Here is a 42,331-nt window from a genome sequence, read left to right on the forward strand (position 1 = left end):
GCAAAGGATGGCTTGGCGGTAGGAACCTATACAGCAACGGTAACGGTAAGCGCGACAAACCTAACACCAGTGACGTTTACAGTTACGCAAGAAGTCCAAGCAAATTCAGTAACAGCTCCAGATGTGCCAACGAATGTATTGGCAACGCCAGGTGATAGTTATGTAAGGGTAAGCTTTGATGTCCCGACCAATAATGGAGGTAGTACGATTACTGGATATACAGTTAAAGTGTATGTAGGCGGAGTGGAGCAGCCGATGTTAGCGAAAATAGGGACGTTAAGTCCAATCATAGTAACGGGATTAACCAACGGGACAGCCTATACATTTAAAGTGTTAGCAACTAACATTGCTGGAAATAGTGGAGAATCTATGGCATCAAATGTGGTGACACCAGTAGCTCCTACTGCCCCAGGTCAGCCAACCATACCGGTGCCAACACCAAGCTCACCAAGCTCACCAACAACATCAACGAAAATTCAAGTTGGTCTAGAAATAGATGGTGATAACCCACTGGAAAAAACTACGATTGAGATTGAACGCACAAAACATGCCAATGGTGAAATTACAGATTTCGTAGCTTTAACTGAATCGAGTGCCAAGGCAGCCATTGAAAAAGCGAAGCAAATTGACAATAACATTGTTCGTATTGTTCTCCCTGATGTTAATGATGAAATAGATAAAGTAACAGTAGAAGTTCCAAAGCAATCTCTACAATTACTACGTGAAAACGGATTATCGTTGGAAATTGCTACAGAGAATGGACTTGTTACAATTCCACATAGCTCAATGAAGGGGATAGAAGATAATTTCTATTTCCGCTTAGTACCAGTTAAAAAGAATAGTGAGCGTCAAGCCATTGAAGAACGTGCCCGTGTAGAGCGCGTAGTACATGAAGCTCTTGAAAGCAATAATGTGCATGTAGTGGCGCGTCCAATGACCATTGAGACTAATATGCCAAATCGTCCTGTGCACGTAACTTTGCCATTAAAAGACGTGAAAATCCCAGTAAATATAGTAGAGCGTAAGGCGTTTCTTAAGCAATTAGCTATGTTTATTGAACACTCTGATGGAGAGAAAAAAGTGGTTCTTCCTGAAGTTGTAACAATGGTGAAGGGGGAGCTAGGTCTTCGTTTTACCGTTGAGAAGTTCAGTACGTTTACCATCATTCAGGTGAATAGGACAAAACCACCTTTAGAAGTAAATAAACATGAAGCCTATATTAATGGATTCCTTGATGGTACATTTGGTCCTGAAAAAAATGTAACGCGGGGGCAAGTGGCAACGATGATTGCCCGTATACTAGGCTATACAGATGGTACAGTGGACACAACACCATTATTCCGGGATATTCCAAGTGATTATTATGCAGCGGGTCCCATTGCCTTTATCAAAGAGCGGGGCATTATGAATGGGGATATCTATGGTAATTTCCGTGCAAGTGATAACATTACACGTGCGGAAATGGCAACTGTAGTGGCAAACTTTAAGCAACTTCACATTGAAGAGAATCAAAATATTACATTCAAGGATACAAAAGGTCATTGGGCACAGTGGATTATAGAGGCGATACGTGCAGCAGGTATCATCAATGGTCAATCAGACGGTAGTTTTGCGCCAAACGAACCTGTAACCCGTGCTCAAGCAATAGTGATGATGAATCGCATGTTAGAGCGTGGTCCACTACAAGGTGTAACATCACCAAGTTTCCAGGATGTTAAAGAAACACACTGGGCGTTTGAAGAAATTGAAGAAGCGGCCAAAACTCATACGTATGTTATCGATCAAGATGGTAATGAAAAACTTTCAAAATAACAAATAGCAAAAGCAGACTAGGGAGAGAGAGCCTTGGTCTGTTTTTTTGTATATGAAAAATTGCACGGACAAACTGGAACTTGTCATCACCCTTAATTTCAGATAGAAGAGAGAAACTATTGGTAAGACATTATAATAATTACTGCACAGCGTATTGAATTTGTTCAGATGCCATTAAAGAAATATTAAGTAAGAATTTCCTGTGAAGAAAATTTTGAATGAGTCAAGCAATCGTGGTAATCTTGCAAGAGAGTCTTATATTATAAGCAGAAAATGAGTGAACTACATGTCTTACGAGAATAAAATACTACAAATGAAAAAAATGCTTAGTAAAAAACCAGCGGTAGCTCAACAAAAGGTAGAGGAACCAGCTTTTCAGAAACCAGTCAAACCAAGCTATACCAAGCGGTGGGAAGAGGCTGGGCTTAAGGTTGTGGAAAATGACTTTGGTATTGTATTTAAGCGCCATGTACAGTATCCATTTTCTTTTCAGCATGGTCATTATCGGCTACAGTCATTTTTTGATGCTTTGAAAAAATGGCAGGATGCTTCATTTGATCATCCATATGCACTGGACTTACATGAGCCTGTATTATTTTTTGATACGGAAACGACAGGCTTAAAAGGTGTGGGCACACATATTTTTTTACTTGGCTTTTTAGAGGTAGACGAAGAATGTTTTAGTTTGACACAATATATTCTAGCAGACCCTGCACATGAGGCGGCATTTTTGTTTGAATCGAAACTGTGGCAAAAATCTGCAACAGTCATCACATATAATGGTAAAAGTTTTGATTGGCCGCAGCTTGAAACTCGCTGGACACTGCATCAAAAAACATTACCAAAATTACGATCACAACGACAAATTGATTTATTGCATAGTTCGAAGCGTTTATGGAAAAATGATATGGAGCGCTTAAAATTAAAATCTGTGGAGGAAGAGAAGCTTGGTTTCTCTCGGAAGGGAGATATTCCTGGTCATCTTGCGCCAATTATTTATTTAGATGCTGTGAAAAGTGGCGGACCAGATGCTCTTATGAAGGTTTTGCTTCACAATGAGTGGGATTTACTGTCGCTTATCACGCTTTATAGTCACTCCACTCAGCTCTTGTTTGAAGAGGGGCATGAAGAATCTGCAAAAACCTTTACCAACATTGGGAAATGGTATGGTGATTTAAAAGAAAGCACACAAAGTGTTAAGGTGTTAGAAAGGGTGACTACGCAATTTGATGCGCTGGAAGCGGGTAATGCGCACTATTATTTAGCACTACAGCACAAAAAGAGTAAACGCTACAGTGAAGCTATAGATGCGTTTGTAGCCTCTCTCCATTTTGTTGAAGCAAGAACAAAGTTGCATGTCCTTGAGCAGCTAGCCATACTTTATGAGCACCAAATGAAAGATTATAAGCAGGCCCTTTATTATACGCAACAAGGCATACATCTCATTCAAAGGAATGAGCAATGGAGAGCAGAACAAAAACAAAAATGGGTAATTTCTTGGGAAAAGAGGTTGCTCAGATTAGGAAATAAGAAATAATTTCCCAGGTAATCGCATAAAACGACAAGTTTAGCTTACAATTGGAGTTTTCAGACGATATAATGTGATGAAGTATGCTATAATGTATTCGTGTATGTAGTGTGAGGAAGGGCGATGTGAATGGACATTAAATTAACGTCAAAAATGATCCTTGAAAAGGAATTTAAAAAGAACTTTAAAGGCTATAATGTGGAAGAAGTAGATTCATTCCTTGATGAAATAATTCAAGACTATGAAACGTTTGAAAAAGTGATGGCCCAACTACGTGAAGAAAATAGACAGTTAAAAGAAGAAATTGATAGTACACCAAAGAGACAACCGGTTGCTTCTGCAGCAGCTGGTACAACAAATTTTGATATTTTAAAACGTCTTTCAAATTTAGAAAAACATGTATTTGGTAGCAAGCTATACGAATAATTTTAGTCAATTATATTGTATTTAACATAAAACTCTAGTATAATCTTTCGTATCATCATGAAATTCTGGTAATCGCTGCGGCGCTAGACGTCGTAGAGGAAAGTCCATGCTCACACGGTACTGAGATGTCCGTAGTGTTCGTGCTTACTGAAAAAATAAGGTAAGGCAGCTGTTAAAGCTGACGGCGGAAGGAAAACCTAAGTTCTTGGATATGGTTGACACTTCCTGAAAGTGCCACAGTGACGAAGCTTGCTTGGAAACTTGCAAGGTGGAACGAGGTAAACCCCACGAGTGAGAAACCCAAATTATGGTAGGGGCACTCTCTAGAAGGAATTGAACGGATAGAGGGACAGAGCTAGCTCTGTAGATAGATGATTACTACCTGGTTGTACGAGGCGCAAGCTGTTTGAGTACTCAGGAACAAAACATGGCTTATGGAATTTTTTTGATGCTTATTTATGAAATAACAAGCGCTCTCCAACTCGGTGGAGAGCTTTTCTTTTGAGTTTATGAGGAAAAAGTAACCTAGTTAATCAAGTCTTGGTATGCGCGATACGTTTGAGAATGGCTACTTGCTAGCCTAGCCTCTATCGCTACCGCTTCTAAGTCACAATATCTGAAAACGGTGATTGCATCAATGTGTATTTATCTTGATTCAGCAAAAGTTTTGGTACCTAGCAAAATGTTAGATACACTTGACTCTACTCTATAGTAGCGAGAGTTTGCACATTTTCTTTTCCATTCAGGTGGTGATAGGACGACTGCTGAATCAAGTTCAAACCTCTAAGGATGTCACAGGTTTTTAAGACGAGTTTACGAGTTACTCGAAAAACTGTACACCATCTTTTTGAGGTGTCATTGATTTACATACGAGTTGGCCTGGCGTAAGTGCCCTTTAAAGGGGAGTATAGAGAGATAGGATGGGGCGGAACATGAACGGAGTAAATAATTGGGAAGGTATGGATAAATTGAAGTTGATTTCTCAATATCCTATTGCCTTAATACTTAAAATCTTCGAAAATGTATCTGAAGGTATCATGATTACTGATGAATACAAAAAAATAGTGATGGTTAATCCTGCCTTTGAATTTGTCACGGGTTATAAACGTGATGATGTGGTTGGAAAAACACCTGCCGTTTTACAATCAGGTGTACATGAATTACCGTTCTATTTAGAAATGTGGGAACAGATACGACAAGAAGGAATTTGGCAAGGAGAAATATGGAATCGTCGTAAAACTGGAGACGTATATCCTGAATGGTTAACAATTGTTTGTGTAACCAACGATGAGGGGAAGGTTACAAATTATTGTGGTATTTTCACAGATTTGTCTGAAAGAAAAATAGTAGAAAACGAATTAGAAAAACGTTTACTGACTGATTCCTTAACAGAAGTATCTAATCGTTTTGCTTATATCGAGAGAATGGATAATCTTTTAGAATCAACTTCTGCTATTTCTCATTCAGTACAGCATGCGGTCTATTTTTTAGATTTGGATAGATTTAAGCAAATTAATGATACATTGGGTCATGCTGTTGGAGATTCAATTTTAATAGAAGTTGCCAAACGACTAAAACAGTTACTGAAAAACAAAGATATTATTGCAAGATATGGCGGAGATGAATTCGTCATTACATTAACGAATGTAAAAAATGTAAAAGAAGCTGCAAAATTTGCTGAACAAATAATAAGTAATATAGAAAAGCCAATGATGATAAACGGTCAGGAAGTTTTTATTTCTACAAGTATTGGCGTTAGTGTCTATCCAGTAGATGGAAGAAATACAGAAGAACTGATTAATTGTGCTGATAGAGCCATGACTTACTCTAAGAAGAATGGATTGAACGGCTATTCTTTTTATTTTGATGAGCTGCAAACAGATGCACAGCGTGTCTTATTGCTAGATTCAGAGTTAAGAAGAGCCATTGATAATCGTGAGTTTGAACTGCATTTCCAACCGAAAATTTGTATGAACAATGAACAAATTCAGGGGTTAGAGGCATTGGTCCGCTGGAATAATGAAAGACTTGGCTTTGTCTCACCTGGAGAGTTTATTCCTTATGCAGAGGAAACAGGGTTAATAATACCTTTAAGTGAAGTCATTCTGGAAAAGGCGTGCGAGGCAGTTATTCAAATGCAAAAATATGGGTGGAAAATACCAGTGGCCATTAACATATCAAGCATTCACTTTAAACAGCATAATTTTTTAGATTCGATACAAACAATATTAGAACGCTATAATATGCCAGCAAACAATTTTGAAATAGAAGTGACGGAACGAACAGTGATGAATAGTGCTAACGAAACTGTTAGTAAGTTAGTTCGTTTGAAACAATTAGGCTTTAAAATCTCCATAGATGATTTTGGGACAGGTTATTCGTCCTTGAGCTATTTAGTGCGCTTTCCACTCGATTGTTTAAAAATTGATCGAAGCTTTATTCAACATATTGGCTCGCTCGATGAAAAACAGGCAGTTGTAGATGCTATTATTCAAATGTCCCATCGCCTAAAAATGAAAGTTGTGGCAGAAGGTGTAGAACAGGCACAACAAGTGGATATACTACGTAAAATGAACTGTGATATTATTCAGGGCTATTATTACAGCAAACCATTACCATTAAACGACCTCATGGAGTTTATGGAATATTGGGAAATTGAGCATCAAGGAAGGAAATAATCTATGGCAAATTATCAATTAGTAGCAACTTCAGCAATGGGTTTAGAGGCAATTGTAGCCCAAGAAGTAAAAGCACTTGGTTATGAAACAACAGTTGACAATGGTAAAGTATATTTTCAGGGTGATGAAACAGCGATTGCGCGTGCTAATCTGTGGCTACGAGTAGCCGATCGTGTCAAAATTGTCGTTGGACAATTCCCTGCAAAATCATTTGAACAATTATTTGAAAGTGTAAAAGCTTTACCTTGGGAAAAATATTTACCTGTGGATGCTGCCTTTCCTGTTTCAGGGAAATCGGTTAAATCGAAATTATTTAGTGTGCCGGATTGCCAAGCTATTACTAAAAAAGCGATTGTTGAACGAATGAAGCAGCATTATAAGCGACTTGGCTTTTTAGATGAATCAGGTGCCACTTACAAAATTGAGGTTTCGATTTTAAAAGATGTGGCGACACTAACGATTGATACATCAGGCGCTGGTCTTCATAAACGTGGCTATCGTCAAGCACAAGGGGAGGCGCCGTTAAAAGAAACATTAGCGGCTGCACTTATACAAATTTCAAAGTGGAATCCAAATCGTCCGTTTGTTGATCCATTCTGTGGTTCGGGGACAATTGCTTTAGAGGCAGCCATGTTTGGACAAAATATAGCACCAGGCTATAATCGTGAGTTTATTTCTGAAGACTGGCCATGGATGAAAGCGCAAATCTGGGATGCAGTCCGAGATGAGGCAGAAAGTTTGGCCAATTATGACCAACCGTTAGAAATAGTAGGTTCTGATATTGACCATCGCATGGTAAGCATTGCACAAGAAAATGCTACAGAAGCAGGATTTGGAGAGCTGATTACATTTAAGCAAATGCAAGCACGTGATTTCACGACTCAGTTAACAGATGGTGTCATGATCGGTAACCCACCATACGGAGAACGTATTGGTGATGTGGACGTTGTAGAACAGGTTATCCGTGATTTAGGAAAAGTTATGAAAAACTATCCAACCTGGTCTGTATATATGCTATCCTCCATGAAAAATTTTGAAGAATTATATGGACGCCAAGCGACGAAAAAACGGAAATTATTTAATGGGTTTATCGAAACAAATTATTATCAGTTCTGGGGACAAAAGTCTAAAAGAGATTAACGAATAGTAACGGAAGATAAGATTTTTTCTTATCTTCCGTTTCGTCGCGTATAATAGCACCAGATAGTAAGAGGGGGAACATCAATTGCGTAAATCTTTACCATTTGCATTATCAAAGGACCGATCATTTTTCGATTCACTAGGTGACTGGATGGGTGACGTCCTTTATGATGAATTGCCTGAAAAAGGCTTTGAATGTCGTGATGAGCAAATCTTTATGGCTTATCAAATAGAACAGGCGCTAAAAGAAAAAAACGTACTCTTTGCAGAAGCGGGTGTTGGAACTGGGAAAACAATAGCCTATTTACTTCCGGCTATTTCTTATGCACGCTATACAGGGAAACCGGCACTTATTGCATGTGCTGATGAAACATTAATCGATCAGCTCGTTAAAGAGGGCGGAGACATCTATAAGCTACAAAAAACGCTTGGTCTTGAAATTGATGTTCGCTTAGCCAAATCACGTGACCAATATTTATGCTTAAAACGCTTTGAGGAAGCTGAAAAAGTTGAATCAGATGAATGGATCGATGATATTTCGTTCTCCATTCCGGATGGTGTGTATGCCCAAGGTTCCATGATTGCTATTCATCCATATGGAGAACGTAGTAATTATCCAACTGTCAGTGATGAGGATTGGCAAAAAGTTAATTACAACTCGATTATGCAATGTTCTGTTTGTGATCTCCGTAATCGTTGTGGGCAAACTTTGCATCGTTCCCATTACCGCAAATCAACGGATCTAGTTATTTGTTCCCAAGACTTTTTAATGGAACATTTAGCTACCAAGGAATCTCGTGAGCGTGAAGGACAGCTTGCCTTACTGCCAGAAGTATCTATGATGGTTTTAGATGAAGGACATCTGTTAGAATACGCTGCGCAAAAGGCTATGACTTATAAAGTACAGGCAACAACAATTGTCCAACTTTTAGAGCGATTAATGGTGGATGGTGTACGAGAACGGACATTGTATGCCATGGAAAAATTACAAGATGATCACGAGCTATTTTTTGATCAACTTCGTGATGATATCGTTGCTTCTGATGAGGATCGTAAACGTATCAATAAATCCAAAACATTGCTTGCTTATGGCAAACAATTAATAAATGATGTGGAAGTATTGATGGAGGAATTTGTTTTTGAATCTGAAATGTATATGATTCCTGAATATGAGTTAAATATGGCAGAAGAATATTTAGAACAATATGAGGCTTCTTTACGTATTTTCATAGCACAAGGAGATGCAGTGGATTGGCTTGAGGAAACAGACGGTGAGGAAACGTTGGTGATAATGCCTCGATTGATAACAGAAGTTTTAGCAGAAAAACTATTCTCTAAAAAGCTTCCAATCGTTTTTTCGTCTGCCACTTTATCCGTCAATAAAGACTTTTCTTATATCGCGTATAGTTTAGGTATTCGAGAGTCCCAATCATTTTCAGTCCCTTCGCCATTTGATTATGAGGAAGTAATGAAAATCTATTTACATGAGCTTCATCAACACGATAAAACCGCACGTGTACAGCAATTACTGCGAGATGGTGAGCAAACATTAATTCTATTTAAATCCAAGCAAGCCATGTTAAAATTTAAAGCAGAATTGCCATTAATGGAGCGTATGCATGTCGCATTCGAAGGTGATCGAGAGCTATCAGCCATTGTTCGAGATTTCCAGCAGGGAACCGTTAAAACATTATGCTCATATCATTTATGGGAAGGCTTAGATTTACCTGAAGAAGCATTAACACGTGTTATTATTTATGATTTACCGTTTCCTCCAAAGGATCCGTTATTTGATGCGAAGCGTACGTTTGCTGAAAATCCATTTGAAGAAGTGGAGTTACCGTTTATGCAATTACGCTTGCAGCAAGGAATGGGTCGTTTAATTAGGACGTCAAACGATCATGGTGATATTCATATTTTGTTGAATGAGGAAGAACAAAAACAACGCGCAGCCTTTGAAAATATATTAGCTGTTGCACCTGAAATAAAGTAGAAAAAAGAGAGTTTGCTGAATCAGCAAGCTCTCTTTTTTGATATATTAAAATAATTATTTTTCTGTTGCTGTATAATGTAATAATAAAAAACTGTTGAATATTTCTCTTTTAAGCTATATAGTTCTTTGTAATGCAACGAATTTTGACGAAAGAAAATATTTTTTGTATTGAAAATAATTTCACAAAAGGTTTATAATAATGACAAGAATTTTTAAGAATAGTCAAACTGATTGTTGATTATTCAGTGATAGGGGGCTTTAACCTGTCGAACATTCAATCATTGTGTAGAAACTATACCAATCTATCGGCAACGGATATTGACAAGTTAATAGAAATAGAAGCGACGCTAAAGTATTATGCAGAGCTTACTGATTGTTATATGTTCATAGATTGTATGATGGATAATTTATCACATGTAATTGTCGTGGCAGAAGCGTTCCCTAAAAAGGAAAAAGGTTTATATGAAAAATCAGTAATTGGAAAATTTGTTTTTGAAAGTTTTGAACCAGCTGTATTCACTGCGTTTAAGCAAAAAGAAAAATCATCGATTTCCAGAGCCGTTACACAAGAAGGCATTACAGTCGAACAAAATGTGATTCCGATCTTCAATGAACAACAGCGAGTAATTGCTGTATTGATTCAGGAAAAGATGGTGAAGATGCAAACGACACCAAAAGATGACTTTCAAAATATGCCTTTTGCATTAATTGAACATATTGTAGAACCTAATTCTCAACCGATACCAGTTGTTTCTGATTTACTTGTAGAGTCAATTATTCTTACCAATCACGAGAACAAAGTAATCTACAGTAATCCCGCTGGCTATCATTTTATTTCGGAACTTTCGGGATTAGAAAACTTTGACAATGTTGCATTGGATAAAATCTTACCGTTTTTACAGGAGGTCTATGATAAAGGCGATGATGTCTTTTTCCTAGAAATTACAATTGAACGTAAATCCTTTATCGTGAAGAAAATTCCAATTCGCAGTCATAGTGACAAGGTCACACTTCTCATTATTCATGATCTAACAGAGTTAAAGCTGAAAGAAAATGAACTTATGATGAAAACATTTGCGATACGAGAAATTCACCACCGTGTGAAAAATAATCTTCAAACAGTGACAAGTCTGTTGCGTTTGCAAATGCGCAATGAATTGTCTGCTGTCAATGCAAGTGCTTTTCAAGAGGCGTTAAATCGAATATATAGCATTTCATCTGTATATGAGCTTATTTTAGAAAATGAGGATAACGCTGAAGAAAAAGTAGACGTTATTGCATTGGCTAAAAAAATTGGACATAAAATGATTGGCACGTCCAATACAGCAACTATTCAACTAGCATTTCATCACGATCATTTGCAATTATTTTGCCATTCGAAAAAGGCAGTATCCCTTGCACTCATTATTTGTGAGCTACTACAAAATGCATTAAAGTATGCTTTTGTTGGTCGCGATGAAGGAGCCATTGATATTCATTTCATGCAGGAGGCTTCAAGTATTTCACTTCATATTTCTGACAACGGCGTTGGAATGCAAGAGGTGAAGGCATCATTTGGCATGGAAATTATCACAAGGCTTGTGGAATATGATTTAGCTGGCTCATTTTCAATTATCCCTAGTGAAGAAGGTACACATACTCAAATTCAGTTTCCTGTAAGTGAGGAGGTATTTATCGTAAATGACTAGGAAAGTTATGATTGTCGAAGATGAATCATTGATTGCGATTGATTTGAAGTTTATGCTAGAGGATAATGGTTACGAAGTCGTAGCTCAAGCTAATAATGGAGAAACCGCCATTGAGCTAGCCTTTTTGCATAAACCACAATTAATTTTAATGGATATTAAAATGCCTAAACTAGATGGTTTAAAGGCAAGTAAGATTATTGAACAACAGCTTGGCATACCTGTTCTCTTCATCTCGGCATATAGTGAAAAAGAATTATTACTATACATGAAGCAGGATAATATATTAGGATATGTTATGAAACCGTTTTCCGAAAAGAATGTGTTGCCTGTGTTAGAGGTTGCTTTTCATCAAATTGATAAGTTCAATCGTCTCAATGGGGAGATTTTACATAAGCAAACACAATTGGATAAGCGAAAAATCATTGAACGAGCTAAAGGATTGCTGATGCAGGCTGAAAATATAAGCGAGGACGAGGCTTATCGCAAAATTCGCAATGAAAGCATGCAAACACAACAAGAAATGGTGCATATTGCGGAGCAAATTATTATAAACTTACAAGTCAATAGTTGAAGCAAAGGCGCTTTAAAGAGATTTCTTCTTTAAAGTGCCTTTTTTTATATAAAAATTTATTAATCATAAAGGGGTGATGAGTAAGATGGCAATGATAGGAACGATTATCGTTTATATTATTATGATTTGTGCTGTTTTAGGGGCAATCGGAGCAATTCGAGATGCTGAGTATGGAATTGGTAAAGAATTTATGAATGGTATCCATACAGTTGGTCATATTTTCGTCCCAGCAGCAGGGATCATGGCAGCTATACCTTACTTAACATGGTTTATTAGTCATTTTATTAGTCCGATTTTTGAGTTAATTGGTGCAGATCCTGCGATTGCAGCGACCACTATTTTAGCTTCGGACATGGGTGGCTACCAATTAGCCAATGCGTTAAAAGAGTCTTATGAGGGATGGGTAATGGCTCTAGTCGTTGGATTTATGTCAGGTGCTACTATTGTATTCTCGATTCCAATGGGTCTTGCGATGTTAGATAAACGTGACCATAAATATATGGCGCTTGGTATTATGGCTGGCGTATTAACAATTCCGATTGGTGCATTTATTTCATCGATTATGATTGTACTATTTAACACAGAAGTGCGTGAAGTGATTAGTACAACAGAGGCGCCTACATATGTATTTGCCATTTCTGTTTTACAAATTTTAATCAATTTACTGCCTTTGTTCATCTTTGTTGTGTTAATTGCGTTAGGCTTAAAGCTTATTCCAAACGGCATGATTGCAGGCTTCATGCTATTCGGCCGTGTGATGGATGCAGGAATCAAATTGGTATTGGTGTTCTCGATTGTTGAAATTTTTACAGGTATTTTTACAAAAATATTTGGTGCATGGGGCTTCGATCCGATTATGGCTGATGAGATCGATCAATTCCGAGCATTAGAAACGGCTGGTTATATAGGTATTATGCTAGCTGGTGCATTCCCAATGGTTTATTTAATTCGAAAATATGCTTCGAAACCACTTGAAGCGGCTGGTAAAAAATTAGGACTATCATCTGTTGGTAGTGCGGGAATTTTAGCAACAATTGCTAATATCTTGGCGATGTTCACGCTTGTTCGTCATATGCCACCAAAAGATAAAGTGATTAATATTGCATTTGGTGTTTGTTCAGCATTTTTATTAGGCGATCACTTATCATTCACAGCTAATTTCCAGCCAACTATTATTTTACCTGTTATTGCTGGTAAGTTTTTAGCGGGTGTGATTGCGATTATTTTAGCGTATAAGCTTTCTGTACCGACGGCATTAAGGCTAGAAATAGAAGATCGCAAGGCTGGCATTATAAAAGAAGGCGAATATTTAGATCAAAAATCTTAATGGATTAAAAAGTGAGGTGATGATGTGTGAGTGAAGAAAAGAAACGATTTATTCAGGAGTTTGTGCCGGGTAAACAGCTAACATTGAGTCACCTTATTGCGAACCCTGACCCAGAGATGTTTCAAAAGCTGGGTATTCAAGAATCGGGTGCGCTAGGTATTATGACGTGTACTCCAAGTGAAACGGTCATCATCGCAGGGGATTTAGCGACCAAGGCTGCGAATGTAAAATTAGGATTTTTAGACCGTTTTACAGGCAGTCTTGTTATTGTCGGTAGTGTATCAGAGGTGGAAATGGCGATGTTAGAAATTAATCGTTTTTTATCCGAAGTATTAGGCTATACACCATCAAGAATAACAAAATCATAGGATGTGTCGTATGAAAAATCGAGTAATGATAATAGGCGGTGTGCAAGCAGGAAAGTCAACATTGATGAATACTTTGTTGGGCAGAGAAAGCAGTGCTAATAAAACACAAGCACTCGTTTATGAAGACTGGATTGTCGATACACCTGGTGAATATATTGAAAATCCCATGTATTACAGAAACATTATGGCCACTTCGTTGGAAGTAACACATGTCATTTATTTGCAGGATGCCACATCTTCAAGAAGTGTGTTTCCTCCGCAATTTAGTCTAGGGATTCCGAAAATACAAATCGGTGTCATTACAAAAATTGATGCACCTGATGCAGATGTTGAAAGAGCTACAGGTTTATTAAAAAATGTGATGACACAGGGCCCTATCGTGAAAACTTCTTCGTGGAAAAAGCTTGGCGTTGAATGGATTGCTCCACTTATTCAGCTTCATACAAACGAAGAAATTCAACAATTCGTGAAGGATTGCGATAGTCCATATCTCATGTATTGCTCACAGTAGCGAGAGGGTGGTGTAGGGTGAAGACTGAAAAAATTTATAGTGCTGGTATTGATATTGGGACAAGCACGACAAAAATGGTAGTTAGTAGCTTTTTGTTAAAGAATGTGGCTGGCGTAACCCACGTGCCAAGGATTGAAATTATTGAGAAGACGGTGTTACATCAAAGTCCCATCATCAAGACACCTTTTATCAATAAAGACATCATCGATATGAAAAAAATTGAAGAATTCATTTTTCAGCAGTATCAATTGGCTCAAATCGCACCAACTGATATTTCAACAGGCGCCATTATTATTACTGGTGAATCTGCCACGAAGGAAAATGCAAGAGAGGTTGTCCATACCATTGCAGACGGCGCTGGTCATTTTTTAGTTGCTACTGCGGGTCCTGATTTAGAGGGCATTATTGCGGCTAAAGGGTCAGGTACATTACAGCAATCTAAAAATTCTTCTAAAGTGATCGCCAATATTGATATTGGTGGAGGAACTGCCAATATTGCTGTTATGCAATTTGGAGAGGTCATTGGTACATGTACCTTACATGTTGGTGGTAGATTGATTGAATTTAACAATGGGAGGATTCAATCAATTTCTCCGCCACTCATGGAACTAATGAAAAAATGGACTAATCCATTATCCGTAGGTGATGCGGCAGAAGATCCTCGAGTAACGCTATGTATAGAAGAAATGGTCGCCACACTTGCTTTAATCTTGCAGGGGCAATTTACGGATGACAGGCATCCATTATTACTTGGGCACTTGCCAAACTGGCATAAACCAGTAGATGCCATCGTCTTTTCTGGAGGGGTAGCCTCCTGTATTTATGAAAATGAATGTACACTTCGTCAATATGATGATATTGGTGAGCGATTAGCGAAAATGCTAGTACAGCACGAGCAACTGCAATCATTTTTATGGCTACAACCTAAAGAAACTGCTCGTGCGACAGTCACTGGGGCAGGGACACAAACTACTGAAATTAGTGGGGCAACCATCCAGGTGGATGCCGAGGTGTTACCGCTTAAAAATGTTCCTGTTTTTAACTGCCATATGGATGCAACAGCAATCGACTTTAATAGTACGGTGAAAACAGCGGTGCAGCGAGCAGATGATTTATTTGCGATACAGGAAAATCGTGCACCATTTGCACTCTATTTTAGTGAATTGCCGTATTTAAGCTTTCAGGATGTACATGCATTGTGTGAGGCTGTATTGCGACACTTGGCAACTAGATGCTCCAAGGACATACCAATTATCATAGTCATTCAATCAGATTATGCAAAGATTATTGGACAAACCATACAAGCAATCAATCCGGCAGTCCCAATTATTTGCATCGATCAAATTAAAGTGGAGACGGGGGATTACATCGACATTGGAGAGGTTCTGCCATCAGGCGTTGTTCCAGTTGTTGTGAAAACTCTTGCCTTCCACTCAAAGTAAGGAGGATGAATGTGAATTTATCGGTGATATTTGGTGGAGAGAAATATAACTTTAAATCATTAAAAGATGTCATGGCTAAGGCCAATGAAGAAAAATCAGGTGATCAGCTAGCGGGAATTGCAGCTGAAACCGTTCAACAGCGTATAGCAGCAAAGGCTGTACTAAGTGAGCTTCTAGTCAAAGATATTCGAGAAAATCCATTAGTGCCGCAAGAAAATGATGAGGTTTCACGCATTATTGAGGGCGACATTAATGAGCAAATATATGGAGAAATCAAAAACTGGAGCATTGAGCAGCTACGCGAGTACATTTTGTCGAATGATACTGGTGATCGCGAGCTAAAGCGTTTAAGCAAAGGGATGAATTCTGAAGTGATTGCGGCAGTCACGAAGCTAATGTCAAATCTAGATTTGGTTCATGCAGCCAATAAAGTAGAGATTTTATCCACATGTAATATTACTATCGGTCAAAAAGGTACGCTGTCTTCACGACTACAGCCAAATCATCCCACAGACAATATAGACGGTATTATTGCTTCCCTAAAGGAAGGTTTGTCCTATGGTATTGGTGATGCTGTCATTGGCATTAATCCTGTGGATGATTCAGTTGAAAGTGTCAAAAAGGTATTAACTGCCACAAAAGAATTTATTAATGATTGGTCAATTCCTACGCAGAATTGTGTATTAGCCCATATTACGACACAGATGAAGGCCATTAAACAGGGCGCACCCGCTGATATGATTTTCCAAAGTATTGCTGGCACTGAAATTGCCAACCGTTCATTTGGGATTTCAGCAGATTTAATACGAGAAGCAGAAGAGCTCATTAAAAAGCAGGGGACGGGTACGGGTCCGAACCTATTCTACTTTGAAACAGGGCAAGGCTCGGAACTATCAGCAGAAGCTCATATGGGCATCGACCAAGTAACACTTGAATCTCGCAATTATGGATTTGCTAGACATTTCAATCCTTATATCGTGAACACGGTAGTTGGTTTTATCGGCCCTGAGTATTTATATAACAATAAACAAGTAATACGTGCAGGTCTTGAGGATCACTTCATGGGCAAAATGCATGGTATCCCTATGGGGGTAGATATTTGTTATACCAACCATATTAAGGCAGATCAAAATGATGTGGAAGATTTAAGTGTGTTACTGACAGCGGCTGGCGTTAATTTTATTATTGCGGCGCCAATGGGTGATGATGTCATGCTCAATTATCAATCAATGAGCTTCCATGATGTAGCTACATTACTACAAACATTTGGAAAAAAACCAGCACCAGAATATTTAGCGTGGCTTGAGAAAATGGGCATTTATGAAAATGGTCGACTTTCAGCTAGGGCTGGCGATTTATCCATTTTTGAAAGGTAGGTGAGTCGAGTGAATGATCAATTAGTCTCTATGATTACACAACTTGTCATGGAAAAGATGGAGAAAACTACGGAGGGGCAAGCTTCTGAGGTAACCACAACACCAACAGAGCCGCTTATTAAGTTCTATGATACAACAGCTACTAGTGGAGCTACAGAAATAGCAGAACCTATGTCTACGTCTACAAAAAGTGAACCATTAATTCAACTGTATCAGCACGGAACGCCTCAGCAGGCACATATAGCTCCTGTAGCTTTTGAACAACCGTTAAATGTAGCTGTCCCGATTAAGCCTTTTCAGTTTGAGGCTGACACATTAACAGAAAGTATACAGGCGGCTAAAAAACATACACCAGCTCGGATTGGCGTAGGTAGAGCGGGAACAAGACCAAAAACAAAAACATGGTTAAAGTTCCGTCTCGATCATGCGGCTGCAGTGGACGCTGTGTATGGTGAAGTGACAGAAGACCTTTTACAAAAACTTGATGTCTTTCAAGTGACAACGAAAGTAACAGATAAAGAGGAATACATTACAAGACCGGACTTAGGTCGTCGTTTATCAGATGAAGCCAAGTCATTAATTCAACAAAAGTGCAAGCAACAGCCGAAAGTACAGGTCATTATTTCCAATGGCTTAAGTGCGAGTGCGATTGAGGAAAATGTACAAGATGTTTATTTAGCGCTTCAGCAAAGTCTTAGCAATTTAAATATTGATTTAGGCACAACCTTCTATATTGATAAAGGCCGAGTGGCTCTCATGGATGAAATCGGGGAGTTGTTACAGGCAGAGGTTATTGTTTATTTAATTGGTGAGCGACCTGGACTAGTATCGGCTGAATCGATGAGTGCTTATTTATGCTATAAACCTAGAATCGGCACAGTAGAAGCAGAGCGCATGGTCATATCTAATATCCATAAAGGCGGCATCCCTCCATTAGAGGCGGGTGCGTACCTTGGAACCATCGTACAAAAAATCTTGCATTATCAGGCAAGTGGGGTAGAGCTTGTCGCAAAAGAAGGTTAGGAGGCTGTAATATGAATCCTCAAAAAATAATGGCCCAAATTTTAGCGATGCAAACTATTCCTAGAGTCAACAGTGAATTAGCAGAGCAGCTAGATTTGAAGCCGCATCATCATAGTATTGGGCTCGTGACCCTCACAATTGATGATGTAGGATATGTTGCACTAGATGAAGCAACAAAGAAGGCAGATGTTGAAGTTGTCTATGCGAAAAGTTTCTATGCGGGGGCGGCACATGCATCTGGTCCCTTGTCAGGGGAGGTCATTGGCATTATTGCTGGGACCTCGCCTGATGAAATCCGTAGTGCTCTAGATGCCATTCAGCAAAAAATAGAGTTTGACACGTACTTTGAAGCTATTAATAACAATGACAACCATGCCTTATTTGCCCATACCGTGGCAAGCTGTGGGACGTATCTTGCTGAGCTGGCAGATGTAAAGGTGGGCACACCCCTTGCGTATTTAATCGCACCGCCATTGGAGGCTGTTGTTGGTTTAGACGCAGCATTAAAGGCAGCAGATGTAGAGCTAAAGGTTTTCTTTGGCCCTCCCTCGGAAACCAATTTTGGTGGCGCTTTATTAAGTGGCAGCCAATCATCCTGCGAGGCTGCGGCACAAGCTTTTAGAGAAGCCATCGAAAATTTAGCAAGAAACCCAGTGATTTAGAAAGGAGGCGGCTTTATGGCCACATTAGACAAAGACTTATTAGCTATTCAAGAAATGAGAGATGCCGTTAGACATGCTAATACAGCACAAGCTGCCTATATGCAATTTTCACAGCAACAAGTAGACAGCATCGTGAAAGCTGTTGCGGATGCTGCCTTTAAGGAAGCTGATCGCTTAGCAAAAATGGCTGTGCAAGAAACAGGGATGGGTATCCCTAATCATAAAAAAATGAAAAATGAAGTTGCTTCACGAGATGTCTATGAAGATATTAAAGAATTAAAAACGGTCGGTATCGTAGGCTATGATCGAATGAAAAAAGTGGCGGAAATTGCAAGTCCTTTTGGGGTCATTGCAGGAATTGTGCCAACGACGAATCCAACATCTACCGCCATTTTTAAAACATTAATTTCTTTAAAAACAAGGAATGCCCTAGTGCTAAGTCCTCACCCATATGCTGTGAAGTGTACAAAAGAGGCGTTAGACGTTTGCCGAGTAGCTGCAGAACAAGCAGGTGCACCAGAAGGTTTACTGCAATGTTTAACAATGTCTTCAATGGAGGCAACACAGCAGCTAATGAAGCATCCTGATATTCATTTGATTTTAGCAACAGGTGGCGGCGCATTAGTGAAGGCGGCGTATAGCTCAGGAAAGCCTGCTTATGGGGTAGGACCAGGAAATGTCCCAGCCTACATCGAAAAATCAGCAAATATTCAAAAGTCTGTACGTCAATTGGTGCACAGTAAATCGTTTGATAATGGGACAATTTGTGCTACTGAGCAGGCTATTATTGTAGATAAAGCCATTGCAGAGCAGGTACAAACAGAATTAAAGAAAAACGGTGCTTATCTATTAAATGCTGAAGAAAAAGCTAAAATGGAGAAATTAATTTCACCAGTTCCTGGAAAGGTGAATCCACAAATCGTCGGCAAATCAGCATCCTGCTTAGCAGATTCTGTTGGCATCACTGTCCCAGATGAAACCAAAGTACTTGTTGGCTTGGAAACGATGATTGGTAAAAATATTCCGTTTTCTCTGGAAAAGTTATCACCTATTTTTGCTCTCTATATTGTCGAAAACAGTACAGAAGCTAAGCAAGTGATGATTGACCTTTTAAATATTGGCGGACGCGGACATACATGCTCGATTCATACTGAAAATGCAGCTTTAGCAGAGCAATTCTCCGTTGAATTACCAGTATCTCGTATTGTAGTAAATACACTATCCTCAATTGGGGCAGTAGGTGGCACAACTGGATTAGCACCATCCTTTACATTAGGCTGTGGTACATTTGGCGGCAATATCACGTCGGATAACATTACTGCAAGACATCTTTTAAACATTAAACGTATGGCTTATGGCATTAAAGATGTAGAGGTGCCAAAGCCAGAGTTTGAAGTGCAGTCTGTTGTTGAGTCGGTTGTATCACAAGAGCCTTCTTTAGACACAACAATGGTTCAACAAATCGTTGATCAAGTATTAAAACAAATCACATTACAAAATAAATAATTTGGAGGAATGACAAATGAGTACAGCATTAGGAATGGTAGAAACAAAAGGTTTAGTAGGAGCAATTGAAGCAGGAGATGCAATGGTAAAAGCGGCAAGCGTTAATTTAGTAGGTAAAGTACATGTTGGTGGCGGTATTGTAACAGTTCTTGTTCGTGGAGATGTAGGTGCCGTAAAAGCAGCAACAGATGCAGGCGCAGCAGCAGCACAACGTGTAGGAGAACTTTTATCTGTTCATGTAATTCCACGTCCACACCATGAATTAGAAATGATTTTACCAAAAGCAGAAGCTTAATAAATCAGCAATGAGAGCTGATCCAACTAAAGGACAGCTCTCATCTTGTCATCAAGAAACAACAATCCATTTAATATAGAGGTGGCTAACGTGACAACAGCGACAAAAACATTTCCAGTGGCCATTTCGGCTCGTCATATCCATCTAAGTGAAGCGGATTTACAAGCGCTTTTTGGTCCACATGCAACGTTAACAAAGGATTTTGACTTATCGCAGCCAGGACAATTTGCTGCAAAGGAGCGTGTCTCCATTGAGGGACCGAAAGGCATTATTCATAATGTCCGAATACTTGGTCCAGTAAGAGCAGCTACTCAAGTGGAAGTCAGTCGAACAGATGCGATGAAACTTGGGGTAACTCCTCCGCTGAGACAGTCAGGAGATATTGACAACTCAGCAGGCATTAAAATTATTAACCAAGATCATGAATTGGCCATCGAGCAAGGGGTCATTATTGCACAAGCACATATTCATATGACTGAGGAAGATGCGAAAGCATTAGAAGTTCAAAACAATGAATTGGTTTCTGTAGAAGTAATCAGTGACCGTCCAGTTACATTTCGCGGTGTAGTGGTACGAGTTTCCAATGATTTTAGTTTGGAAATGCATATAGATACGGATGAAGCAAACGCTGGTTTTATTGAACAACAAGCACAAGGAACAATAGTAAAAGTAACATCGTAAGGAGGAGGCAAGATGCAAGAAAATTTAGTGCAAAAAATTGTAGAAGAAGTTCTGCAGCAAGTTTTAAAAAATCAATCTTCCCCTCCACATGACGGTAAAATTCCAATTGGTGTATCTGCCCGCCATGTCCACCTTGCACAAGCAGAAGTGGAACAGCTCTTTGGTGAGAATTATCAGCTTACACCAAAGTTTGAGCTTTCACAACCTGGGCAATTTGCTGCGGAGGAAACCGTGGTCATTGCTGGTCCAAAAGGATCGATTGAGCGTGTACGTATACTGGGTCCAGCTCGTTCATTGTCTCAAGTGGAAGTCAGTTGGACAGATGCCATGAAACTAGGGATAAAACCACCATTAAGAATTTCAGGTGATATACAAGGCTCTAGCCCTGTTACATTGATTGGTCCAAAGGGGAGTGTCGTGCTAAATGAAGGACTCATTATTGCACAAGCACACATTCATATGTCCCCTGAAGACAGTGCGAAATTCAATGTAGTAGATGGACAGTCTGTACAAATCAGGGTAGATGGTATTCGCCCAATTATTTTATCGAATGTGGTGATCCGTGTATCAGAGCGTTATCGTTTAGAGATGCATATTGATACAGATGAAGCCAATGCAGGTTTAATTCAGCAAGGAACATTAGCAGAAATCGTTCAGCATCAAGTGAATGAGCAACCGATTCCAGTGAAAGAGCAGTCTCCAGTCGTAGCAAAGGTAGAAAAACCAGCTATCTATCATTATGACAAAAAGCTACTTTCACAATTGGAAGTGTTAGAAATAGATGCGCAAGAAATTGTCGTGCCAAAGAAAACCATTGTAACGGCGTTAGCTTATGATAAGCTGCGAGAGTTAAATAAAACTTTAACGATCTGTTCTGAGTAGCAAATTAATCTGTGTAGCATAAAGAGGGTGAAGTTCATGCAAATGGGAAGAGTGATAGGTAGTGTATGGGCAACACGCAAAGAGGAAGGGCTGAATGGTTTAAAACTACTAATCATTCAACCAATTGACTCCAATCAACAGCCGATTCGCACTGAAATTGTAGCAGCTGATCGTATCGGCGCAGGGATTGGTGATGATGTCCTAATAACAAGCGGTGGTTCATCACGCTATATTATGAAAGAAAATCCGTTACCAATCGATGCAGTTGTCATTGGTATTATTGATTCTACTGAAGTGATGAGAGGTGAGGACAATGAGTAGTGCAATTGGCATGATTGAAACAAAAGGATTGGTAGGTTCTTATGAAGCGGCTGATGCGATGATTAAAGCATCTGATGTTACAATCGTCAAGCAGGAATTCGTAGATGGTGGCATTGTGACAGTGGTCGTGAAAGGTGACGTAGGTTCTGTACAAGCAGCAGTAGAAGCCGGAAAAGCGGCTGCTATGCGTGTTGGAGAATTATTAGGCGCTCACGTAATTCCAAGACCTGATGAAGAGGTATTCCAAATGATTAAAGGACCAGAGGCACCGAAGAAAAAGCCGGTTTCTACATCTACATCAACACGTGCTAAAAAATCAACCGAAGCCACACCAGCGACAGATAATCGAGGTGAAGCATAATGGCATTTCGTAAAAATAAAATCGCTGTGATTGGTGCAGGTCATACCGGTTCTACATTGAGTTTATTTTTAGCACAAAAGGAACTAGGCGATGTCGTTCTTGTCGATATTCCCGAAGCAGAGAACCCAACAAAAGGGAAGGCATTGGATTTACTACAAACAGGCCCAATAGAAAAGTTTAATGTATCTATTAAAGGAACAAGCAATTATGAGGATATTGCTGGTGCAGACATCGTAGTCATAACAGCAGGAATCCCTCGTAAGCCAGGCATGAGCCGTGATGATTTAGTGACAACGAATGCGAAGATTATTCAACAGGTTTCAAGACAAATTAAACACTATGCTCCAAATAGTATTGTCTTAGTTTTAAGTAATCCGGTTGATGCTATGACGTATGTCTGTCACAAGGAAACAGGCTTTGCTAAAAATCGTATTATTGGTCAGTCTGGTGTGTTAGATACAGCTCGCTTCAACACGTTTGTTGCACAGGAGCTACAAATTGCACCTGAAGATGTCTCTGGCTTTGTGCTAGGTGGACATGGTGATGAAATGGTACCATTAATCCGTTATTCCTATGCAGGAGGTATTCCGCTAGAAAAACTCATCCCCCAGGATAGACTCCAGCAAATCGTCGAACGTACACGCAAAGGTGGCGGTGAAATTGTCGGTTTATTAGGAAATGGTAGTGCGTATTATGCACCAGCTGCTGCATGCGCGCAAATGGTTGAAATCATTATCAAAGATCAACGGAAAATAGTCCCTTCTATTGCCCTATTAGAAGGTGAATATGGGTACCAAAACCTGTATCTAGGGGTACCAACAATTTTAGGAGGCAATGGCATTGAATCTGTCATCGAATTGCACCTAACAAATGAAGAACAAGCAGCGCTTCAGCATTCTGCCGAGGCTGTTAAACAAGTAATTGCCATTTGCCAAAACATAGAGTGATCAGACTCTACTTTCGATGAATAGAAAGAATCCCCATCTTTCTTTAAATTGAAAATGAATGGCAGCTCCTACAAATGTTTGATTGGAAACCGAACATTACTCGAAAGCTAGTGAAAATTCTCCTAAATATATACCTCACTTTGAGTAAGAGAGGACGAACTGTAGCAAGCGCATGGTTTGCTACAGTTTTTTTATTTCCTAAAAATAAGCTAAAGGAAGTTGACTTTGCCCAAAAGGGAAAGTGTATAACGGATATAAGCCATAGATAAAAGGGAGAAGGACTGGTGTGAGATCAATTGTGGTGTATCAACGAAGAGGAGGAAGATTTAGTTTCTTATGCTGCAATTGGGGATGGCGGCAATGTGATTTGTTGTATTCCAACGCTGAACACAGCAGTTGCTATCTCATCACTCTTTATGGTCAATGCACCAGATAGAGGGCTGTTTATCAAAGAACATATTATTCCAACATTCATGTGATAATAACACAACCTATATCATAACAAACCATATCACCTCTACTATAATCAAAGGAGGAGGGATGATGATGAATAACATCATACAGGAGATGATTGATTGGATTGAAGATCATCTCTTAGAAGGCTTTTCATTAGAACATTTAGGGAAGCATATGGGCTATTCCCCGTATTATTGTTCGTTTAAATTCCACCAAATAACGGGAATCACCATTAAAAAATATGTTTCATTACGAAAGATATATTTGGCCTCTGAAGCGTTAAAAAAGTCGGAAGAAAAAATAATCGATATTGCCTTACATTATGGTTTTTCAACACAGGAATCCTTTTCTAGAGCCTTTAAAAAGGCCTTTGGTATAAGCCCTCATGAATTCCGAAAGTCCCCACAACCTTTGCAAACATTTGTAAAAAAGAATTTAAAGGATGAAAGAGGATGGTTTACGATGGATATTTCTTCAAAATTAAAAATTGAAGCATTGCAAGAGAAAATACATGCGCAATATGATCAAGCGATATTGAATGTTTTAAATGGTCAAATGATGTACGAGGAGTTTTCGAAACAGCAATTAATGGGGAACAGTGATTATGTTCCTTTCAATGAAGCCATGTGTAGCAATCAAACAGCAAGCCCGATTTTGGGCGAAGAATTTAACAAAATTCGTGCCGCTGGACACCAAGTAACAGTACAGGACTATGAGCATATAACAGTAAATCCTTTGAAGTTATTGTGGACCAAAAACTACCAATGTATCGTTTTATGGTTTGGGGATGATATGTTTTGTCAAATGAACTTGCTAACTGTACTTGCTTTTCTGGAGCAGCAAAAATACGAAGGCAAAGTTTATTTCCATATGGTACAGGAAGCGACCTATGATGTGGATGAAATGGAAATTGTGCTTGGAGACTATTTAAAGATTTATCAAGACGTTTTGATCCGCCATCGTATCCCGGAGGCAACCCTTTTACCAGTAATGTATCAGGGGATTCAATTATATTTTGACTATTTAAAAGAAGAAAATGATATTTCTTCTTATATTAAGAAACATGTTGATCAGTCCCCACAGGAATTGTTAACACAATTATTTCGCCTCTTTCCTCAATATGGGCTTGGAGATACTCAGTATTTAAAAATAATAGATAAAGTGAAAAATGAAAAATCTGAGTAAAACTACTAAATGGTCCACAATATACAAAATTTTCGAAAATATGATAAACTTATAGCACAAGGAGGATGAAAGCATGACTATTCAACAATTTACTGACTATGTTAAGAAGATGCAGCATTATGAGGAAGCACTCAATGTGATTTATTGGGATATGCGAACGGGAGCACCTAAAAAAGGATTAGCACAACGTTCAGAGGTAATAGGTACATTATCAGCCTCCTTATTTGATATGCAAACGAGTGAAGAATTAGGTGAGCTTCTATTAGCATTAGAGGCAAAAAAATCAGATCTTGATTATGTGACACTTCGTTTAGTAGAAGAAGTAAGAAAGAATTACGATCAAAATAAAAAAATTCCTGCTGAAGAGTATAAAGAATTTGTTATTCTACAATCGAAGGCAGAAACGGCTTGGGAAGAAGCAAAGGAAAGCAATAATTTTGAACTATTCCTACCATATTTAGAGGAAATCATTCAATGGCAAAAAAAATTCATTCAATATTGGGGCATTAAAAATGGATCTCCATATAATACATTGCTCGATTTATATGAACCTGACATGACGACAGATGTATTAGACCAAGTATTTGGTGATTTACGAGAATCTATTGTAACGCTTGTACAAAAAATTGCTGATTCATCGAATAAACCAGATACAAGCATGTTATTTAAGCATTTTCCACGTGAAGCTCAGCGTGAACTATCACTAGAGATGCTAGCTCAACTTGGTTACGACTTTGATGCTGGCCGTTTGGATGAAAGTGTGCATCCATTTATGATTGGTTTAAATTACGGAGATGCTCGTATTACAACAAAATATGATGAAAATGATTTCCGTTCAGCTATTTTTGGTACCATTCATGAATGCGGTCATGCCATGTATGAGCAAAACATTGATGCAAAGCTTGCAGGCTTGCCGCTAGCTACTGGTACATCGATGGGTATTCATGAATCACAATCATTATTTTATGAAAACTTTGTCGGCAGAAATGAAAAGTTCTGGGAGCATAACTATGAGCGACTTCAACACTTCTCACCAGCTCAATTTGGCGATGTTGCATTAGGCGATTTTTTACGTGCCATTAATATGGTAGAACCATCCTTCATTCGTATTGAAGCAGATGAACTAACGTATCCACTACATATCATGATTCGCTATGAAATTGAACGTGACTTATTCAACGGGGATTTACAAGCGAAGGATCTTCCGCAAGTATGGAATGATAAGTATGAGGAATATTTAGGCATTCGTCCTGAAACAGATGCAATGGGAGTATTACAAGACATGCACTGGTCAGGTGGTATGTTTGGTTACTTCCCGTCCTATGCATTAGGAATGATTTATGCAGCGCAATGGAAGCATGCGATGGACAAGGATATCCCTCATTTTGATGACTTACTAGAAAAGGGAGAGCTACTGCCAATTCGAGAGTGGCTAACTGAGAAAGTTCATCAATATGGAGCATTGAAAAAACCATTTGAATTGCTAAAAGAAGCAACAGGGGAAGGCTTAAATGCCAAGTATCTTGCAGATTATTTACAAGAAAAATATACGAAACTGTATCAATTATAACGTGAAAAAAGAGATTTCTCGGAAATGAGAAATCTCTTTTTTTATGTTTACCACAATTGATAGCCTTTGGAGCCAGCCGGTGAATTCGAAATAATATCGAAAATTGGCACGGTGTAAGCGAATAAGATTAAGGCTACTAAAATGACAAGCCATACTTTAAAGTTTTCTAAAATAGCGGGTGTTGGACCACTAAGCTCATGTACATCCCCAATAGGGAACTCCTCTTCACCCTTAGGAGCAAACCAAGCTAATTTCACGACGATATAAATAATGATTAGGATGGCGATAAAGAGAATCGTTCCGCCCACAGCTTGTGCAATTTGATAAGGAATCCAATCATATGCCTGTGAAGCACCACCATATTCTGAGTAATCTGAACGACGAGGTGCACCGATAAGACCGGCAATGTGCATAGCTGAAGACATAATAGTCATACCGACTGCCCATAAGATACCAGCGAAATTACTAAGATTATTTAAAGCCTTTGTTAAAGTCCTTCCTGTTAAATGTGGTATTAACCAGAAGGCCGCACCAAAGTATGTTAAAACAACAGCAGTTGCAATCGTTAAATGGAAATGCCCAGTCACCCAAATAGTGTTATGGATTAATTGGTTCATTTGATAGGAGGCATTGACAATACCGCCAGCACCACCAGGAATGAATGCCACCATACCGATAAATGGAACGAAGAAACGAGAATCCTTCCAAGGTAATTTTTTGAACCATCCGAACAGTCCTTTTCCACCTAATTCTCGACCACGTAATTCGAACATGGCAAACATCGAGAAGGCTGTCATTAGAGAAGGAACGATTACAGCAAATGTTAAAACAACTTGAATGAACTTCCATGTACCATCAATACCAGGCTCTGTTAACTGATGGTGAATTCCAACAGGAATAGAGAACAGTAAGAATAGCATAAACGAAAGTCTTGCTAAAGAATCGGAGAAAATTTTTCCACCAATTACTTTTGGAATAATTACATACCAAACCATATAAGCAGGTAATAGCCAGAAGTATACAAGTGCATGACCGAAATACCAGAAAAGGGTACGGGATAATGCAACATCGACACGTTCAATTAAACCTAATGACCATGGTAATAGTTGAATTAATACTGATGCTGCTACACCAAGTGTTGCAACGAACCACATTAAATTATTGACAACTACCATAAACGATAATAATGGGCTACGTTCACCGCTACCTTTATTTTCTTTACGCCATTGAGCATAGCGTAAAATTTGACCTGCGCCGCCAACCCAAGAACCGACTACGACTAATGTAAGGCCTAGATAGAAAATCCAGTGTGCCTTTAGTGGTGCATAGAACGTATAAAGAACAGTTGCTTTATTTAATAAAACCATCGTTGCCGCAGCAGCTGTACCGATTGTCATTAACCAAAAGCCGACCCAGCCAAGTCTACGTTGACCATTCGTAAATGTACCTGATGTACGACTTACACTAGCAATTTGGAAACCGTAAATAAAGAAAGTAGTTAAAATAAGACCGAGTAATACTCCGTGTACGGTTAATACTTGATAATAGCCAATGCCCGCTGGTAATGTAAATTGACCAGAACGTACAAATACTTGTAATAAACCTGCAAGACCACCTAATAACAATGCGATAAATGCTACATATATATGCGCCATAGCTAGCTTTGCATCGCGACGATCTACTTTTGTCATTGAATTAGTGTGACTCATTTGAATCCACCACCTTTAGCATAGAGTGCATCATCGTATGTCCTGTACCACAATATTCATTACAAACGATTAAAAACTCGCCTACTTTGTTGACTTCTGTTACATATTCTGAAATATAACCAGGCTCAAGCATCATGTTAATATTCGTACCTGCAACCTCAAAACCGTGCATGACATCCTCGCTTGTCGCGATGAATTTGACCTTTGCACCCAGTGGAACCTCAATTTGTGGAGGATTATAATTGAATGCAGAAGCGATGACAACCACCTCGTAATCCCAATCTTTGCCCTCTACCTTATGGACTCCTGGATTATCGAAAGGTGCTGTCTCTTTCACTTTCTCGTAATCTAGTGTTTTTTTACCATTATTCGGGTGGGAGCCTTGATGAAATGCTCCGATACCGAGAATAATGAGGAATGCGACTAAAGTAGTAACTCCGAACACAAGCCAATACTTCTCATACTTATGTATGTGCATATGTTTCTGTCCCTTCTTCGTAGATTAAAACCTTCCAATGAACAAATCAAAGCAGTACACCCAAAGTAAAATAATGATGATACCTACTCCAAAAACTGCATAGAGTGAACCTTTTAAATTCTCATCTGACTTCTTTTTGTTTGCCATTTTTGCTCCTCCTACGCTTTTTATAGTTGGTGTTTCTTACAGACATCATATATAAATCCGATGCAATTTGATGTGAAAAAAATCACACTTCTATAGAAAATATGTGAAGAAAGTGTGAAGAATTCAGGGGAGAAAAAAACAAGCCATCTCAAAAGTCATCGAGATAGCTTGTTTCGTTATTATATTTAGCTTTTTTTTAATAAAAAAAATAGATTTTAAAGAAGTCCTACCAATTTTTCTAGGAGCAAGGCAAAATTAAAACATATATGGTATTTACTCTTGCATATAATGTCTTATTGGACATAGACTTTAAACCTAGCTTTCTATTCTGCTTCTTCTTCAATGGTTAATAGAACTGTTAGAGCTCCGACGCTCGGGATGGAAACTGGGAGAGCGAAGGCCTTTTCAAAGCCATATAATTTTGTATTGCCCACCATCACAGTTGGCGGAGTGATATCAATTTCTAAGCTTTCTTGCCCAACAGCCGTACATAAATTTCCTGCAATCATGTTACCAAATTCCCCTGTAAAGGATTCTAGCATTTCTCCTTCAAGCGGCATACCGAACATGGTACTACCGATTCCGCTGAATACTTCGGGAGTGGAGTCAATGATAACGCGACCCTTTAAATCTCCTATTAAGCCAATCAATACACCCATTTGCTGTTGTTGAAAGGGTTCAGAAATAATACTAGGCGACTTTACTTCAATATCCATAGGAAGAATTGATTTTAAAGCGTGAATAGTCCCGTTTAAAATAGTTTGAAAGTACTTCGAATTACTCATCATTACCGCATCCTTTTTCCGACTTTTCTACATCTTACCATGTAAAAAGGGTAAGATGAAAGTATGTCTTGACGAATTAACAGGAAATTTATAATATATTAGTGAGAATGATTTTCAAATTCAATGTATGGGTCTGAAAAACAATAGAAAAACACTTAATTTATATGAAAAGGAGCGGTCAGCAATGACATTCGTATTGATTGGAACAGCTGTAGCGATCTATATTGGAGTAGGAAAATACGTCATGAAACAGGCGACTGCACATTTGAAATAAGAAACTATACGAAAAAAAAGAAAAGCATGGTCCGAGCACTCGGATCCATGCTTTTTTTGTATTTCTCGAAAGATAGGAAGATTTCTTGGGGAATTACAAATAAAAATTAATTGTTTTTTTCGGAATAATTACAGTAAATAGAATTTTTATTTTTTTCTGAAAACTATTGAAATATCCTATTAATCTCTGATAAGATTTTAAAAAATGGAATCGCGTTTCATAATATGGAACGGAGGGGGAAAATGGGATTGAATATTTTAGAAGTAAAGGATTTGAAAATAGGTATCCAGCACAATAAAAAGGATATTTCCATTGTGAATGGGGTGTCATTTCAACTTGAAAAAGGAAAAACATTGGGGATTGTAGGGGAATCTGGTTGTGGAAAGAGTATGACGTCATTATCTCTTATGGGGCTGTTGCCATCTGGGGTTGAATGGCAAAGCGGCGAGATTTACATAGATCAAAAACAAATTCATAAAAAATTAAAGAAGGAATGGCGAAAGATTCGTGGGAAAAAAGTTTCAATGATATTTCAGGAGCCAATGAGCTCCCTTAATCCAGTGTATAAGGTAGGCTCCCAAATCATTGAAATGATTCATAGCCATGAAAATATTTCAAAAAAAGAGGCGCATGAGCGAGCGGTTGATATGCTTCGCCTTGTTGGTATTCCTCGACCCGATAAAGTGGTTAATGAATATCCACACCAATTATCTGGCGGGATGAGACAACGGGTGATGATTGCCATGGCATTGGCTTGTGGACCAGAAATATTAATCGCAGACGAGCCTACTACTGCATTAGATGTAACTATTCAGGCACAAATTCTAGAGTTAATGAAAGATATACAAGAAAAACTGGACATGTCCATTATTTTAATTACTCATGATCTTGGAGTTGTTGCTGAAATCTGCGAGAAAGTGATTGTGATGTATGCGGGTGAAATAGTTGAAGAAGCGAATGTGTTGGAATTATTTGATCATCCACTCCATCCCTATACGAAAGGGTTACTAAACTCATTGCCGGATATGGAGACAGAACAAGAATATCTTCCGTCTATTGAGGGGGTGGTACCATCACCATCCGATATGCCAGCAGGCTGTAGATTTTTCGATCGATGTGAATTTGCAACTGAAAAATGTAAAAGTAAACCAGAACTATTTACTACGTCCATTGGTAGCACGGTTAGATGCTGGTTATATGAAAAGGATGATGTGGGAGGAGGAAATGTCAATGAGCAGTCCATTGTTAGAAGTTAAACACTTAAAAAAATATTTTCCAGTGAAAGGATCACGTTCGGGAAATTTAAAAGCAGTAGATGATGTTTCATTTTTTGTAAACGAGGGTGAAGTTTTAGGAATTGTAGGGGAATCTGGTTGTGGAAAATCCACAATGGGTAAAACACTTATTCAACTGCTAACACCTACTGAGGGCGAAATTTTGCTGAACGGAGAAAATATAGCCACACTTAGCGCCAAAGAGGTCCGTCAAAAACGTCGTGATATGCAAATCATTTTTCAGGACCCTTTTTCGTCCCTTAATCCGCGTATGAAGGTTTTTAAAATCATTGAAGAACCTTTAGTGAATTTTGGAATCGGTACTAAGGAAGAACGGAAACAACGTGTTTATGAGGTCGCTAAACAGGTGGGGCTTACAGAAAAGCAGCTCGATCGTTTTCCACATGAATTTTCAGGCGGCCAAAGACAGCGCATTGGAATTGCAAGAGCATTAGTATCCAATCCGAAATTGATTGTGGCAGATGAACCTGTATCTGCACTCGATGTATCCATTCAGTCTCAAGTGCTTAATATTATGAAAGATTTAAAAAGGGACATGAACCTTACCTATATTTTTATATCCCATGATTTAAGTGTCGTGCATCATTTCTGTGATCGTATAGGGGTGATGTACTTAGGGAAGCTAGTGGAATTGGCTGACAAACATGAGTTGTTTATCAATCCGAAACACCCTTACACGAAAGCATTGCTATCTGCATTACCTAAATCTCATCCTTCAAAGGTTAAAGAACGAGTTGTCCTTAGCGGAGATGTGCCAAATCCAGCAAATCCCCCTTCAGGATGTACCTTCCATACACGGTGTCCAAGCTGTATGGAGATTTGTAAAGTGACACCTCCGAAATTAAAAAAAATTAGTGATCAACATGAAGTTTCTTGTTTACTTTATGAAGAACAAATGGAGCGATTAACATGAGCAAAACATTGGAAAAAGGAATTAATATTTTAACGCTATTTACAGAAGAAAAACCTTCTTGGCGGTTAGATGAACTAGCTATAGAAACTGATATTCCTAAACCGACCTTACATAGATTTCTAAAAACATTTACGGATTTAGGCGTATTAAAACGACCATATGTACAAAGTGGAGGACAGGTGGTTTTAAGTGATCATTATTTACTAGGGAATAAACTAATTGAATTAGGGGCAATAGCTGCTAATTCCATAGAGATTCGTTCGTTAGCCATTCCGTATATGAAAATGTTACAACAGAAATTTGATTTGGCTGTTCAATTAGTAGTATTGGATGAAACGGATGGCCTTTATATAGAAAAAATAGAAAGTCTAAAACCGGTTCTATTATATACAAGAGTTGGAAGAAGAGCACCACTATACGCAGGTGCCTGCTCACGTATTCTTTTATCTTTTCAATGTGAAGAGAAAATTAACGAGGTCCTCCAGAAGCCTCGAAAAAAATATGCGAGTGGAACCCCTCATACGGATAAAGAGATTGATGAATTAATTGAATTTGGTAAGAAAAATGGCTATGCCTACAGCGTATCAGAATTGGAAGAAGGAACTGTATCAATAGCGGTGCCGATTTTTAATAGTGATCGAAAAGTAGAGTACTCCATTAGTATTGCTGGTATAGAATCACTACTACCACAGGAAAAAATAAATACGTTTTTAGAGGGACTGTGGGAAACTGCTGCGTTAATTTCGGCTGAACTAGGTTATTCGATGCCATATCCTTATGGCGTATAAATAGCACAAATATAAAAGGGGATGAACAATAATGAAGAAACAAAAATGGCTAGCACTATTACTAGTGTGCATGATGATTATTTTGTCAGCATGTAGTGGCGGTACATCAACAAAAGAAGACAGTAAAAATAGTAGCAAATCTTCTGGTGAAAACGCAGCACTCACAAGAGGAAATGAATTAGTTATCCGTGTGGCAGGAGATCCTCAAAACTGGGATCCCATTGATACGTTTTTACTTTCTTGGAGTACGGTAGCAACATCGGTCTTTGAAGGATTAGTTAGTCGTTCTTTAGATTTAGAAATTCAACCTGGATTAGCGGAATCTTGGGAATATAAAGATGACAAAACAATTGTCTTTCAATTACGCCAAGGCGTTACCTTCCATAATGGTGAACCATTTAATGCGGAAGCGGTGAAATTTACTTTTGATCGTTTGCTAGGAGATGAAGGTCAAAAAGGTCCTCAATATTCCAATTACACTTCTATTGATCATGTGGAAGTAACGGGTGAATATGAAGTAACTATGCACTTAAATTCTATTGATCCGGTATTACTCACAAAACTATCAGGGTATGGTGCTGTAATCGTGCCACCTAAATATATTCAAGAACAGGGTGCAGAGAATTTTGATATGAAACCTGTTGGTACAGGTCCGTTTAAAATGACAGATTATCAACGAGATAAACAAGTTGTGATTGAACGTTATGCAGATTATTGGAATAAAGATGCTATTAAACTAGATAAAGTTACATTTAAAGTAATCCCAGAAACAGCAACAGCACTTGCAGAGTTACAAACTGGCAATATTGATATTATGACACGTTTGGAAGTTTCCCAAGCTGCAACAGCAGAAGCAACTGACTTTATTGAATTAATGGAAGTATCTACACCTACAGCTTATTCAATTCGTTTTGATACGGCGCAAAAGCCAGTTGATGATGTACGTGTTCGTCAAGCTATTAACTATGCTATCGATAAAGAAACGATTGTCAAAGAAATTTTAGGTGGCTATGGGAATCTTATAAGCTCATTCCAAAGTGATTTATCATTTGGCTATAACAACGATTTAGAGCCATATCCATATGATCCTGAGAAGGCAAAAGAATTATTGGCTGAAGCGAATGTTCCAGAAGGTACTACATTAGATTTCTATATTCCAGGTACTGACGGAACATTTAAAGAGATTGCTCAAGCAGTAGCGTTTTACTTAGAGGAAGTTGGCTTAAAAGTATCTATTAATAGTGTGGAAAATACGACATTCCAATCAGAGTTAATCCCTCAAGGAAAAGCGGGACATATGTATAAAAATGGCTGGGGCGGATGGACGCTGGACTTTGATAATACAGCTTATTTAATGTATCACGAGGGAGAATTCTGGAACCCATCCTATAAAAATGAAAAAGTGGAACAATTATTAGCAGCAGAGCGTGCCACTATTGATAATGACGAAAGACAAAAGGTTTTTAAAGAGCTTACAGAAGTATTATATGAAGATGCAACTGAAGTCAACTTATATTCGGAAGTTGAAATATACGCAGTGAATAAACGAATAAAAGGTTTCCAACCACCACATGATGGCCGCTTTAATTTTGTAGGTGTCACTGTCGAGTAAGTAAAAAATTATGAGATAGTATGCTAGCATACTATCTCTTTCATTTCACATTAGGAGGATGGAATTATGCTTTCCTATATTCTACGACGTTTGTCGCATACCGTGCTCGTGATTATTGCGGTTTCATTAATTATATTTTTCTCCATTCGTTTAACAGGTGACCCCGTAAGTATCATGTTTGGGGCTGGTGAACCTTCACAGCAGGCAATAGAAGAACTGACAGCCAAACTCGGTTTGGATAAGCCTGTTTGGGAGCAATACTTCATATTTATGAAGGATTTAGTAACACTTGATTTTGGTACTTCCTATCGTTCCAATAGCCCAGTTTTAGAGATGTTACTCGAACGAGCGTGGCCGACAATTGCACTTGCTTTAGGTGGAATGGCAGTGGCATTGTTTATAGCTGTTCCGCTAGGTATTCTATCAGCTATTTATAAAGGAAAATCCATTGATGTGTTTAGTCGTATTTTTTCTTTGTTAGGCATTTCTTTCCCTAATTTTTGGTTGGCGTTTATGCTAATTTTAATTTTTGCTGTTCAACTAAAGTGGCTGCCAGTATCCGGATTTGATGGGTTTAGCTCATTAATTTTGCCATCCGTTGCCTTAGGGCTCATCCTATCTGGTATTTTAGTTCGATTAATTCGTACGTCTATGCTGGAAGTACTTAAAATGCAATATGTCACAACGGCACGGGCTAAAGGCATAAGAGAATGGCTAGTTATCATTCGACATGCTTTCCGCAATGCCTTATTGCCAACTGTAACATTTGTTGGTTTACAGTTTGGAGGGCTATTAGGAGGTGCAGTTATTGTCGAGCAAGTCTTTTCTTGGCCTGGAATTGGAAGGTTAATTGTTGATTCTATTAATCAACGAGACTATCCAGTAGTCCAGGGAGGAATCATCCTTTTAGCACTTATGATGATTTTAGTAAATCTAATTGTTGATTTATGCTACTCATTAATTAACCCAAAAATAAGAACTGGAAGAGGTGAGCAATAATGACTCAAATAATGGAAACAGAAGCAATCGAAATGAAAAAAGCCAATAAAATAGTAACCGTTCTTAAATTCGTGAAGAATAATCCAACGGGCATAATTGGCTTATTATTGGTTGTCACTACGATACTGTGTGCTATATTCGCGCCTTATATTGCTCCCTATGATCCGGGGGCGGCTAGCTTAGGACATCGACTTGACCTACCCAAATGGCTAGATGATACAGGTAAATCTCAATACGTTCTCGGAGGAGATCAGGTTGGGCGTGATTTGCTAAGTAGAATTATTTACGGAGCACGTATATCTCTATTAGTCGGGATTTGTGGCGTCATCATTTCATTAGTGCTTGGTACATTTCTAGGCATTATTTCAGGTTACTTTGGGAAATGGATGGATGATTTAATTATGCGGCTAGCCGAAGTTCAAATGGGGTTACCGTTTATTTTACTAGCCATCGTAATTATGAGTGTTTTTGGAACAGGTATTGAAAAAATTATTATTATCCTTGGACTTACATATTGGGTTAGTTTTGCGCGATTAATTCGAGGAGAGATTTTAGCTTTAAAGGAACAAGAGTATATCCAAGCAGCAAAGGCAATTGGTGGGACACATTTCAAAATAATCATGAAGCATATACTTCCTAATGTTGCTTCCTCTATTCTAGTGTTAGCAACGATGTGTATTGCAGAGTTTATTTTATTGGAGGCCTCTTTAACATTTTTAGGGCTAGGCGTGGAGCCTACAGTACCTTCGTGGGGAGGAATGTTAGCGGATAGTCGAAATTATATGACCTCTGCTTGGTGGATATCTGTTTTCCCAGGCGTTGCCATTATGTTAACGGTTTTAGGCTTTAATTTATTGGGAGATTGGTTGCGAGATCGCTTAGATCCAAATATGAAAGTTTAGGTGATATGATGAACTCTATAATTTTTTCTAGTTTATTTCAAAAGAACGAAACGAAAAAAAAACCTTCTTTATTTATCGATTTACCTAAAGATTTAATTCCATTAGGATTAATTGATTTTTGTTTACGCTTAGGCTTTGAATCAAATGAAATAGACTTTGATTTATTTCAGCCAGCCAATCAGTCCTATACAATGAAGTTTTTACCACATACTAGCACATTTATTTCAGAAAATAAGTCAACATGGATTATTTATTATGAGAGTGAATCAGCACTTTCTACATTGTTAAGTACTATAGCCAGTGATGGCATAGTCGAAACCCAAACAGTCAGCTCATTCACGTATTATGAGAATTTAAGTCATCTTTGGACAGCCTATGGCACGGGTGAAAAGGATGAGGCCCATCCCCAGCAACATGTAAGTGTGAAAATGGATATACAAGAAGAATTGAAGACAAGTGCTCTGTTAAAAGAGGCTTGCTATCTTGCATTGCGTTTAGGTTTATATGCGACATCTATTTCATTACCAGCTATAACAACAGAAGAGCGACATGTATCTATTTCCTTCAAGCAAGAACTCGAAAGTTATATGGAGTTGACCGCCAAAAACACCATTCAAATTTGTGGTACGAAAGAAAGCCTACCAGCCGTTGTCCATTCGATTGTAACAGCAAAGCATGTGTCAGAGGGTGGACTGCTTGGAGTTTGGGAGTTAAACGAAAAACAAGTGAATGAAGCGGCTATTTTAATGGAAGAAAAGTAGACTGATGAATCGGAAGCTTCTTACATCATAAAAGCACTGGAAGAAGAACCAGATACAGCGTTAGAGGCTGAAATTTATATGACAGCCGATAAAAAAAATCGTGACCAATTCAGGTTAGATGTATATGAAAAATTTTCTAATTTAACAACCATTAAAGTTCGCTCTGCCTTTAAAACAGGGTTATACTGGATATTAGAGGAAGTACTCCCATCTGTCGAGGGGGGCTTTGAAAATATCAAAATAGTTTGTAAGGATGGGGTAAGTGAAGACGGTTTAGAGCAACATAATCGCTGGATTATGGAGCTATACCCAGTAGATGAGATGATCGAAATGCAATATGGCTTACCTAAAGAGCATGTGCAATTTGAGCTTTCAAGCACGCAACAACATGTGTATAGAGTATTTGTTAATGATCAACTAATTGCTGAGCTCAATCCCCTTATGAGTGAAGTGGATTATGTGGACGGTCAGAAAAAAGCTTATCCGACTACCGCTGGATATCGATTATTGAACAAGACGGAGAGAGTGCAAGAGAATATCATATTTTCAGATCGTGAACGGTTCTATAAATTTTATGTGAAAGAATTTTTGCCACAAATGGTGAAATTGTTAAAAATAGATACTAATAATGTTAATCAAGGTCAGCTATTTCCATTGTTTGATCGAATAGAAATTGATTTTACTTCTTCTGGAATTGAAGAAGAAATCGGTGTTCAGCAAGAAGCGAATTCATCGTTTGAGGCGCTATACGAGGATTTATACTTTAATACATTAGACTATTTTCATGAGCTTGGCCGTCAGTTAGTAAATCAGCCATACAAAGCTCCGGGTGGCGTTATTCCTTATATTCATATAGAACAAGATCTGTATAAGCCTATCAAAGGTGTCATCAAGGTTTACCAGTGGAATGACAAACGAATAACTGATCCCATTACAAAGCGAATCTTGTTTAATCAAGAAGGGCAGTTTGACACTGTAGAAATGTCTATAGGTAATGAACTGAAGGTAACTGAGGCAAAAACCTATTTAAAGCACAACATGAAAAATATTTTTCCATTGTTAGAGCGTTTTAAACAATACTTAGAGGTCAAATTAAATTATGGAGATATATCTTATAAGGGTCATGTCATTCCCTTTATTGAAGTGACTGAACCGATTACGAGTGAATATTATTCAGGGCTAAAAAAAACAGATGAAAAACATACGATTGTTTTTGAAGCTGGTCATCATCCAAATGAAGTGTCTAGCACGCCTGCTATATTGGAGCTAATAGAGGATATTATTGGTCATCATCCAGAAATATTACAAAAAATGAATGTTATTATAATCCCTTTAGCCAACCCTGATGGTTATGAAATAATGGAATATTTGACAAAGGAACATCCGAAGTGGAAGCATCATGCGGCACGATTTAATGCGGTGGGATTAGAATTTGCGCATGTGAAATTCTTGAAAAGTGCGTTCGGTGAGGCAAATGTATTACCACTTATCTTAAAGAAATGGGCCCCAGATATTGTTGTAGATGACCATGGAATACCTGCTCGTGAATGGGTTCAACCATTCGCAGGTTACGCCTGTCCACCGATTTTCCCAGTTTCTTATACGCTTCCGAGTGCCAAGATTTATGGGATTGGTCGATATGCAGATGATGATGATACGAAAGAAATTCAAGCCCGAAACTTGGAGCTAGTAGCCGAAAGAGTTAATAAACTGTTTGAAGGATCGACGTTTGCTCAAGAAAATGACTATTGGCGCGATCGATATTATAAATATGGAACAAAGTGGGATCCAGATAAATACCCCATTGAGGAGATGGGGAATATTAACTTTTATCGAAGTATGGAAGTAACTCCATCGTATTCATCAGTTAGTATTTTACGTTATCCACAGTGGATCGCTTTAGATATAATTTCCGAAGTTGCAGATGAAATTGTTTATGGTGAAGAATTAATTTCGTGTATGGCAGCACATAAATTATTTAATCGGGCAATTTTAGAAGCTGCAATAGCTACTCCAGTAAATAAATATAAACAATCTGGACGTTACATAAAAAAACGTCCGATAGAAATTAGGTGACGAACACATGACAAAAATTTTATTAACGGGATTTGAGCCATTTCTTGATTACAAGCTCAATCCAACTATGCAAATTGTAGAAAATTTAGATGGTGAAAAGATAGAAAACTATCATATTATTGGAAGAATTTTATCTGTCGACTTTCAACAATCTGCCGAGCAGCTAAAGCGACATATAGAAGAAATAGAACCGCAAATCATTATTTCCTTAGGACTGGCAGGAGGGCGTTTTAAAATAACACCTGAGCGAATTGCTATTAATATTAAAGATGGGGAGCCTGATAATAACGGCTACTCACCCGTTGATGAGAGCATTCAAGAGGAGGGGGCAGATGCTTATCTGACGAATTTACCCATTCGCCATATGATTAATCGCTTGCAAGAAGAGGGCTATCCGGCTGAAATCTCTAACACAGCAGGTACTTATTTGTGTAATAACATTATGTATGAAGGGCTTGTATATGCACAGCAACATGAAGGGGTACGTGCTGGTTTTATTCATATACCTGCTTCTTTTGAATTAGCCATTCAACATGGCAAAATTCCAGGTTGGCATATTCGTGATTTAATTGCTGCTGTAAAGCTTTGCATTGAGGAGACAGTACGTGCAGGTAATCATTGAATTTCCTCATTCAATGTGGATTAGCAAACATACTATTCGCTTTTCCTTTAAGGAAGAAATATCCGACACAAACTTTTATGCAGTACAAACATTTACTCGATTTCTGAAAAAACAGCTACGACACCATCTTGTCGAAAGTGTTGCAAGCTATCATACAGTTACAGCCTATGTGAAACAACGAATAAATGTCGATCTTTTAAGAATGCAATGGCTTGCTATTCAAGCATCAGCAGCCGTTGATGACAGAACAAATAAACGATTAAAAATCCCGGTTTGCTATGATGAAGAATTCGCCTTAGATAGGCAACGAGTGATGGACTATACGGGTCTATCATTTGAGGACATTAAAATGCTACATATGTCAAAAAGCTATTATGTTTATTTAATTGGCTTTTTGCCAGGCTTTCCTTATCTTGGGGAACTTGATTCTAAGTTATTTATGCCACGTTTAGAGAAGCCGAGGGCATCTGTGTCTGCGAGTTCTGTTGGGGTTGGAGGCGGACAAACAGGAATCTATCCTGTCGATTCACCTGGTGGCTGGAATATTATCGGAAAGACGCCATTAAAACTATTTAATGTCAATGGTAAAGAGCCCTTTCTATTTGAACTGGGTGATGAAGTTCAGTTTTATGAAATAACTAAGCAACAATATTGGGAAATGAAAAGCAAAGGAGTGTAGCGATTGAAGCCACTTCTGCTCATAACAAAACTAGGGGTTTATGGTAGCTTACAAGATAAAGGCAGGTTTGGCTATCGGGCATTTGGTATTCCGTTATCTGGACCAATGGATCAAGTATCGTTTCAAGCGGCCCAACTGATTTTACAAAATCATCCTAATCAAACGTCTTTCGAAATGTTCATGGGTGGCTTTGAATTTGAGGCATTGGCTGATGGAGTCTATGTTTTAACAGGGGGGCATGGTGTATGCATGGTTAATCATGCAGCCATTGAAATGTGGAAAACATTCCACCTAACAAAGGGAGATAGGTTGACGATTAAGAGCGTGAGTCAAGGCTCTATCATTTACTTGACACCGCTTGGAGGGTTTACTTCAAAATTGGAGCTGGGCAGTAGCTCATACCTCTCACAGGGGAATCTAGGTACGGAGATGACAAAAGGAAGTATTTTATATGGACAGACAGCCTCTCCGTTACAAGCTAATAGAGGTCTTTATGCTCCGTATCGTCCGACTTTTGACAGTGCTATTACTGTTAGAATTTTCAAGGGCCCTCATTTTCATTTATTTACGGAAGAGAGTCAGCAACAATTTATGCAAAATCCTTTCCAGTTTAGCGGTGGAAATCGAATGGGCTATTATTTAAAAGGCTCTGTTTTACAGCTAAAAGAAATGAAGGAGATTCTATCTGAAGCAACCCAGTTTGGCTCCATTCAAGTACCTCAGAATGGGAATCCAATTATCTTAATGGCCGATGCTCAAACAGTAGGAGGCTATCCTATTATGGCAACTGTACATGAAGATGATTTACATAAAGTAGCCCAAATGCGTATGTTTAACACAATACATTTTACACTGGAGGAAATGTGATACGAATGGATATTAATTGTGATCTAGGAGAAAGCTATGAAGCTTTTTTGACGGGAAGAGACGAAGAGATACTAGATTATGTGACATCAATCAATATTGCGTGTGGCTACCATGCGGGCGATCATTCCATTATGCACCAAACGGTACGTAATGCGATTCGTAAACATGTTCATATTGGTGCACACCCTGGGTATCCTGATCGTGAAGGATTCGGACGAAAAAATATGGTGTTTAGTCCAGCAGAAATTTACGATATGATGGTCTATCAGGTAGGGGCACTGCAAGCATTTGTCCGTGTCGAAAAGGGGATCCTACATCATGTCAAGCCACACGGAGCACTCTATAATCAAAGCGCGAATGATCAGGAAAAGGCTTCAGCCATTGTTCAGGCGGTGTATGATCTCCATCCTCAGCTTATTTTATATTGTTTAGCAGGAAGCCAAATGGCGGAAATCGCAAGGGATAAGGGTCTTCAAGTATATGAGGAGGTTTTTTCAGATCGCCGTTATCATTCTGATGGCACATTAGTGAGCAGACAGGAACCGAATGCTTTAATTCAAACTGAAGAAGAAATGCTTAAGCATGTAAAAGGTATTTTAACGGTAACAAATTCTTTATAAATTGTTACAAATTAAATAATGTTTGTAATGTTATATAGAAAGCCGTGCGTGTCGG

At 38.5% G+C, this 42,331-nt stretch carries 41 protein-coding genes and 1 other RNA gene; 38 read left to right on the forward strand and 4 right to left on the reverse strand.

Annotated features, from left to right (window positions below):
* The 26 genes from ACP3VS_RS18965 to ACP3VS_RS19090 all read left to right on the forward strand — a co-directional run.
* Positions 1 to 1,812: S-layer homology domain-containing protein (locus ACP3VS_RS18965; protein WP_426389627.1), on the forward strand; the 1,812-nt coding region annotated here is incomplete at its 5' end.
* 286 nt (positions 1,813 to 2,098) lie between these two features.
* The gene (locus tag ACP3VS_RS18970; protein ID WP_031419411.1) at positions 2,099 to 3,349 is read left to right on the forward strand and encodes a ribonuclease H-like domain-containing protein; all 1,251 of its coding nucleotides are present in this window, start codon (positions 2,099 to 2,101) and stop codon (positions 3,347 to 3,349) included.
* A 120-nt stretch (positions 3,350 to 3,469) separates the two neighbouring features.
* Positions 3,470 to 3,766, forward strand: coding sequence for a cell division regulator GpsB (gene gpsB, locus ACP3VS_RS18975; RefSeq protein ID WP_031419413.1), 297 nt, complete (start codon positions 3,470 to 3,472; stop codon positions 3,764 to 3,766).
* A gap of 60 nt (positions 3,767 to 3,826) precedes the next feature.
* An RNA gene (rnpB, locus tag ACP3VS_RS18980) (RNase P RNA component class B) lies at positions 3,827 to 4,206 on the forward strand.
* Between the two features lie 492 nt (positions 4,207 to 4,698).
* A complete protein-coding gene (locus tag ACP3VS_RS18985; protein WP_426389630.1) occupies positions 4,699 to 6,444 on the forward strand; it encodes a putative bifunctional diguanylate cyclase/phosphodiesterase in 1,746 nt (581 codons plus the stop codon).
* Positions 6,445 to 6,447: 3 nt separating this feature from the next.
* Positions 6,448 to 7,584 carry a THUMP domain-containing class I SAM-dependent RNA methyltransferase gene (locus ACP3VS_RS18990; protein ID WP_012293758.1) on the forward strand — a complete coding sequence of 379 codons (1,137 nt, stop codon included), beginning with the start codon at positions 6,448 to 6,450 and terminating at the stop codon, positions 7,582 to 7,584.
* Positions 7,585 to 7,669: 85 nt separating this feature from the next.
* A complete protein-coding gene (locus ACP3VS_RS18995) occupies positions 7,670 to 9,577 on the forward strand; it encodes an ATP-dependent DNA helicase (RefSeq protein WP_012293759.1) in 1,908 nt (635 codons plus the stop codon).
* A gap of 281 nt (positions 9,578 to 9,858) precedes the next feature.
* Positions 9,859 to 11,265: a sensor histidine kinase gene (locus ACP3VS_RS19000; protein ID WP_426389633.1), complete on the forward strand. Its 1,407-nt coding sequence runs from the start codon at positions 9,859 to 9,861 to the stop codon at positions 11,263 to 11,265.
* Positions 11,258 to 11,836 (forward strand): ANTAR domain-containing response regulator, encoded by a 579-nt coding sequence (locus ACP3VS_RS19005; RefSeq protein ID WP_031419416.1) that lies wholly within the window; start codon positions 11,258 to 11,260, stop codon positions 11,834 to 11,836. The genes ACP3VS_RS19000 and ACP3VS_RS19005 overlap by 8 nt, the downstream gene beginning before the upstream one ends.
* A gap of 85 nt (positions 11,837 to 11,921) precedes the next feature.
* A complete protein-coding gene (eutH, locus tag ACP3VS_RS19010; RefSeq protein ID WP_012293762.1) occupies positions 11,922 to 13,163 on the forward strand; it encodes an ethanolamine utilization protein EutH in 1,242 nt (413 codons plus the stop codon).
* A gap of 26 nt (positions 13,164 to 13,189) precedes the next feature.
* Positions 13,190 to 13,531, forward strand: coding sequence for an ethanolamine utilization microcompartment protein EutS (gene eutS / locus ACP3VS_RS19015; RefSeq protein WP_012293763.1), 342 nt, complete (start codon positions 13,190 to 13,192; stop codon positions 13,529 to 13,531).
* 10 nt (positions 13,532 to 13,541) lie between these two features.
* Positions 13,542 to 14,042 (forward strand): EutP/PduV family microcompartment system protein, encoded by a 501-nt coding sequence (locus ACP3VS_RS19020; protein WP_012293764.1) that lies wholly within the window; start codon positions 13,542 to 13,544, stop codon positions 14,040 to 14,042.
* A gap of 17 nt (positions 14,043 to 14,059) precedes the next feature.
* Entirely contained in the window at positions 14,060 to 15,484 is a 1,425-nt protein-coding gene (locus tag ACP3VS_RS19025) for an ethanolamine ammonia-lyase reactivating factor EutA (RefSeq protein ID WP_012293765.1), read from the forward strand.
* A gap of 5 nt (positions 15,485 to 15,489) precedes the next feature.
* The gene (locus tag ACP3VS_RS19030) at positions 15,490 to 16,860 is read left to right on the forward strand and encodes an ethanolamine ammonia-lyase subunit EutB (RefSeq protein WP_012293766.1); all 1,371 of its coding nucleotides are present in this window, start codon (positions 15,490 to 15,492) and stop codon (positions 16,858 to 16,860) included.
* Positions 16,861 to 16,869: 9 nt separating this feature from the next.
* Positions 16,870 to 17,883 (forward strand): ethanolamine ammonia-lyase subunit EutC, encoded by a 1,014-nt coding sequence (gene eutC, locus ACP3VS_RS19035; protein ID WP_036215424.1) that lies wholly within the window; start codon positions 16,870 to 16,872, stop codon positions 17,881 to 17,883.
* Between the two features lie 11 nt (positions 17,884 to 17,894).
* On the forward strand, positions 17,895 to 18,545 hold the full coding sequence (gene eutL, locus ACP3VS_RS19040) for an ethanolamine utilization microcompartment protein EutL (RefSeq protein ID WP_012293768.1): 651 nt from the start codon (positions 17,895 to 17,897) through the stop codon (positions 18,543 to 18,545).
* A 15-nt stretch (positions 18,546 to 18,560) separates the two neighbouring features.
* Positions 18,561 to 20,051: an aldehyde dehydrogenase family protein gene (locus ACP3VS_RS19045; RefSeq protein WP_051800233.1), complete on the forward strand. Its 1,491-nt coding sequence runs from the start codon at positions 18,561 to 18,563 to the stop codon at positions 20,049 to 20,051.
* Positions 20,052 to 20,067: 16 nt separating this feature from the next.
* Entirely contained in the window at positions 20,068 to 20,346 is a 279-nt protein-coding gene (locus ACP3VS_RS19050) for a BMC domain-containing protein (RefSeq protein WP_008176438.1), read from the forward strand.
* A gap of 90 nt (positions 20,347 to 20,436) precedes the next feature.
* Entirely contained in the window at positions 20,437 to 21,027 is a 591-nt protein-coding gene (locus ACP3VS_RS19055; protein ID WP_031419421.1) for a phosphate propanoyltransferase, read from the forward strand.
* A gap of 12 nt (positions 21,028 to 21,039) precedes the next feature.
* Entirely contained in the window at positions 21,040 to 21,909 is an 870-nt protein-coding gene (locus ACP3VS_RS19060) for a phosphate propanoyltransferase (RefSeq protein ID WP_012293771.1), read from the forward strand.
* Positions 21,910 to 21,945: 36 nt separating this feature from the next.
* Positions 21,946 to 22,230 carry a EutN/CcmL family microcompartment protein gene (locus ACP3VS_RS19065; RefSeq protein ID WP_008176433.1) on the forward strand — a complete coding sequence of 95 codons (285 nt, stop codon included), beginning with the start codon at positions 21,946 to 21,948 and terminating at the stop codon, positions 22,228 to 22,230.
* Positions 22,223 to 22,591 carry a BMC domain-containing protein gene (locus ACP3VS_RS19070; protein WP_031419423.1) on the forward strand — a complete coding sequence of 123 codons (369 nt, stop codon included), beginning with the start codon at positions 22,223 to 22,225 and terminating at the stop codon, positions 22,589 to 22,591. Before ACP3VS_RS19065 ends, ACP3VS_RS19070 begins: the two co-directional genes overlap by 8 nt.
* Positions 22,591 to 23,538: a malate dehydrogenase gene (mdh, locus tag ACP3VS_RS19075; RefSeq protein ID WP_012293774.1), complete on the forward strand. Its 948-nt coding sequence runs from the start codon at positions 22,591 to 22,593 to the stop codon at positions 23,536 to 23,538. The genes ACP3VS_RS19070 and mdh overlap by 1 nt, the downstream gene beginning before the upstream one ends.
* Before the next feature lie 296 nt (positions 23,539 to 23,834).
* Positions 23,835 to 24,017, forward strand: coding sequence for a hypothetical protein (locus ACP3VS_RS19080; RefSeq protein WP_325881345.1), 183 nt, complete (start codon positions 23,835 to 23,837; stop codon positions 24,015 to 24,017).
* Between the two features lie 67 nt (positions 24,018 to 24,084).
* Positions 24,085 to 25,179, forward strand: coding sequence for a helix-turn-helix transcriptional regulator (locus ACP3VS_RS19085; protein WP_143815516.1), 1,095 nt, complete (start codon positions 24,085 to 24,087; stop codon positions 25,177 to 25,179).
* Between the two features lie 73 nt (positions 25,180 to 25,252).
* On the forward strand, positions 25,253 to 26,749 hold the full coding sequence (locus tag ACP3VS_RS19090; protein WP_031419426.1) for a carboxypeptidase M32: 1,497 nt from the start codon (positions 25,253 to 25,255) through the stop codon (positions 26,747 to 26,749).
* A gap of 47 nt (positions 26,750 to 26,796) precedes the next feature.
* Here the strand turns inward: ACP3VS_RS19090 and ACP3VS_RS19095 are convergent, their stop codons facing one another.
* The 4 genes from ACP3VS_RS19095 to ACP3VS_RS19110 form a co-directional block, all read right to left on the reverse strand.
* The gene (locus ACP3VS_RS19095) at positions 26,797 to 28,458 is read right to left on the reverse strand and encodes a b(o/a)3-type cytochrome-c oxidase subunit 1 (protein WP_031419427.1); all 1,662 of its coding nucleotides are present in this window, start codon (positions 28,456 to 28,458) and stop codon (positions 26,797 to 26,799) included.
* The gene (locus ACP3VS_RS19100; protein ID WP_016991924.1) at positions 28,445 to 28,936 is read right to left on the reverse strand and encodes a cytochrome b5; all 492 of its coding nucleotides are present in this window, start codon (positions 28,934 to 28,936) and stop codon (positions 28,445 to 28,447) included. The genes ACP3VS_RS19095 and ACP3VS_RS19100 overlap by 14 nt, the downstream gene beginning before the upstream one ends.
* 24 nt (positions 28,937 to 28,960) lie before the next feature.
* Positions 28,961 to 29,083, reverse strand: a complete 123-nt coding sequence (locus ACP3VS_RS19105; protein ID WP_009370491.1) for a hypothetical protein — start codon at positions 29,081 to 29,083, stop codon at positions 28,961 to 28,963.
* A 323-nt stretch (positions 29,084 to 29,406) separates the two neighbouring features.
* Entirely contained in the window at positions 29,407 to 29,868 is a 462-nt protein-coding gene (locus tag ACP3VS_RS19110) for a chemotaxis protein CheX (protein WP_031419428.1), read from the reverse strand.
* A gap of 516 nt (positions 29,869 to 30,384) precedes the next feature.
* Between ACP3VS_RS19110 and ACP3VS_RS19115 the strand changes: the two genes are divergently transcribed.
* The 12 genes from ACP3VS_RS19115 (at position 30,385) to ACP3VS_RS19170 (ending at position 42,276) form a co-directional block, all read left to right on the forward strand.
* Positions 30,385 to 31,398: an ABC transporter ATP-binding protein gene (locus ACP3VS_RS19115; RefSeq protein WP_031419429.1), complete on the forward strand. Its 1,014-nt coding sequence runs from the start codon at positions 30,385 to 30,387 to the stop codon at positions 31,396 to 31,398.
* Positions 31,373 to 32,350, forward strand: coding sequence for an ABC transporter ATP-binding protein (locus ACP3VS_RS19120; protein ID WP_426389641.1), 978 nt, complete (start codon positions 31,373 to 31,375; stop codon positions 32,348 to 32,350). The genes ACP3VS_RS19115 and ACP3VS_RS19120 overlap by 26 nt, the downstream gene beginning before the upstream one ends.
* Positions 32,347 to 33,138 carry an IclR family transcriptional regulator gene (locus tag ACP3VS_RS19125; protein ID WP_012293782.1) on the forward strand — a complete coding sequence of 264 codons (792 nt, stop codon included), beginning with the start codon at positions 32,347 to 32,349 and terminating at the stop codon, positions 33,136 to 33,138. The genes ACP3VS_RS19120 and ACP3VS_RS19125 overlap by 4 nt, the downstream gene beginning before the upstream one ends.
* 31 nt (positions 33,139 to 33,169) lie before the next feature.
* The gene (locus ACP3VS_RS19130; protein WP_012293783.1) at positions 33,170 to 34,750 is read left to right on the forward strand and encodes an ABC transporter substrate-binding protein; all 1,581 of its coding nucleotides are present in this window, start codon (positions 33,170 to 33,172) and stop codon (positions 34,748 to 34,750) included.
* 66 nt (positions 34,751 to 34,816) lie between these two features.
* A complete protein-coding gene (gene nikB, locus ACP3VS_RS19135) occupies positions 34,817 to 35,749 on the forward strand; it encodes a nickel ABC transporter permease (RefSeq protein ID WP_031419433.1) in 933 nt (310 codons plus the stop codon).
* Entirely contained in the window at positions 35,749 to 36,651 is a 903-nt protein-coding gene (locus ACP3VS_RS19140; RefSeq protein ID WP_031419434.1) for an ABC transporter permease, read from the forward strand. Before nikB ends, ACP3VS_RS19140 begins: the two co-directional genes overlap by 1 nt.
* 5 nt (positions 36,652 to 36,656) lie before the next feature.
* Positions 36,657 to 37,412, forward strand: a complete 756-nt coding sequence (locus ACP3VS_RS19145) for a hypothetical protein (protein WP_426389644.1) — start codon at positions 36,657 to 36,659, stop codon at positions 37,410 to 37,412.
* Positions 37,413 to 37,490: 78 nt separating this feature from the next.
* Positions 37,491 to 39,488, forward strand: a complete 1,998-nt coding sequence (locus tag ACP3VS_RS19150) for a M14 family metallopeptidase (RefSeq protein ID WP_426389646.1) — start codon at positions 37,491 to 37,493, stop codon at positions 39,486 to 39,488.
* 7 nt (positions 39,489 to 39,495) lie between these two features.
* On the forward strand, positions 39,496 to 40,110 hold the full coding sequence (gene pcp / locus ACP3VS_RS19155) for a pyroglutamyl-peptidase I (RefSeq protein WP_012293787.1): 615 nt from the start codon (positions 39,496 to 39,498) through the stop codon (positions 40,108 to 40,110).
* Positions 40,094 to 40,789, forward strand: coding sequence for a 5-oxoprolinase subunit PxpB (gene pxpB, locus ACP3VS_RS19160; protein ID WP_426389648.1), 696 nt, complete (start codon positions 40,094 to 40,096; stop codon positions 40,787 to 40,789). The genes pcp and pxpB overlap by 17 nt, the downstream gene beginning before the upstream one ends.
* Before the next feature lie 3 nt (positions 40,790 to 40,792).
* A complete protein-coding gene (locus ACP3VS_RS19165; protein ID WP_012293789.1) occupies positions 40,793 to 41,656 on the forward strand; it encodes a biotin-dependent carboxyltransferase family protein in 864 nt (287 codons plus the stop codon).
* Between the two features lie 5 nt (positions 41,657 to 41,661).
* Positions 41,662 to 42,276 (forward strand): 5-oxoprolinase subunit PxpA, encoded by a 615-nt coding sequence (locus ACP3VS_RS19170; RefSeq protein ID WP_241745280.1) that lies wholly within the window; start codon positions 41,662 to 41,664, stop codon positions 42,274 to 42,276.
* Positions 42,277 to 42,331 lie beyond the last annotated feature (55 nt).

It is taken from the genome of Lysinibacillus sp. VIII_CA, from assembly GCF_049943995.1.
GTDB classification, from domain to species: domain Bacteria; phylum Bacillota; class Bacilli; order Bacillales_A; family Planococcaceae; genus Lysinibacillus; species Lysinibacillus pinottii.

What these genes read in the sequence shown, in the direction of transcription:
- ACP3VS_RS19150 (WP_426389646.1), top strand. Translation starts at nt 37,491, where the DNA reads ATGACAGCCGATAAAAAAAATCGTGACCAATTCAGGTTAGATGTATAT.
- ACP3VS_RS19030 (WP_012293766.1), top strand. Translation starts at nt 15,490, where the DNA reads ATGAATGTGAATTTATCGGTGATATTTGGTGGAGAGAAATATAACTTT.
- ACP3VS_RS19110 (WP_031419428.1), bottom strand. Translation starts at nt 29,868, where the DNA reads ATGAGTAATTCGAAGTACTTTCAAACTATTTTAAACGGGACTATTCAC.
- ACP3VS_RS19115 (WP_031419429.1), top strand. Translation starts at nt 30,385, where the DNA reads ATGGGATTGAATATTTTAGAAGTAAAGGATTTGAAAATAGGTATCCAG.
- ACP3VS_RS19065 (WP_008176433.1), top strand. Translation starts at nt 21,946, where the DNA reads ATGCAAATGGGAAGAGTGATAGGTAGTGTATGGGCAACACGCAAAGAG.
- mdh (WP_012293774.1), top strand. Translation starts at nt 22,591, where the DNA reads ATGGCATTTCGTAAAAATAAAATCGCTGTGATTGGTGCAGGTCATACC.
- ACP3VS_RS19050 (WP_008176438.1), top strand. Translation starts at nt 20,068, where the DNA reads ATGAGTACAGCATTAGGAATGGTAGAAACAAAAGGTTTAGTAGGAGCA.
- eutH (WP_012293762.1), top strand. Translation starts at nt 11,922, where the DNA reads ATGGCAATGATAGGAACGATTATCGTTTATATTATTATGATTTGTGCT.
- ACP3VS_RS19145 (WP_426389644.1), top strand. Translation starts at nt 36,657, where the DNA reads ATGATGAACTCTATAATTTTTTCTAGTTTATTTCAAAAGAACGAAACG.
- ACP3VS_RS18990 (WP_012293758.1), top strand. Translation starts at nt 6,448, where the DNA reads ATGGCAAATTATCAATTAGTAGCAACTTCAGCAATGGGTTTAGAGGCA.
- ACP3VS_RS19095 (WP_031419427.1), bottom strand. Translation starts at nt 28,458, where the DNA reads ATGAGTCACACTAATTCAATGACAAAAGTAGATCGTCGCGATGCAAAG.
- eutL (WP_012293768.1), top strand. Translation starts at nt 17,895, where the DNA reads ATGAATCCTCAAAAAATAATGGCCCAAATTTTAGCGATGCAAACTATT.
- pcp (WP_012293787.1), top strand. Translation starts at nt 39,496, where the DNA reads ATGACAAAAATTTTATTAACGGGATTTGAGCCATTTCTTGATTACAAG.
- ACP3VS_RS19100 (WP_016991924.1), bottom strand. Translation starts at nt 28,936, where the DNA reads ATGCACATACATAAGTATGAGAAGTATTGGCTTGTGTTCGGAGTTACT.
- ACP3VS_RS19090 (WP_031419426.1), top strand. Translation starts at nt 25,253, where the DNA reads ATGACTATTCAACAATTTACTGACTATGTTAAGAAGATGCAGCATTAT.
- ACP3VS_RS19085 (WP_143815516.1), top strand. Translation starts at nt 24,085, where the DNA reads ATGAATAACATCATACAGGAGATGATTGATTGGATTGAAGATCATCTC.
- ACP3VS_RS19120 (WP_426389641.1), top strand. Translation starts at nt 31,373, where the DNA reads ATGAGCAGTCCATTGTTAGAAGTTAAACACTTAAAAAAATATTTTCCA.
- nikB (WP_031419433.1), top strand. Translation starts at nt 34,817, where the DNA reads ATGCTTTCCTATATTCTACGACGTTTGTCGCATACCGTGCTCGTGATT.
- ACP3VS_RS19125 (WP_012293782.1), top strand. Translation starts at nt 32,347, where the DNA reads ATGAGCAAAACATTGGAAAAAGGAATTAATATTTTAACGCTATTTACA.
- gpsB (WP_031419413.1), top strand. Translation starts at nt 3,470, where the DNA reads ATGGACATTAAATTAACGTCAAAAATGATCCTTGAAAAGGAATTTAAA.
- ACP3VS_RS19060 (WP_012293771.1), top strand. Translation starts at nt 21,040, where the DNA reads ATGCAAGAAAATTTAGTGCAAAAAATTGTAGAAGAAGTTCTGCAGCAA.
- ACP3VS_RS19130 (WP_012293783.1), top strand. Translation starts at nt 33,170, where the DNA reads ATGAAGAAACAAAAATGGCTAGCACTATTACTAGTGTGCATGATGATT.
- ACP3VS_RS19005 (WP_031419416.1), top strand. Translation starts at nt 11,258, where the DNA reads ATGACTAGGAAAGTTATGATTGTCGAAGATGAATCATTGATTGCGATT.
- ACP3VS_RS19105 (WP_009370491.1), bottom strand. Translation starts at nt 29,083, where the DNA reads ATGGCAAACAAAAAGAAGTCAGATGAGAATTTAAAAGGTTCACTCTAT.
- ACP3VS_RS19170 (WP_241745280.1), top strand. Translation starts at nt 41,662, where the DNA reads ATGGATATTAATTGTGATCTAGGAGAAAGCTATGAAGCTTTTTTGACG.
- ACP3VS_RS19020 (WP_012293764.1), top strand. Translation starts at nt 13,542, where the DNA reads ATGAAAAATCGAGTAATGATAATAGGCGGTGTGCAAGCAGGAAAGTCA.
- ACP3VS_RS19070 (WP_031419423.1), top strand. Translation starts at nt 22,223, where the DNA reads ATGAGTAGTGCAATTGGCATGATTGAAACAAAAGGATTGGTAGGTTCT.
- ACP3VS_RS19140 (WP_031419434.1), top strand. Translation starts at nt 35,749, where the DNA reads ATGACTCAAATAATGGAAACAGAAGCAATCGAAATGAAAAAAGCCAAT.
- ACP3VS_RS19045 (WP_051800233.1), top strand. Translation starts at nt 18,561, where the DNA reads ATGGCCACATTAGACAAAGACTTATTAGCTATTCAAGAAATGAGAGAT.
- ACP3VS_RS18970 (WP_031419411.1), top strand. Translation starts at nt 2,099, where the DNA reads ATGTCTTACGAGAATAAAATACTACAAATGAAAAAAATGCTTAGTAAA.
- ACP3VS_RS18985 (WP_426389630.1), top strand. Translation starts at nt 4,699, where the DNA reads ATGAACGGAGTAAATAATTGGGAAGGTATGGATAAATTGAAGTTGATT.